44 protein-coding genes and 6 pseudogenes are annotated in these 46731 nt (G+C 66.1%); 29 read left to right on the forward strand and 21 right to left on the reverse strand.

What is annotated here, in order from left to right; translation table 11 throughout:
• Window positions 1-139 precede the first annotated feature (139 nt).
• Entirely contained in the window at window positions 140-976 is an 837-nt protein-coding gene (locus KO481_RS40460) for an IclR family transcriptional regulator (RefSeq protein WP_215923863.1), read from the reverse strand.
• Between the two features lie 387 nt (window positions 977-1363).
• On the opposite strand from KO481_RS40460, the gene KO481_RS40465 reads away from it, so the two are divergent.
• The 7 genes from KO481_RS40465 to KO481_RS40495 are packed head-to-tail and all read left to right on the forward strand — an operon-like array spanning window position 1364 to window position 5489.
• A complete protein-coding gene (locus KO481_RS40465; RefSeq protein ID WP_215923864.1) occupies window positions 1364-1630 on the forward strand; it encodes a nickel-binding protein in 267 nt (88 codons plus the stop codon).
• Between the two features lies 1 nt (window position 1631).
• A complete protein-coding gene (locus tag KO481_RS40470) occupies window positions 1632-2636 on the forward strand; it encodes a TAXI family TRAP transporter solute-binding subunit (RefSeq protein ID WP_215923865.1) in 1005 nt (334 codons plus the stop codon).
• A 6-nt stretch (window positions 2637-2642) separates the two neighbouring features.
• A complete protein-coding gene (locus KO481_RS40475) occupies window positions 2643-3632 on the forward strand; it encodes an NAD(P)/FAD-dependent oxidoreductase (protein WP_215923866.1) in 990 nt (329 codons plus the stop codon).
• Window positions 3633-3645: 13 nt separating this feature from the next.
• Window positions 3646-3978: a ferredoxin family protein gene (locus KO481_RS40480; protein WP_215923867.1), complete on the forward strand. Its 333-nt coding sequence runs from the start codon at window positions 3646-3648 to the stop codon at window positions 3976-3978.
• 44 nt (window positions 3979-4022) lie between these two features.
• Window positions 4023-4712, forward strand: coding sequence for a class II aldolase/adducin family protein (locus KO481_RS40485; RefSeq protein ID WP_215923868.1), 690 nt, complete (start codon window positions 4023-4025; stop codon window positions 4710-4712).
• Window position 4713: 1 nt separating this feature from the next.
• Window positions 4714-5271, forward strand: coding sequence for a maleylpyruvate isomerase N-terminal domain-containing protein (locus tag KO481_RS40490; RefSeq protein WP_215923869.1), 558 nt, complete (start codon window positions 4714-4716; stop codon window positions 5269-5271).
• Complete coding sequence (locus KO481_RS40495; RefSeq protein WP_215923870.1) at window positions 5268-5489, forward strand: hypothetical protein; 222 nt, start codon at window positions 5268-5270, stop codon at window positions 5487-5489. The genes KO481_RS40490 and KO481_RS40495 overlap by 4 nt, the downstream gene beginning before the upstream one ends.
• A 35-nt stretch (window positions 5490-5524) precedes the next feature.
• Here the strand turns inward: KO481_RS40495 and KO481_RS40500 are convergent, their stop codons facing one another.
• From KO481_RS40500 to KO481_RS40520, 5 genes are all read right to left on the reverse strand, one after another.
• Complete coding sequence (locus tag KO481_RS40500) at window positions 5525-8935, reverse strand: serine/threonine-protein kinase (RefSeq protein WP_245402214.1); 3411 nt, start codon at window positions 8933-8935, stop codon at window positions 5525-5527.
• Window positions 8936-9018: 83 nt separating this feature from the next.
• Window positions 9019-9735 (reverse strand): maleylpyruvate isomerase family mycothiol-dependent enzyme, encoded by a 717-nt coding sequence (locus KO481_RS40505; protein ID WP_215923872.1) that lies wholly within the window; start codon window positions 9733-9735, stop codon window positions 9019-9021.
• A gap of 11 nt (window positions 9736-9746) precedes the next feature.
• Complete coding sequence (locus KO481_RS40510; protein ID WP_215923873.1) at window positions 9747-10583, reverse strand: fumarylacetoacetate hydrolase family protein; 837 nt, start codon at window positions 10581-10583, stop codon at window positions 9747-9749.
• Between the two features lie 6 nt (window positions 10584-10589).
• Window positions 10590-11672 carry a cupin domain-containing protein gene (locus KO481_RS40515; RefSeq protein ID WP_215923874.1) on the reverse strand — a complete coding sequence of 361 codons (1083 nt, stop codon included), beginning with the start codon at window positions 11670-11672 and terminating at the stop codon, window positions 10590-10592.
• Between the two features lie 114 nt (window positions 11673-11786).
• The gene (locus KO481_RS40520; RefSeq protein ID WP_215923909.1) at window positions 11787-12602 is read right to left on the reverse strand and encodes an IclR family transcriptional regulator; all 816 of its coding nucleotides are present in this window, start codon (window positions 12600-12602) and stop codon (window positions 11787-11789) included.
• Between the two features lie 49 nt (window positions 12603-12651).
• On the opposite strand from KO481_RS40520, the gene KO481_RS40525 reads away from it, so the two are divergent.
• The 3 genes from KO481_RS40525 (at window position 12652) to KO481_RS40535 (ending at window position 16079) form a co-directional block, all read left to right on the forward strand.
• Complete coding sequence (locus KO481_RS40525; RefSeq protein WP_215923875.1) at window positions 12652-13854, forward strand: FAD-dependent oxidoreductase; 1203 nt, start codon at window positions 12652-12654, stop codon at window positions 13852-13854.
• Window positions 13855-15036: 1182 nt separating this feature from the next.
• Window positions 15037-15504, forward strand: a complete 468-nt coding sequence (locus KO481_RS40530; protein ID WP_215923876.1) for a nuclear transport factor 2 family protein — start codon at window positions 15037-15039, stop codon at window positions 15502-15504.
• A 26-nt stretch (window positions 15505-15530) separates the two neighbouring features.
• Window positions 15531-16079: a TetR/AcrR family transcriptional regulator gene (locus KO481_RS40535; RefSeq protein WP_215923877.1), complete on the forward strand. Its 549-nt coding sequence runs from the start codon at window positions 15531-15533 to the stop codon at window positions 16077-16079.
• A 349-nt stretch (window positions 16080-16428) separates the two neighbouring features.
• Here the strand turns inward: KO481_RS40535 and KO481_RS43765 are convergent, their stop codons facing one another.
• Both KO481_RS43765 and KO481_RS40545 read right to left on the reverse strand, forming a co-directional pair.
• Window positions 16429-16686, reverse strand: coding sequence for a helix-turn-helix domain-containing protein (locus KO481_RS43765; RefSeq protein WP_215923878.1), 258 nt, complete (start codon window positions 16684-16686; stop codon window positions 16429-16431).
• Window positions 16683-16982 (reverse strand): transposase, encoded by a 300-nt coding sequence (locus KO481_RS40545; protein ID WP_215923879.1) that lies wholly within the window; start codon window positions 16980-16982, stop codon window positions 16683-16685. The genes KO481_RS43765 and KO481_RS40545 overlap by 4 nt, the downstream gene beginning before the upstream one ends.
• Before the next feature lie 26 nt (window positions 16983-17008).
• Between KO481_RS40545 and KO481_RS44980 the strand changes: the two are divergent.
• Window positions 17009-17209 (forward strand): annotated as a pseudogene (locus KO481_RS44980) (transposase); the annotation flags it as partial.
• Here KO481_RS44980 and KO481_RS40555 read toward each other — a convergent pair.
• Both KO481_RS40555 and KO481_RS40560 read right to left on the reverse strand, forming a co-directional pair.
• Window positions 17209-17442: pseudogene (locus KO481_RS40555) on the reverse strand (transposase); the annotation flags it as partial. The pseudogenes KO481_RS44980 and KO481_RS40555 overlap by 1 nt on opposite strands.
• A 318-nt stretch (window positions 17443-17760) precedes the next feature.
• Complete coding sequence (locus KO481_RS40560) at window positions 17761-18357, reverse strand: CGNR zinc finger domain-containing protein (protein ID WP_215923880.1); 597 nt, start codon at window positions 18355-18357, stop codon at window positions 17761-17763.
• Between the two features lie 51 nt (window positions 18358-18408).
• On the opposite strand from KO481_RS40560, the gene KO481_RS40565 reads away from it, so the two are divergent.
• The 5 genes and pseudogenes from KO481_RS40565 to KO481_RS40585 all read left to right on the forward strand — a co-directional run bounded on the left by KO481_RS40565 (window position 18409) and on the right by KO481_RS40585 (window position 24575).
• Complete coding sequence (locus KO481_RS40565) at window positions 18409-19857, forward strand: MFS transporter (RefSeq protein ID WP_215923881.1); 1449 nt, start codon at window positions 18409-18411, stop codon at window positions 19855-19857.
• A gap of 81 nt (window positions 19858-19938) precedes the next feature.
• Window positions 19939-21060 carry an epoxide hydrolase family protein gene (locus tag KO481_RS40570; RefSeq protein WP_215923882.1) on the forward strand — a complete coding sequence of 374 codons (1122 nt, stop codon included), beginning with the start codon at window positions 19939-19941 and terminating at the stop codon, window positions 21058-21060.
• A gap of 187 nt (window positions 21061-21247) precedes the next feature.
• Window positions 21248-22477 carry an alpha/beta fold hydrolase gene (locus tag KO481_RS40575; RefSeq protein WP_245402216.1) on the forward strand — a complete coding sequence of 410 codons (1230 nt, stop codon included), beginning with the start codon at window positions 21248-21250 and terminating at the stop codon, window positions 22475-22477.
• Window positions 22478-22544: 67 nt separating this feature from the next.
• A complete protein-coding gene (locus KO481_RS40580; RefSeq protein WP_215923883.1) occupies window positions 22545-22697 on the forward strand; it encodes a hypothetical protein in 153 nt (50 codons plus the stop codon).
• Window positions 22698-22806: 109 nt separating this feature from the next.
• Window positions 22807-24575: pseudogene (locus KO481_RS40585) on the forward strand (IS481 family transposase).
• A gap of 513 nt (window positions 24576-25088) precedes the next feature.
• Here the strand turns inward: KO481_RS40585 and KO481_RS40590 are convergent.
• From KO481_RS40590 to KO481_RS40605, 4 genes are all read right to left on the reverse strand, one after another.
• Window positions 25089-25427 (reverse strand): putative quinol monooxygenase, encoded by a 339-nt coding sequence (locus tag KO481_RS40590; protein ID WP_215923884.1) that lies wholly within the window; start codon window positions 25425-25427, stop codon window positions 25089-25091.
• Between the two features lie 28 nt (window positions 25428-25455).
• The gene (locus tag KO481_RS40595; RefSeq protein ID WP_215923885.1) at window positions 25456-27216 is read right to left on the reverse strand and encodes a CocE/NonD family hydrolase; all 1761 of its coding nucleotides are present in this window, start codon (window positions 27214-27216) and stop codon (window positions 25456-25458) included.
• Window positions 27217-27285: 69 nt separating this feature from the next.
• On the reverse strand, window positions 27286-28899 hold the full coding sequence (locus KO481_RS40600; protein ID WP_215923886.1) for a long-chain fatty acid--CoA ligase: 1614 nt from the start codon (window positions 28897-28899) through the stop codon (window positions 27286-27288).
• A gap of 129 nt (window positions 28900-29028) precedes the next feature.
• Complete coding sequence (locus KO481_RS40605; RefSeq protein ID WP_215923887.1) at window positions 29029-29922, reverse strand: NADP-dependent oxidoreductase; 894 nt, start codon at window positions 29920-29922, stop codon at window positions 29029-29031.
• 86 nt (window positions 29923-30008) lie between these two features.
• Here KO481_RS40605 and KO481_RS40610 point away from each other — a divergent pair, with 86 nt between their 5' ends.
• Window positions 30009-30650 carry a TetR/AcrR family transcriptional regulator gene (locus KO481_RS40610; RefSeq protein WP_215923888.1) on the forward strand — a complete coding sequence of 214 codons (642 nt, stop codon included), beginning with the start codon at window positions 30009-30011 and terminating at the stop codon, window positions 30648-30650.
• Between the two features lie 356 nt (window positions 30651-31006).
• Here KO481_RS40610 and KO481_RS40615 read toward each other — a convergent pair.
• Window positions 31007-32195 (reverse strand): annotated as a pseudogene (locus tag KO481_RS40615) (IS701 family transposase).
• A gap of 156 nt (window positions 32196-32351) precedes the next feature.
• On the opposite strand from KO481_RS40615, the gene KO481_RS40620 reads away from it, so the two are divergent.
• Window positions 32352-32768: a hypothetical protein gene (locus KO481_RS40620; RefSeq protein ID WP_215923889.1), complete on the forward strand. Its 417-nt coding sequence runs from the start codon at window positions 32352-32354 to the stop codon at window positions 32766-32768.
• On the opposite strand, the gene KO481_RS40625 is transcribed toward KO481_RS40620, so the two are convergent.
• The 3 genes from KO481_RS40625 to KO481_RS40635 all read right to left on the reverse strand — a co-directional run bounded on the left by KO481_RS40625 (window position 32754) and on the right by KO481_RS40635 (window position 34991).
• The gene (locus tag KO481_RS40625; protein ID WP_215923890.1) at window positions 32754-33215 is read right to left on the reverse strand and encodes a peroxiredoxin; all 462 of its coding nucleotides are present in this window, start codon (window positions 33213-33215) and stop codon (window positions 32754-32756) included. The two genes, KO481_RS40620 and KO481_RS40625, sit on opposite strands and share 15 nt — an antisense overlap.
• Before the next feature lie 380 nt (window positions 33216-33595).
• Window positions 33596-34162, reverse strand: coding sequence for a PadR family transcriptional regulator (locus tag KO481_RS40630; RefSeq protein WP_215923891.1), 567 nt, complete (start codon window positions 34160-34162; stop codon window positions 33596-33598).
• 58 nt (window positions 34163-34220) lie between these two features.
• Window positions 34221-34991: a formylglycine-generating enzyme family protein gene (locus KO481_RS40635; RefSeq protein WP_215923892.1), complete on the reverse strand. Its 771-nt coding sequence runs from the start codon at window positions 34989-34991 to the stop codon at window positions 34221-34223.
• A gap of 360 nt (window positions 34992-35351) precedes the next feature.
• Here KO481_RS40635 and KO481_RS40640 point away from each other — a divergent pair, with 360 nt between their 5' ends.
• Window positions 35352-36917, forward strand: coding sequence for a cellulase family glycosylhydrolase (locus tag KO481_RS40640; RefSeq protein ID WP_215923893.1), 1566 nt, complete (start codon window positions 35352-35354; stop codon window positions 36915-36917).
• Window positions 36918-37535: 618 nt separating this feature from the next.
• Window positions 37536-37976: pseudogene (locus KO481_RS40645) on the forward strand (protein kinase domain-containing protein); the annotation flags it as partial.
• Here KO481_RS40645 and KO481_RS40650 read toward each other — a convergent pair.
• From KO481_RS40650 to KO481_RS45045, 3 genes and pseudogenes are all read right to left on the reverse strand, one after another.
• Window positions 37913-38626 (reverse strand): sulfatase-like hydrolase/transferase, encoded by a 714-nt coding sequence (locus KO481_RS40650; RefSeq protein WP_308166972.1) that lies wholly within the window; start codon window positions 38624-38626, stop codon window positions 37913-37915. The pseudogene KO481_RS40645 and the gene KO481_RS40650 overlap by 64 nt on opposite strands.
• Complete coding sequence (locus KO481_RS44185) at window positions 38520-39005, reverse strand: sulfatase-like hydrolase/transferase (protein WP_308166973.1); 486 nt, start codon at window positions 39003-39005, stop codon at window positions 38520-38522. Before KO481_RS44185 ends, KO481_RS40650 begins: the two co-directional genes overlap by 107 nt.
• A pseudogene (locus KO481_RS45045) lies at window positions 38920-39785 on the reverse strand (formylglycine-generating enzyme family protein). The gene KO481_RS44185 and the pseudogene KO481_RS45045 overlap by 86 nt, the downstream one beginning before the upstream one ends.
• 311 nt (window positions 39786-40096) lie before the next feature.
• Here KO481_RS45045 and KO481_RS40665 point away from each other — a divergent pair.
• From KO481_RS40665 to KO481_RS40705, 9 genes are all read left to right on the forward strand, one after another.
• Window positions 40097-40465 (forward strand): hypothetical protein, encoded by a 369-nt coding sequence (locus tag KO481_RS40665; RefSeq protein ID WP_215923896.1) that lies wholly within the window; start codon window positions 40097-40099, stop codon window positions 40463-40465.
• Between the two features lie 104 nt (window positions 40466-40569).
• On the forward strand, window positions 40570-41643 hold the full coding sequence (locus KO481_RS40670) for an alpha/beta hydrolase (RefSeq protein WP_215923897.1): 1074 nt from the start codon (window positions 40570-40572) through the stop codon (window positions 41641-41643).
• A complete protein-coding gene (locus KO481_RS40675; protein ID WP_215923898.1) occupies window positions 41634-42653 on the forward strand; it encodes a 2-dehydropantoate 2-reductase in 1020 nt (339 codons plus the stop codon). Before KO481_RS40670 ends, KO481_RS40675 begins: the two co-directional genes overlap by 10 nt.
• Window positions 42654-42835: 182 nt before the next feature.
• A complete protein-coding gene (locus tag KO481_RS40680) occupies window positions 42836-43150 on the forward strand; it encodes a hypothetical protein (RefSeq protein ID WP_215923899.1) in 315 nt (104 codons plus the stop codon).
• 380 nt (window positions 43151-43530) lie between these two features.
• Window positions 43531-44838, forward strand: a complete 1308-nt coding sequence (locus KO481_RS40690; RefSeq protein WP_215923900.1) for an amidohydrolase — start codon at window positions 43531-43533, stop codon at window positions 44836-44838.
• Entirely contained in the window at window positions 44816-44941 is a 126-nt protein-coding gene (locus KO481_RS44190) for a hypothetical protein (RefSeq protein WP_281066294.1), read from the forward strand. Before KO481_RS40690 ends, KO481_RS44190 begins: the two co-directional genes overlap by 23 nt.
• Window positions 44942-45012: 71 nt before the next feature.
• The gene (locus KO481_RS40695) at window positions 45013-45291 is read left to right on the forward strand and encodes a hypothetical protein (RefSeq protein ID WP_215923901.1); all 279 of its coding nucleotides are present in this window, start codon (window positions 45013-45015) and stop codon (window positions 45289-45291) included.
• A gap of 313 nt (window positions 45292-45604) precedes the next feature.
• A complete protein-coding gene (locus KO481_RS40700; RefSeq protein ID WP_215923902.1) occupies window positions 45605-45991 on the forward strand; it encodes a hypothetical protein in 387 nt (128 codons plus the stop codon).
• Between the two features lie 13 nt (window positions 45992-46004).
• A complete protein-coding gene (locus tag KO481_RS40705; RefSeq protein WP_215923903.1) occupies window positions 46005-46637 on the forward strand; it encodes an NB-ARC domain-containing protein in 633 nt (210 codons plus the stop codon).
• Window positions 46638-46731: the final 94 nt, after the last annotated feature.

A 46731-nucleotide genomic window follows, 5' to 3' on the forward strand; every position in this document is an offset into this window, starting at 1 on the left:
GCGTTGGCGAACGTGATGCAAGCAGCGCAAAATCCACAAAGGCCAGGACAAGCAGCTACCAGACGGCCGGATAGCCAGAAAAACAACGCCCCGGGACGCTGGTCGCGTCCCGGGGCGTTTGACGATGTGCAAGAAGCGATCAGCCGAAGCTGGCTCCGAGTTGCTTGGCCGTACGCATCGCGGCCGCGCCTACCTCGCGCTCCCATTCGGCATTGGTCCGCGCGCGCGGTGCCGTGACCGAGATCGCCCCGCGCACCCGACCGTCACGGTCGCATACCGCAGCGGCCACCGCGCCGACATCGGGTTCACTTTCACCGTCGTTGACGGCATAGCCACGTCGACGAATCTCTTCGAGCTGCTCGCGCAGCACGGATTTACTCTGCACCGTCGCCGCGGTCGCCGGCTCCAGCGCCTCGTCCGGGTAGATCTTGTCGAACTCGCCTTCGTCGAGTTGCGCCAGCATGGCCTTGCCGCCGGCGGTCGCGTGCGACGGCAGTGTCCACCCGATACGACTTCCGGTGCGAACCGTCTGCTCACTTTCGACGCTGTCGATGTACACGACCTCCGCGCCGCGTTGCAGACCCAGATGGACCGTTTCACCGGTTTCATCACGCAGACGCAAGAGGGCATTGCGGGCGACAACCCGGATCTCGATGTTCTGCAACACAGCCAGACCGATGTCGATGAGCGCGGGCCCCGGTTGATATGCGCGCGAGAATTCGTCCTGCTCCACGAACTGGTGGAAGCTCAACGTCGTCAGCATCCGGTGGACCGTCGAACGCGACAACCCCATGGCGCGACTGGCCTCGTTGACCCGGATCTTCGGATTCTCATTGAACAGAGCCAGCAACCGCAGCACGTTGTCGACCGCACCGATCATGCCCGACGGACGATCCACGGAGGTGTCATCGGCAGACCTGCCCATCGCTTTCGGCATCGTCTCACCCGCAAAGCCATCGATCCCCTCGGCACCCATTGCTACACGGTATCCCACCCGGTCACACCACCCTTCACCATCGACAGCCCGGAAATCGATCGATGACCCGGATGTCATACCAGCCCGTCGAGCAAGGCCGAGCCGGCAACGATCGGAGGACAACCAACCTACCCTACTGTTCCTTGATACGGATCAGCCATCCCCTACGCGGAACAGTGTGCTCATGGGCCCGAAACCTCCCCACACCGCCGAGACGGGCCGCACATCCGCTTGACAAACCCCAAATTTCGGCGTCTCACCTGCAAGGTCACGTCTCGGGCAGGATGCGGCCGGGACTTGATCTGTGACACGCATCATGGCATCATTCGGAACACTGTTCCTCAGAATGAAACATTGTTGAACACTCTCCCCTCTCGAAGGAAAACCATGTCCTTGTTCTTGAGCACCCACCAGTCACCCGGCCTCTCCGAGGAAGAGGTCGCGGCTTACGGCCCCGAAGTGGCCAAGGGGGTACATGCCACGTTCCGGCACCTGTTCGCCAACAGCGACTCCGGCTACATCGTCACCGTCTATGAAGCCGACTCCGAGGACGCCGTACGCCAGGAGTTCGAACGCGTCGGCTTCCCGGTCGACGAGATCACCGAGATCGACATCGAATTCGATGCGGCCCAGCTGAACCAGGCGACCGCCTGACATGGCCACGCAACTCGAGCCCACGCTCGACCGGCCGATCCAGCTGCAGTTCCGCGGCGACTGGGGTCAGGCCAACATGCACCGTATCTGCGGGTGGATCGCCCAGGAGCTCGGCGACCGTTGCCCCGAGGGATCCCGCTTCGGGATCTGGTCGGGCCGCGGTGGAACCGATCAGCTGGACGCCCTACAGGCCGGTGAGGTCGACATCACGATCGTCACACCGACGCCCGCCGTGCGCGCGCTCTATGACGGCAAGGTATCCATCGGCGGCCGGTCGGCCCAGCCCAATCTCCGAGCACTGGGAGTGATCGGACAGGCCGACCGGCTCGTGGTCGCTGTCGACGCCGAACTTCCGGTCCGGTCGGTGTCGGAGCTCGCGGCGATCGCCGACCAGCTCGTCATCGCCACCTCACAAGATGACGGTGTCAATCTCATCGGATGGGCGGCCCACCACGGTTTGCGGCTCGCCGACGCGGATCCGGACTCGCTACGAGCCGGCGGAGCCCGGTTCTTCTACTCCGAGCGCCCGTTTCCCGCAATCCACCAATTCGCCACGGGTAAGGCGAACGTCCTCATCCATGAGGCGATCAATACGCCGGCTTGGCAGCGCATCGCCAACGCGCGCCCAGTGCGCTATCTCGATTGGGGCACAAAGGTATTCGACGGCTTTGCGGCGGTCGGCTGGCCTGCGGCAGAGGTGGCCGCAGGATATCTGCCCGGTTTGGAACAACCGCTGCAGACGCTCAACTTCGCGGATTTCGCGATCATATGCCGCGACGACCTTCCCGACGACATCGCCTATCTCGCGACGTGGTGCATGGTCAAAACGCGGCGGGCGCTCGAGTCGCAGTACGCCCACTTCCCGCCCGACCACTCGCCCGTCACGTATCCGCTCGACCCCGCGGCAATGGCCGATACTCCGATTCCGCTGCACCCAGCCGCGGCTCGGGCCTATGCCGACCTGGCCGACGATACCGGCGACGACCACATTCTCATCTGGAGTTGATCGGGAATGCTCGACACAGACCTGTTGATCATCGGTGGCGGTCCCGTCGGCCTGTATGCCTGCTATTACGCGGGCATGCGCGGCCTGTCCGTCACCGTGGTCGACAGCCTTCCCCACCTGGGGGGACAAACCGCAGCCCTGTATCCCGAGAAGGACATCTATGACATCGCAGGGTTCCCGGCGGTCACCGGTCGCGAACTCGTGGCCCGGCTCACCGAGCAGGCCATGACCGCCGACCCCACCGTCGTTCTCCGTGCGGAAGCACTGCGGTTGGCGGACATGCCCGACAACGGATTCCTCGTCACCACGACCAACGAGAACAGCATCCGCGCCCGCGCGATCCTGCTCACCGCGGGCATCGGCCGCTTCACACCGCGGCCGCTCCCGGCCCTCGACGGCTACACCGGCGCCGGCATCGAGCACGTCCTCGACGCACCCCACACCTACGCCGATCGGGATGTGGTCATCGTGGGCGGCGGGGACAGCGCGGTGGATTGGGCCAACGCACTCGCGCCGCATTCGCGGTCGGTCACCGTCGTGCACCGCCGGGCGCGGTTCCGCGCACACGAAAGCTCCGTCGCCGCACTGCGATCCGGTGCGGCCCGCGTGCTGATCAACAGCGAGATCAGCCAGGTCCACGGAGCCACGGCGCTCGAAGCGGTCACCGTCCGCGATTGCACCTCCGGCGCCTCCGAACGTATCCCCGCGACCCTGCTGGTACCGGCCCTCGGCCATATCGCATCTCTCGGCGGTCTCACCTCGTGGGGAGTCGAGTTCCTCGGAAAGCAGATCCCGGTCGACACGGATATGGCCACCAGCCGCCCCGGCGTCTACGCCGCGGGCGACATCACCACTTACCCCGGCAAGGTGGCGCTCATTGCCGTGGGATTCGGCGAAGCCGCAACGGCCGTGAACAACATCGCGGTGGCGTTGCATCCGGACGAGCAACTGTTCCCTGGTCACTCCAGCGAGAAGCTGCCCGAGCCGGCGCAGTGAAAGGACAGCCCCCATGGCCTATGTAATCAATGAAAAGTGCATCAATGAGCTCGACGGCTCCTGCGTCGATGTGTGTCCCGTCGACTGCATCTACGAGGGCTTGACGAAGCGCTACATCAACCCGAACGAATGCATCGAGTGCGCGGCGTGCCTGACCGAGTGCCCGGTCTCGGCGATCATGGCGCCCAAAGACATCACAGACCCGACGTGGCGAGATGACAACGCGGCGTTCTTTGCGGTGCCCCTACCGGGCCGCGACGAAGCGCTCGGCGATCCAGGTGGGTCCATTGGCATCGGCCCCATCGGCGTGGATACCCCCCTGGCCGCTTCGCTCGCTGACGGGTAGCGCAGCACAATCCGAAACCGCTACAGCAGAAAGGACTCTCATCGATGAGCGTTGTCGAGGATGTTGTTCATGCCAGCCGTGCCCTCGCGACCGCAGGCCTGTCCGATATGGTCTGGGGCCATGCCTCGGTCCGTGACCCGGACGGCAAAGGAGCCTGGATGAAGGCATCCGGGTTCGGATTCGAAGAAATCGATGCGGGCCGCGTCGTACTGGTTTCACACAACGGTGACGTGCTCGCCGGCACCGGTAAGCGGCATCTGGAATTTCCGATCCACACCGAGATCCTGGCTCGGCGCACGGATGTCGGTGCGGTTGTGCATACCCATGCGCCCGCGCTCAGCGCCTTCTCGTCGCTGCAGCGCGATCTGTTGCCGATTTCCCATGACGCCGTGCCGTTCGCCCACCCACAGCTGCCCCGGTTCACGGTCACCGGCGCGTTGATCGCGACCCGAGATCTGGGCCGGGCCCTGGCCGAGGAACTCGGTGATGCCAACGGCATTCTCATGCCGCACCATGGGGCGGTGACCGTCGGCCCGGATATCGCAACCGCCGTCATGTACGCCGTGCTCCTCGAACGCGCCTGCCGCACACAGCTTCTCGCTGACGCAGCCGGGGGCCCGCAAACCGCTTCCGATGCCGCGGAGACCCGCTTCAAACGCGAACAGATCTGGAATCCGGGCCAGCTGAACATCGGCTGGGAGTATCTTGTGCGCCGCAGCGGCACCGAGGCCTGAGATGACCGCGGACCATCACAGACTGCGCGAGGCGATCACGGAAGAACTGGATCGAATCGACCGGATAGCCGCGCAACTCTGGGACGGCGACTGCGATTTCACCGCCGACAGCGGCCATCCGGGCTGGTCGTTCGGCCACGTCGCCGCCCACATTGCCAGGGGTAGCGACTTCTTGGCCGGGGTGCTGCTCACCCTGTCCAGCGGTTCCGACGAGCTGCGGAACAACGCACTCGAGCGGTCGGACGAAATCGACCGGGAGGCCACCCGTCCCGGCGCGGTCATCATCACCGACTTCGAACAGGCGGCTCACCGATTCGCGCACAGTATCGACACCGTGCCGGAAGACCGCTGGTCCAGCACCCGGGTCGCGACCGGCCGCATTTCGGCATCGGTCGAAGACATCATCGAAATATGGCTCCAGGAAATGCGCATCCACGTTCCCGCATTGACACTCGGCCACGAACAAGACAGCCGGGCACCCCGGAGCCAGTGCCTGATCACCGACTTCCTACCCGAGACCGCGCACCCACCGCGGCCAGCGGGCGGCGATCGCCCATGACCGCCGCGGGATGGTTCCCATCCGAAGGTGATGTCCACGTACGGATCTGGCTGGCCGGCGTGGTCTTCGACTACACGGCCGCCGCGGCGGCAGTTCGGAACCTGATCGATGATTGGATGCGAAAGCGTTGGTGCACACTCGAATTCCTGCAATCGACCATGGATGACTGTCGGCTGCTGCCGCGCCTGCCGTGCGAACAATTGTTCCTCGGACCGTGACCGGTAGCGCCGAACAACCTCATGCCCCGCAACAACTAGCCCGCCGATACCGTGGTCAGAAAGGCCTGGGGAATTCTCGGCCACGCATCGTGCCAGTGCCCCGTGCGGAGATCGGTTTCGAGAGCGCGGATCAGTGCTGTGATCGCAGGGCCTTCATCGCGTAGCGGGCGGATCAGACCGATTTCGGCGCAGGTGGCCAGCGCCGGGATGAGCGTGTCCTTGGCCTCGTCGGTTCGGCCCGCGGCAGCGCGGCATGCTGCGAGCAGTAGTTGTGCGTGCAGCGCGGCCCGCGGTCGCTGTACGGCGTCGATGGATGCCCGCAAGGCCGCGGCGCGGGTGCAGGCGGTGGCCAGCTGGGCGCGTGTCCCGTCGTTGAGCAGCAGGCGGATTTCGGAATCCTCGTTCAATTCGGCGGTCAGCGTTGCGATGCCGTCGTCGCCCTCGGCGGGTGTTTCGGCGATCGTGATCGGGAGTCCGAGCCGGATCTGTTCGTTGGCGATGCGTGCGGCCAGCCGCGGGAGGGCGAGAGTCCGCGCGATGCGGGCACTCTCGTCCAGGAGTTTCATCGCCGCATCGAGATCGCCGTGCACGGCTTTGATCCGGGCGCCGGTGGCGTACACGGCCATGATGAATTCGACCAAACCTCCCTCGATGACGTGTTCGCGCACTTCATCCAGTAGTTGCTCGGCCGCACCGAGTTCGTCGCGTTCGTAAAGCAGGTCACCGAGCAGTGCCCCAGCCAGCCGTGCCACGTAGGACCGCTCGCTGGACGCCTGCAGAGCGGTGCGGAAGCTGCGTTCAGCAGCGTCGATATCGAGTTGTTCGCGCGCGGCGAGGCCGGCCAGGCAGTGGCTGTACATCAGTCCGTATGTTCCGCCGATCTGCTGGTTGTAGGGCGCGGCCCAGTCGAGCCAGGTCCGCGCTCGGTCGAACTCGAACCGGTAGATCGCCAGAATCGCCGCAACGCCCGACGCCGCGGACAGTGCCCACGGGGAAAGGGTGTCGGTGCGGGCAAGGCAATCGGCGACCGTCTGGTCCGCGCCTGCTACCCGGTCGGCCAGTGCGCGGGCGAAGGCTGCGATGAGGGCTGCCTCGGCCGCGATGTCGGAATCAGCGCCGTGGACCGCACCTCCCAGCGCGGTGCGCACCAGCCGCAGCGTCGTATTCATCTCGGCGGGTTGGCGCAGCATCATCTGTGCCCAAGCAAGGGCGACCAGGAGCCGCGGGCGGGTCGCGAGCCCAGCTGGTGGAAGTTTGCCGACCAGTCCGAGCAACGTGGCGAACCGGGCGTGCTGGACATAATCCATCGCATGCGTCTCGACGAGCTCGACGGCCTGCTCCTCGTCACCGGCGGCGAGGGCATGATCGATTGCCTCGCTGAGCATCCCGTGCTCACCGAACCACGCGGCGGCGGCACGATGCAGTGCCTGCACCCGCTCCGGGTGGTCGCGTGCCAGACGTTGCCGCAGGAACTGTGCGAAGAGATGAGAGTAGCGGAACCATTCGCCGGACTCGTCGATTCGACGCAGGAAAAGATCACGCCGTTCGATGTCCTCCACCAGGGCTTGCCCGTGCCGTCGCCCGGTCAGCGCGCTGGTCAGATCCCCACAGATACGTTCGGGCAGTGAGGTTTCCAGTAGCACATCGAGAAGCGTGGGATCCACTGCATTCAGGACGTTTTCGGCCAGGTATGCGGCGATGGTGTGGTGCCGTCCCGACATGTGACTGATCAATTCGGCCGGATCATGATGTCCGCGCAGTGACAGCGATGCCAATTGCAACGCGGCGGCCCACCCTTCGGTGCGGTCGCGCAACCCGGTGACCTCGTCGCCGGACAACGGCAGCCCGCCCACCTCGACCAGGAACGAGTTCGCTTCCGTGTCATCGAAACGCAATGCGGCGGAATCAATTTCGACAAGTTCGTCGCGAACACGCAAGGTAGCCATCGGCAATCCCGCCGATGACCTACTGGTGACGACGATCTGCAAATGGTGGCAGCCGTTCTCCAGCAGGAACCGCAGGGCCCCGCCGGCGGCGGTGTCGGTGACCCGATGCCAATCGTCGATGACGACCGCCACCCGTTCACCGTGCTCATGGATCGTGTTGATCAGTGTGGTGAGGACATACCGCGTGGCCGGCTCGCCCTGCTCCTCTAGGACTTGATGCAACGACGGTGCCAGGGCTGGGCGGACGCGGTGAATGGCCTCGATGAGGTGCGTCAGGAACCACACGAGATTGTTGTCGTCGTGGTCGGCATTGAGCCACGCGACGGCGACGTCCTGTTCCTCGGACAGGTATGTTGCCCATTGGGCCGCCAGGGTGCTCTTGCCGAACCCGGCCGGGGCGTGGATCACGGTCAGCCGAGGCCGGGCTCCTGCCCGTAAAGCGTCGATCAACCTGCCACGATGCACCAGCGCCCGGCCCGATATCACCGGCCGGTACTTGGTCTCGGGACTCGGAGGCGCACTCGAATGCCGCACCGACGGTGACCAGTCGCTCCGAATCGCTGATGAGCCGGTGGTCTGGTGCGAGTTGGCCACGTGGTCATCGGCGGCGATCATGGGCAACGTCATGTCCTGCACCGCCACGCCGCTATGGCGCTGGATATCACGCAACAATTCACCAAACGCCGCGGCCGAACGCGGGCGGTCGGCCGGGTCGCGCGCCATGCTGGCCTCGATGGCGGCGCACATATCGGAGGAAAAGCCGTCGGGCCGCAGGTCCGGCACCGGGGCGTCGGCGATCCGCACGAACTGCGCTACCAATTGCTCGCCCGATCGGCGCTCGAAGGCGGCATGACCGGTGATCATGCAGAACAGCGTTGCGCCGAGCCCATACACGTCCGAAGCCACCGACGGGCTACCCGATCGCAAGACCTCGGGAGCGGTGAACGCCGGCGAACCGGTCACCACGCCGGCGGTGGTCTCGAAACCGCCCTCGATCCGTGCGATCCCGAAGTCGGTGAGCTGTGGCTCACCGTAGTCGGTCAGCAGCACGTTGCCCGGTTTGATGTCGCGATGAAGGATCCCGGCCCGGTGCGCGGTCTCCAGGGCGCCGGCGAGTTTGATCGCGGTCCCGATCGCCTCCTCGACGGGCAGGCAACCCTCCTTGCGGATGCGGGCCTCGAGCGAGCCGTGGGAATGATAGGGCATCATCAGGTACGGCAGCCCGCTGCGAGTGGTCCCGACCTGCAGGATCTGCACGATGTTCGGGTGGCCCGACAGCGTGCCCATAGCCTGCTGCTCGCGCACGAACCGCTCGACGTTCTCCGGTTCCTGACCCGAGGTCGCAGTCAGCACCTTGACCGCGACACGGCGATTCAACGCCCGCTGCCGACACCGGTACACCACACCGAAACCGCCTCGGCCCACCACGTGCGGATCATCGAGGCCGGTGCCCGCCAAATCCTTTTCGATATCGGGGGGCCGGTCGCGTTGGGTTGCCATCGGGTCCGAGTCGGCCATGGTCTTGCCCTGTCTCAGGCGTCCGCGGTGCTGCCGCGCTGAGTTACCAGTTTAGGTCGGCTGCATCACAGCCAAGCCGGCGCGGCTTCGTCTCCCTTGATTTCGACGCCTATCGCCCCGCGGCCGGTGGCCCAGCGCACCACCGCGGCCTGGGACCCCGACACCCGGGTGCTGTTCGGCTCGGACTCCTGGATCTCGATCGGCGGGCGGCCGTCGACGCACAGGGACACACCCGCGCCACGATCCCGGGCGCGCCACATGGCTACGACATCGGCCAATACACCGTCGAGCACGATGTCGGGGAAGTCGGCGAAACGACCACCGTTGCCGAGGTCCACGGCATGGATCCACACCTCACGGGCGCGCATCCAGGATGTCTCGGAGGCAGGAACGGTACGTCCCTGGGCGGTCCGCACCAGCGAGCGCCACGCACTCTCGGGCAGGTTCCTCCAGCGCTCGGCGAGCCGAGCGGTGGTGTGCGTGAAGAGGTTTCGAATCGCCGCTGCAGGCAACGTTGCGCCCTCGTGGATTTCCCGCCCGCGCTGCTCGGGCGATTCGTACATCGGCGTTTCGACACCACTTGCCGCCCAGTCCAGCAGGCGGCACAGCGCGGCCGCGTTGTAACCGACGTGGGCGACCAGGTGCCGCCGGGTCCACCCCGGCAGCAACGTGTCACCGTCGAGTTCGTCGTCGGTGAGTTCGGCGAGACGCCGTGCGAAGTATGCCGTTCCGCGGTGCGCGATCAGCAGTCGCTCGGGCAACGGTCGTGCGGCGAAATCCATTCCCGGCATCCCTACTTGACGATGGTCTTGTTCCGGACCGACCCGATTCCCTCGACAGTGACTTCGATCGTCTCGCCGTCCTGGATATAGCGAGCCGGCTTCCGGGCATGTCCGACTCCGCCGGTCGTACCGGTGCAGATCACGTCACCGGGCTGCAAGGTCACGATCTGGGAGATGTAGTGGACCAGCCGCGCCGGCCCGAAGACCAGGTCGTCGGTTGTCGCTGATTGCATCAACTCCCCGTCCAGTCGCGCCTCGATCCTGGTGCCAGGGACATAGTCGGTGTCCAGCACCGGTCCGAATCCCGTGGCCTTCTCGAACCATTTGCCTTGATCCCACTGGATCGACCGGAACTGGTAGTCGCGCATCGTGTAGTCGTTGACGACGGAGTAGCCGGCGATGCAGTCCGGCGCCTCGTCCTCGGATACCTGCCTCGCGCACTTGCCGATGATCACTGCCAGCTCGGCTTCCCAGTCGAGAGCCCCAGCGGCGTAGGCCGGAATCACCACATCGTCGTACGGCCCGGTGAGCGATTCCGCGAATTTCGCGAACAACGTCGGATATTCGGGCTTCTCCCGGCCCATTTCAGCGATGTGCGAGGCGTAGTTCAACCCGACGCAGATGACCTTGCCCGGCCGTGGCACCACCGGCCCGTAATCCGCAGTGGCGAGATCGATCGTCTTTCCGCTGCCCTGCCCACCATCTGCGGCTGCAGCGATGGACTTCCACTCGGGATGGACGAGCAGAGCCGACAGATCTCGGTAGCCGTCGATCACCGTCGCCGTCCATTCGTTATCGACGCGGACGGCGACGGTGGTTCCTTGCAGCCGGAGAGTTGCCAATTTCATCGGGAATCATGCTCCTTCGACGGTCAGCGAGCGGGACAGATGCAGGCGCTCCATGATGGGAGCGTCCGAGAACACGAAAAGGTCCAGCCGGGACTCGGATTCGATCGACAGCGAAGTCCACGACGGGACCGTGATCAGATCGCCCTTGTGTACCGTGTGCACTTCGCCTCCGAGATGGAAACGCGCGGTGCCTTCGAAAACCTGGTACACGGCCGAACCGACATCCCGGCGGGTGCGCGTCCGTGTCCCCTCCCGCAACCGGTGGAACTCTGCGCGCATGGTCGGCATCACGTCACCGCCATGTGTCGGATTGATGTAGCGGACGGCCGCATGGCCGGGCTCGACGGTGGCCGGATATCCCTCGTCTTCGAGCGCGAGCTGCTCGGTGAGAGCGCGGTCCGTATGCTCCCACCGGTACGCGGCGACAGGCGAACTCGCTGTGGCGTCGAGTCCCACCAGCGGCCGCAGCCCCGGATGCGACCAGAGTCGCTCCGAACGCGAAATGTCGGGAGTGGCGTCATCGGTGACGGCGTCCGAGCCGAATTCGAAGAAGCCGGTGTCGACGGCGCGGGCAAACGGGATGTCGAGTCCGTCGAGCCAGGCCATGGGCTGATCGGTTTCATTGTGATGACCATGGAAGTGCCAGCCCGGAGTGAGCAGGAAATCGCCCCGACGCATGGCGACCGGATCGCCGTTGACCACGGTCCACACACCTTCGCCCTCGAGGACGAACCGAAATGCGTTCTGGCTGTGGCGATGTTCGGGTGCGACTTCCTTCGGCCCCAAGTACTGAATCGCCGCCCACAGCGTCGGGGTCGCGTACGGAAGGCCCCCCAGTCCGGGGTTGGCCAACGCAATCGCCCGGCGCTCCCCGCCACGGCCTACCGGTACCAGGTCGCCGGCCCGGGCCGCTAGTGGGTACAGCTTCGACCAGCGCCATACGAACGGCATCGCCTTCGAAGTGGGCACCATCGGCATCAGGTCACCAAGTTGCGTCCACAGCGGGTTGAGGTGCTCCTGCGCGAAATCGATATAAAGCCGTTCGAGCTCGAGGTCCTTCCAGTCCGAAGACTGCTCAGCCGCGGTCATGTCTGCAGAACTCCTTGCCATCGAGCGGCAACAGCCGCACAAAACACCCCGTGCGGCTACGTTATCCGCGGCGATGACCCGCCCGGCAGAGCATTCTTCTCTCCAGAAAAGTATTCAGACCTCGATATCGCCGACGTCCGCCTCGATACCCCGAACGGTGCTCTGCATCTGTGCGATGAGGGGCCCACGCAGATGTTGTTGGTAGCGCACAACCGGGATCGATACCGAGATGGCACCGAGCGCGTCCCCGGCGCGATTGCGAATGGACATACCGAAGGCGGCGATGCCCATTTCCGTCTGCTGCAGGTTGATCGCGAAGCCGGCCTGCCGGCAACCGGCGAGCTCACGAACGAAGGTTTCGAACTGCTCCGGCGGCATCGTCCGGTCTCCCGGAGCCGAGTCCTGCTCGGGCCAGTCGGGGGAACGAAGATACAGCTGAGCCAGCCTGTCTTCGCGCAGCTCGGCGAGCAGTATCCTGCCGCCGGCCGTGCGTTCGGCATCGAGCACTTGCCCCTGCCGGTCGCCGACCCGCAGCATCTCGCTCGATTCGGCCGACAACAGGAATCGCACCTGCGTCCCGACCCGGATCACCAGGTTGACCGTCTCGCCACACCGGCTTGCGAGCGCTTCCATGTGGGGGCGCGACAGCTCGGTGAACTCCCGGGTCCAACCTCGTCGCGTGGGACCGGCGCCCATCGCCGGTCCGGGGTGATATCGCCGAGCCTCATCCTGGATAGCGAATCCGCGGTACAGCAGCATCGCGAAGAGGCGGTGCGCCGTCGACGGTGCAACACCCAGTTCGGTCGCGGCCTGACTCAATCGCACCGCCCCCACGTCGCGCAGCAACTGCACGAGTCGCAATGCGTTATCGACCGATTCCAGCATGTAAGCGGGCTTTTCGATCATCGGTCGATGACTCGATTTCTGCATAGTGGAATTATATTGTCCCGGAACATTCGCCCCAACGAGGGTTGACGATGTGGACAGGACGGATCTGAACAACGCACACATTGTCGTCGTCGGCGGCGGTATCGGGGGCGTCGCGGCCGCGCTCGCACTCGCCACGAAGGGCGCCGAGGTCACACTCCTCGAGCAGGCGCCGGAGTTCGGCGAGGTCGGTGCCGGTCTACAGATCGGACCACACGGATCGCGAATCCTGTCGAAATGGGGTTTGCTGGAACCGGCCCTCGCCATGGGCGTACAGCCGAAGAACCTCGTGTTCCGTGACGCATTGACCGCCGAGATGCTCACCACGATCGATCTGGGCGATGCCTTCCAAGCGCACTACCACGGGCCGTACTTCGTCATCCACCGCAGCGATCTGCACCGCCTGCTCGTCGACTCCGCGCGGAGCGCCGGGGCACATCTCGTCACCGGCGTCACCGTGCTGTCGGCGGTGACCGACGGTGACCGTGCCATCGTCACCAGCGTCGACGGACGGACCTGGCAGGCGGACGTCGTCCTCGGCATGGACGGGCTGAAATCCACACTGCGTCAACATATTTCCGACGACGATCCCGTACCGTCCGGCTACGTCGCCTACCGCGGCACCTTCCCCGTCGATCAGGTGGACGTCGCCTACGATCCCGACGATGTCGTCGGCTATATCGGGCCCGGCTGCCATTTCATCCAGTACCCGTTGCGCGGCGGCACCATGCTGAACCAGGTGGCCGTCTTCGAATCCCCCGGCTTCACCCGCGGAGCTGCGGAGTGGGGCGGTCCCGATGAACTGGCGGACGCCTACGCGCACTGCCATCAGAACGTGCGGGACGGCATCGAGCAGCTGTGGACAGACCGCTGGTGGCCGATGTACGACCGCGAACCGATCGACAATTGGGTGGACGGGCGGCTCATCCTGCTCGGTGACGCCGCACACCCGCCTCTGCAATACTTGGCCTCCGGCGCGGTGATGGCCATCGAGGACGCGGACTATATAGCGGAGTACGCCGCACGGCGCTACCCGGACCTCGGCACCGAGGGGTGGCCCGTCATCCTCGCCGAGGTCAACAAGCATCGAGCACCCCGCTGCAATCGGATCCTCACCACCGGACGAATGTGGGGCGAGCTGTGGCACTTCGGCGGAACCGCACGACTCGTCCGCAACGAGCTGTTCCAAACAAGGGACACAACCAGTTACAAGTACACCGACTGGCTCTGGGCGTACTCCCCCACCTATGCCTGATCCCGGATGGCACGACGATCAGTACCGGTCAGGCTTGCGCGGCGAGGTTCTCCGCGCAGGCAGCCAGTAGCGCGGACAGCGCACGCTCGGCATCGGATCCCATATCGCCGAGCATCTTTCGTTCGACCGCGGTCACCGCATCCTCCGCGGCACGCAGACTCGCCTCGCCGTCGGGGGCAGCGAGACCGGCCTGGTGCGCCCGATATCAGCACGGTCGGCAACCGCGACGAGTCCGGCTCGGCGCAGTCCCCCGAGCGCAAATAGGCTGGAACAGTTCCTCGTTCGGACCGTTTCTGCGCTTTGCGACGAACAGCGAACCTGCAGGTGGACGGTGGTTCGATACGACGAAACCATTGAAACCACGCTTCCAACCTTCCTGGCCGCCTGTCTATTTGGATCTACAGAACGTCGACAGGACGTCACGGAATCACTGGCGTTGTGGGCACGCTCCGAAAGGCCAGGCAACCGTGTACCGTACGCCGTCTTTGGCGACGATCCGATGGCCAGCGACGGATTTCCATCGTCGCGTCGTCCACGTGTCAACGGCATGCCAGATCCCTTCATCCTGGCAGTCGACAGCAGGAGGTCGGTGTTCGCGCGCCCGAAACCCTCGGACAGAGCGTGATCGTATTGATCGAGAAACTCCTGATCGATTTGCCGACCGTGGATTTCGCTGCGCTGGCCTGGCGCGATCACGGTGAGCGAGATGCGCAACTACGGTGCGCTCTTCTTAGTGAGCGTCCGGGAACTGTGGTCTTGCTCGGGTGAGTCGGCGTGACATGGTCATGATGGTGGCGATGTAGACCATGGCCTCGTGGTGGTCGGGTCGGGTTTCGTAATCGCGGACGCAGCGGCGGTGTTTGCTGATCCAGGCCAGGTTCGTTCCACGACCCAGCGGCGCGGCAGAACTACGGAGCCGGGATCGGTGCAAGCTCCGCCACGCCGAGTCGAATATCCCTCACCCCCAACCATATTCGCCGATCCGGCGCCATCGAACCCGGTGCCACCGAGCTCACCGGCAACCCGCCACCGACCACGGCTGAGCAGAGTTCCCGGACGCTCACTCAGGCGAGGGAACCTGCGTTTCCTGCGGTTAGCAGGACATGCCGAATATCCCTCTACCACCCGCACATGTGCCGTGCTACGATAAGTTATCGATCGACCACTAACTTAGGACTGAACATGACAGTCAAGGAAGACGCCCGCCGCGCTGCTGCCCAGCACACCCTGGCCGAGCACCTGCGCCTGACCGCCGCCGGACGCGTCGATGAATGGGTGACGCTGTTCGCCCCGGACGCGGTGCTCGAGTTCCCGTACGCGCCGGCCGGAGTGCCTCGGCGGGTAACCGGGCGAGACGCACTGCGCGCCCACATGAGCAACTTTCCCGAGACCTTTGACGTGGAGTTCGCCGACCTGGTGTTCCACGAAACGGTCGATCCGAGTCTGGTGATCGCCGAATTCCGCTCGAAGGGCACGGCGTTGCCGACCGGCAAGCCGTACGAGCAGACGTGCATCTCCGTCGTCCGAACCGACGATGACGCGCGCATCACCCACTACCTGGACTACTGGAACCCGCTGGTAGCCATCGAGGCGCTCACACCCCAGGATGTGCCGTCCAACCCTGACCTCAGCGTAACTTTTGGGGGCTGAGGTGGAGCCGTGTTTAACTGACGCCTATGCCCGCCGCCGGCACTAGCACGAAGAGCGACGAACGACGTCGGACCATCATGGCCGCCGCGGTCGAATGCTTCGCGCAAAAGGGCTTCTACGGCACGACGACGCACGAGATCGCAGAGTGGGTCGGTATCTCTCAGCCGTATCTCTATCGCCTGTACCCGAACAAGGAAGCGCTGTTCGCGGCGGTGGTCGACCACGTGTCCGTCGCAATGACCGAAACGCTGGTCGCTCACTCGCCGGCCTCGGGTGGAGCCGGGCTGGCGCCCGAGGCGGCGTTGGATGCGGCGCGCGGCGCATACACTGCGCTCGTCGCGGACCGGAACATCCTGCGTTTCCTCATGCACGCGAACTGTGCCGTCGGCGAGCCGCTCGTGGCGCAGGCCGTGCGCCGGTGCTACGCCAAACAGGTTGACACCGTTCAGCATCTGCTGGGCGACGATGACGCCGTGCGGCGCTGGTTCGGCGCCGGAATGCTCGACAATGTGGTCGCCGTGCTGGGTCTGGCCGACGTCGATGAGCCGTGGGCGCACGTCCTCACCACTCGATGACCCGACGCCGGCAGTTCGGCGACGAGGGCCCCGAGCCTTCCTCGTCGGCCAGCTCGGCCGGTGAGACTCGGCTTCTTCGCCCAGCTGCGGGGCAGGCTTCTTCCGAGGCAGCCTCCTGGTCATGAGAATGACGAGCGACCAGTTCACTTACTCGGACAAGGAAGCGTGGGCGAGGCAAATCCAGCTGACAACGCGGCGGACCGACGGCGGCTTTGGGTACTGCGCGGGGACTGTGGGTGGTCGTGCGGAATGGGTGCAGGTAGTTGAGCAGGATCTTCGGGCCGCCGCGGTAGCCGAGGTCTTGGATTTCGCGGAACAGCTGAGTTGCGTTGGTGCAGCCCTCGTTCCATCACTGGTGCAAGTAGGGCTTGAACTCCTCGAACACGCTGCGACGTCGCCCGGTGCCGGTGTTGACCAGTAGTTCCTCGACACTGGCTGCGCGGGCGAAACGCCGCACGGTTCCCCGGGCAAGACCGAGCCGGGCACCGATGGCGCGCAGGCTCATACCGCCGTCGAGCAGCGCGTGGACTGCGGCATAGCGTTCGCGAGTCCGGACCGCCCACTTGTCGGTCCGTTGTACTGGTGGCTCGCTCACCTCGGCAATCACCGGCGCTGGCTGCTGGTGCACAATTCGTCGCCATCTTCGTCAGCTGTGGCGTCCAGGCAGTCGCGATGCCGGGCAACGACGCGTTCGACCGCCTCGCCAAGGTTGTGCCAGACATGCCAACGGTCCGCGACCTGCACAGCATTCGGCGCTCCTGCCGCGACGCCGTCGGCATAAGCGCCAGCTCGATCTCGGCACACGATCTCGACTCCGGGATGGGCACGCAGCCACGCCGCGAGCGTGTCGGCGGTGCGGTCGTCGAGCACGTCAACCGGTCTCCGGGTTTCAATATCGATCAAAATCGTGCCGTAGTGGTGCCCGCGACGCAGCGCGAAGCCGAAACCGTTACGGCACAGCGGTCATCGACGCCGTCACTCACCAACGGATCGACGTCCTGGCCGACCGCAAGTCCGAAACCCTCGAAACAGGGCTGCGGAACAATCCTGGCGTCGAGGTCGTCGTCCGTGACGGATCGGCCACCTACGCTGAAGCGATCCGCCGCGCGCGGCCCGCCGCACTGCAGGTCGCGACGTCAATTGTGCCGACACGGGTGTCGAAGTCTCGGTGCCGGTACCCGTTGCGGGAGTTGGTCCGGTCGGTGCTGCGTTCGCCGTAGCCGGCGCCGCACATCGTGTCGGCCTCGGCGCTCATCAGCGACTGCACGAACGAGGACACCATCTCCCGCAGCAGGTCAGGGCTGTGAACGGCGAGTTGGTCTGTGAACGGAGCATTCGGGTCGATACGCTGGACAGCGGTCATCGCGTGAACTTTCTCCTCGAAGACTTTGGTCGGTCTGCTGAGGATCACGCGGTGACCATCCTCTACTCCGCTACGACACGCTCAGACTTTGCTGATGCTGGGGTCGTACACCACCTTGCCGGACGCAACCAGGCGCGGCGGTTGTGCCCGCCACCGAAGTGTGAGCCACCCCGGTGAGTCCGGAGTCTCCGGACCCGCCGGGAGGATTCACCGGAACCGGTTGCCCAGCGCAGTTCCAGCACTACCAGCACGCCCCGAAACAGCGCGAGACGTGGGCAAATCGCGTCGGTATCAGGACACTGGGTCATGTGCCGGCACTCAACGCGGGTTGTGCCGACTCCGATAGGCCGCGACGCTGGCCCGGTGCGCGCAGGTCCGGGTGCAGTACTGCTTCGAGCCGTTGCGCGAGAGGTCCACGAAAGTGGCCCGGCAGTTCGGCCCGGCACAGACGCCGAGACGAGCCGGACCGAGGGTGGCGATCACGGAGGCCAGTGCGCTGAGCGTGGTCACGGCCAGGTGCGCCGAGCAGCGGTCGGTGTCGGAGGTGACCTCGGTCCACCAGCGGTCGTGATCGTGGCGCAGCGCGGGGGTGGCGCGGCTGCGACGCAGGCCGTCATTGACCAGGACCGCGGCTCCCACCGCGTCGGTGCTTGCTCGTTCGAGCACGGCACGAACCGTTTCCCGCAACGCGCGGACCTCCGCCAGGTCGGCGCGAGTGAGGTGCTGCCGCATACCGGCCCCTTGCTCCGCGGCCGAGCTCGGAGACTCGGCTGTTCCAGCCAGGGAATGGTTGTCGAGGAAGTCCCGGAGTTGCTCCACGGTTTCGAGCGCGTCCTCTCCCTTGATCGGCTTCAGGGTGTTGGCAAGATCGACGGCCGTCTGGACCGCCGAGTCGGTGTAACACGCATCAAGCATTTGACGTGTCTCCTCCCCGGTCCGTAGCGTGACATTCATAGTAGCTTTCACATGTCACAACATGCTTGGGAGAAGACGATGATGCCGCAGACGATCCCGTCTCAAGGGGTCCTCCGCGGCGGATCGAACCACGCCCCGGACGGGCGCCGGCTGGGGCTGGTCCTGGGGATGCTGGTGCTGCCGCAGTACGTGGCACTGGGAGCACCGGCGGTGGCGCTGCCAGCTGTCGGCCGCGCGCTCGCGGTGCCGTTCGGGGCTACAGCATGGATTCTCGCCGCATGGTCGCTGGCCTCCGCGCTCGCGATGCCGATCGCGGGTCGGCTGATAGCCCGGTGGAGCCCGTTCCGGGTGCTCGTCGCCGGGGTCGTAGCACTCTCCGCGGGCTCGGCGCTCGCGGGTGCCGGCCCGACCCTGCTGGTCGTGATCGTCGGGCGACTGATCGGTGGCGCTGGGGCGGGCGCCACCGTGATCGCCGTCTTCGCCGCGGCAACCACACTTCCCGGGCGGGAACGGATCCGCGCGCTGGGAATCATTGCGGCCGCCAGCGCGACGGCGTCGGCTTGCGGGACCTTGCTGGGCGGGGCGGTGACCGCATGGCTGGGGTGGCGTGCCGTGCTCGCGATCCCGGTCCTCGCGCTGCCCCTTCTACTGGCCGCATTGCCGAGTAGGCGCGCGCTGACGCGGAACGGTAGCGGCGAGCGAAACGGCTCAACCGGGCGACTCGACACCGTCGGCGCGGCCGTGCTGTTTGTACTCGCCGGCTCGTTGATCACGTTGCTGCAGGCGCACTCGGTCGGGCTGCCCGCTCCGGTCACGCCCGTCGTGGCTGCCGCCGGGGTGCTCGCCGCCGTGGGGCTGTGGTGGTGCGTGCAACGCACGCCCGACGGGTTCGTGCCTCGCCGGGTGATATCGGCCCGCGGCTTCCTGTCGGCCGGGCTCGTCGGCGGGACGATCTTCGCCGGCTACTACGGGGTGCTGTTCCTCGCCCCGTCCCTGATCGAACAGGCCACGGGCGGTGGCGCCCTCGAAGCCGGCGCGCTCTTGGTCCCGGCCGCCGCCTGCTCGGTGCTGGCAGGGCGGCTGGTCGGTGCCTTGACCGACCGGTTCACCGGTTGGCAGGTGTCGGCCGGGCTTGCGGCACTCACCGTTGTCGGCGTGCTCGTGGTCGCTGTCTTGCACGGGCCGATCTCGGTTGTCGCCGGCACGGCGCTGACCGTGTGTGGGTTCGCCGGCGCCCAGGCCGTTCTGGTGGGCCTCGCGCCGGAGCTGGTCGCTACGCGCGACCGCGACACCGCACAGGGCTTGCTCAACTTCATGATCTTCCTGGGTGGCGGGATCGGTCCGGCCGCTGTCGCGGGCCTGTCAGGCGTCGTGTCGGTGCCGGTGGCGCTCGCCGTGCTCGCGGCACTTCCCCTGGCCGGACTCGTCCTCAGCCTGACCCGGCGCACTGGCGCCGGCCGCCGACCCGAAGGCGATGACACGCGTGGGAGTCAGCGATGACGGTCCACACCCCGGAGCCGGTCGACGGCTTCACCCTGTGACCTACATCTGATCGTCTTGCCGAGGAAAAGGAGCCCCGCTGTGGCCGCCGAGCCGTTCGAGGTCAGCATCACCGAAGCCGAGATCGCGGATCTACGTGACCGATTGCGACGGACACGGTGGCCCGAGCCCGAGCCGGTGGACGATTGGTCGCAGGGGTTGCCGCTGGCTTATGCGCAGGAGCTTTGCCGCAGCTGGGCGGAGGACTACGACTTCGGGTTCGCCGAGCGTCTGAACGTTTACCCGCAGTACCGCGACACGATCGACGGGCTGGGCATCCACTTCCTGCACGTCCGCTCGCCGGAGCCGGATGCGTTCCCGCTGGTCCTCACGCACGGGTGGCCAGGTTCGGTGCTCGAGTTCCTGGAGGTCCTCGGCCCGCTGACCGACCCGCGCGCGCACGGCGGTGACCCGGCGGACGCGTTCCACGTGGTCGCGCCGTCGCTGCCCGGGTACGGCTGGAGTGACAAGCCGTCAACGACCGGGTGGGGCATCACTCGCATCGCGCGCGCCTGGGACACATTGATGGTTTCGCTGGGTTACCAGCGGTACGGCGCGCAGGGCGGTGACTGGGGTTCGGCGGTATCCGGCGCGCTGGGCGAGGTGGCACCCGAGCGGGTCGCCGGCGTGCACCTGAACCTGGGATCCGTGAAAGCGGGCACGTTCGACGACCCGACGCCCGCGGAGCTGGCGAACCTCGCGGCCGAGAAGGAGTTCCAGCGCACCGGCCGGGGGTACTCGGCGATCCAGGCGAGCCGGCCGCAGACGCTCGGCTACGGCCTCACCGACTCCCCGGCGGGCCAGGCCGCCTGGATCGCCGAGAAGTTCTGGGCCTGGACGGACAACAACGGCTACCCCGAGGACGCGGTGTCGCGGCAGACGATCCTCGACGAGATCTCGGTCTATTGGTTCACCGCGTCGGCTACGTCGTCGGCGCGCCTGTATTGGGAGAGTTTCGCCAACTTCCGGGACAAGGTCACCGCGCCGTCGGGGCTGTCGGTCTATCCGCGCGACATAACCCGCCCGTCGCGGCGGGAGGCCGAGCTGCGGTTCACCGACCTGCGCTGGTTCGAGGAACTGCCGCGAGGTGGCCACTTCGCCGCGCTGGAACAGCCGGAGTCACTGGTCGAGCAGGTCCGCGGGTTCTTCCGCCTCTTCCGCTGACTGCCCGTCCCGTTCCCCGGGAAGCTCGCGTCCGGGTTCCGCCTTGTTGGTAATCCCGCGTCGCGATTGCAGCACCATTATCCCGACCTTGTGTGCTGCTTCGGTTCAGGCACCCTGAGTCCGCAATGGACTCCCGGGGTCAATTTTCGTGGCCGCCCCCGGCGCCCGTTCTGGTTGAATCGCCCGTATGGCAGCCACCGTACGCATCCCCGGCCTGGTGCTCACCGAGCACGAGTTCTCCGTCCCCCTCGACTATTCCCGCCCTGACGGCCCGAAGATCACCGTCTTCGCTCGGGAGATCGCCGATCCGGACGGGCTCGACCGGCCGCTTCTCGTCTACCTCCAAGGCGGGCCCGGGCACGAGGCGCCGCGGCCGTCGCGCGGGGCGCCGAGCTGGCTGCCGCGGGCGTTGCAGGAGTACCGGGTGCTGATGCTCGACCAGCGCGGCACCGGACGGTCCACGCCGGTCGGCACGTTGTCCGGCACTGCGGCCGAGCAGGCCGAATACCTCACCCACTTCCGCGCCGACGCGATCGTCCGCGACGCGGAGTTCGTGCGGCGGCAGCTGGGCATCGAGAAGTGGAGCGTGCTCGGGCAGTCGTTCGGCGGGTTTTGCACGCTCGCGTACCTTTCCCACGCTCCCGAAGGACTGGCCGAGGCCTTCTTCACCGGCGGGCTGCCGCCGATCGCGCGGCATCCCGACGAGGTCTACACCACGACGTTCGCCAACCTGATCGAGCGCAACCGCCAGTACTACCTCCGCTATCCGGGCGATCGCAGCCGGGTCGAGGCGCTGCTGCCGATGCTCGACGACGGGGCCGTCGTCCTGCCCGACGGCAGTCCGCTCACCGCGCGACTGTTCCAGCAGCTCGGGTACGTCCTCGGTGCCGGCGGCGGCGAGGAGGCACTGCACTACCTGCTCGAACGCGACCCGAAGTCCCCCGCCTTCGCGCACGACGTCGCCAACTCGCTGCCGTTCACCGCGCGCAATCCGCTGTACTCGGTGATCCACGAGTCGTCCTACTCCGACGGATTCGCCACCCGCTGGTCCGCCGAGCGCGTGCTGCCGGACGAGTTCCGCACCGACCGGACGTTGTTCACCGGAGAGCACGTGTTCCCCTGGCTCTTCGACGACTTCCACGGTCTCCGGCCGATGAAGGAGACCGCCGAACTGCTCGCCGCACACGAGTGGCCGCGGCTGTATGACGCCGACGTGCTGCGCGAGTGCACGGTCCCGGCGGCGGCCGCGATCTACGCCAACGACATGTACGTCGAGCGGATGTTTTCCGAGGAGACCGCGCGGTTGATCCCGACGCTGCGGCCGTGGATCACCAACGAGTACGAGCACAACGGCCTGCGCGCGTCGGGCGATCACGTGCTCGGACGGTTGATCGACCTCGTCCGCGGCCGTGTCTGACAGGTCGTGAGGGGATTCCCGCAAGGTTCCCCCCACGGACGGGCGAGGATCACGGCGCGGTGACCAGGTGCAGGGGCGGGTGCTCGTCGGGGCGGGACAGGCCGACGTACAGCAGTTGGGCGACGTCAAACCCGCCAAGTACCCGCCCGGCCGCGGAATGCTGGTCTCGCGCAGCCGGGATCGGGAGCTCATCCAGATCTGCCAGCTGCCGCCGGTGTGATTCGGGCGTCGTGACTGTCGCAGGGAAACGACATCAACGCCGCGTCACGCTTGATGTTGCATTGGTGGCAGACAACGGAATTGGTGATCGGGACGGCAGTAGCTCGTGGATGGTGGAGCATCGGTATCGTGTCGTGCGGGCGGTCCTGGACGGCGGTGAGATAGCCGCTGTCGCTAGGCAATTCGGGACGTCACGGCAGTCGGTTTACACCTGGATTGCCCGTTACCGCGACGGCGGACTCGAGAGTCTGGCAGACCGGTCCCGTCGGCCGCGTCACAGCCCGTCCCGGACAGCGGCGGAGGCGGAGGCAGCGATCTGCGAACTTCGCCGCCGACATCCGCGGTGGGGTGCGCAACGGATCGCGTTCGAGCTGTCCGAGCAGTCCGGCGGCCCGAAGCTGAGCCGCTCGACGGTGTATCGAGTGCTGGTGCGAAACGGGCTGGTGGACAAGCAGTATCAGCAGCATCGCCGTCGGTATCGGCGGTGGCAGCGGGATGCTCCGATGCAGTTGTGGCAGCTCGACATCATGGGCGGGGTGTTCTTGGCCGACGGAGGTGAGTGCAAGCTGGTCACCGGCATCGACGACCACTCCCGGTTCGTCGTGATCGCCCGAGTCGTCACCGAGCCGAGCGGGCGGGCTGTCTGCCAGGTGTTCACTGACGCCATGGCCTGCTACGGGGTTCCATCGGAAGTGCTGACCGACAACGGCAAGCAGTTCACCGGCCGCTACACCAAGCCGTTCCCGGCTGAGGTGTTGTTCGAACGGGTTTGCCGGGAGAACGGCATCAACGCCCGCCTGACCAAGCCTCGCACCCCAACCACCACAGGCAAGATCGAACGGTGGCACCAGAACCTGCGCCGCGAATTCCTCGACGAGGCAGGACCATTCGCCGATTTGGCGACAGCGCAGACCGCGATCGATGCGTGGGTGCACGGCTACAACCACCGGCGCCCGCACCAATCGTTGAACATGGCCACGCCCTACTCCCTTTTCCGGCCACGCCACAGCGACCCGGCGCAGCCCGCTGACGGCGGAGCATCGATCCCGGTGCGACTGCCCGACACCGTGAGTGCCCCGGCCGGAATCACCATCGGGCATCGGAACGCGGCTGCACCGATCGTGGACGAACGTGACGTGACCGCCGTGGAGTTCGAAGCTGTCGTCTCCCCGGCCGGCCGCATCCTGCTGCCGGGAAACCAGCAGCTGAAGTTCACCTCGGCCATGGCAGGCCGCACGTTCACGATCTGGGCCGACGACCGAACGATCCACGTGCTGCTCGGCACGGAACTGCTCCGCACTCGCCCATCGCGGCTGTCGGCCGCCGATTTGACCGCCATGCTGCTCAACGGCGCACGACCGGCCGGTCCTCAACCTGGCCCCACAGCCGTTTCTACAGGCATTCTGCCCCCGGGCGCGGTCGTCGAACTTGGCCGAACGGCCAACCGCGACGGCGATGTTCACCTCGCCGGGCAACGTGTTCCGCTGACAGCCCAGCTCGCCGGACAACGCGTCGCCCTGCGCATCGACGGGCATCTTATGCACGTGACCGCCGCAGGGCTGCTCGTCAAGACGCTGCCTGCGCCGATCCCACCCGAACGAGCCGCCCGACTGCGCGGCGCGCCCGCCTGGTCGACAAGCCGATGCCACTGCGGTCCCGGTCACCCCGAGCGCAGCGCCGCATCAACCCGGATGGCAAGGTCATGATCGCCGGGGAACGAGTGCACGTCGGCCGCAGCCACGTCGGCAAAACCGTCACCGTTGTCATCGAAGACACACTGTTCCGGATCCTCCACAACGACATCGAATTGTCCACTCACATCCGCAAACACCCCGGCCCGATTCGCCAGATCAGGGCCAAACCCCGACGAACCGCCTGACCGGCCGACACAAACGTCCAACATCACCTGCGACTGTCAAGGATGTCCCGAACGGGGACCGTCAAGGATCTCCTGAACCCCCACATTGACACCACCGGGACACCTTGTCGGGGTACGAGTTCGTCAACCTCGGGGGAGAACTTGGTCGACCTTCTGGCGAAGTCGCTGGACGACCATCTGGGATGCTCGCTCCGTCACCTCGAACGTGCGATGCGGGAATCCGGCCTACCCAGTCCCGCCAAACCGTTGCAGCAGGCCCGGCTCGAGGTGTCGTGGAAGCGGTTGCGGGACCCGTCCGAGACAAGCAGCGTACTGACGATTGGGGCCGAGTCGGGAATTCGCTCTGCATCGGCCGGCCTTCAACGCGGGCCTTTCGGGAACGATACGACATGTCACCAGCACAACTTCGAAAGAACCGCGCTCGCCAGCCGCCGACCACATGAGCCGGAGGCCCCGGCCGTCGACGAGCTCTACGTTCACGCGGTATTCAGCGCGGGTCGGTGGCAGGTCGCACTAAATGGTCAGCCGGGCGTCGGCCGCTCCGGCGGTGATCGTCAGTGGTGCCGGGTGTAGTTCGACGGTGTGGGGTGCGGGGTCGACCAGGTCGAGTAGCCGAGGCAGGTAGCCGGTCAGTACGCCGCTGTTGTGTGCGTCCATATCGGCTTTCGAGGCGTACTTTTCGATCACGGTGACGTGGAGCGGGTCGGAGCCGGGTTCGACGTAGAAGGCGTAGCGCTGGAGGTTGGGTTCGCTGCGCAGTACCGGGGGGATCAGTTCGGAGAGCAGCGCGAGTAGATCGGCGCCGCGCCCCGGCTTGGCGTGGAGGCTGGCGATGACGATGATTTCGGACATGGTGAATCTCCTTCTGGTGGTGGGGTTCTCAGCCGCCGAGCACCGGCAGGCGCAGTGCGGACGGTGTGGATGGGCCGTGGTGCACGGTGTGTTGTGCGGGAACGGCCTCATCGAGGGTGCCGAACTCGGGAATGGTGCGGGTGTGCAGATTGCGGCTGTAGCGCGGGAAACTGAATCCAGCGATCTGCACCCGGATGCGGTGGCCTGCGCGGAATTGGTGCGCGACGTCGTTGAGGGTGACGGTCACCCGACTGGGCTGCTCGGGGTCGAGCCAGTCGGTGTCGCCGCCGTTGCGGTATCGGGCGCGCTGGGCGCCGTCGGCCACGTTGCCCGCGAAGCCGTCGGGTTCGACGTCGACCAGCGTGACGCACACGTCCGCATCCGGGGCGCTGCTGGTGAGGTAGGTGACCAGCTCGGGTTGTCCGGCGATGGTCACGTCCTCGGTCAGCGGTTCGCTGGTGTAGACGAGTAGGTCGTAGGACCCGTCGACGGCGCGCTGGTCCTGGACTCCCTGCGGTGCCGCCGCGGCGTCCCCTTCGATCGTGATCGCTCCGCCATGGGTGGGGAACGGGTCGTGCGGGTCGGCGGTGAAGGTATCGGAGGTGGCGAAGGTCCTTCCGTGTTTCGCGCCTGGATGGGCGAGCAGTCCGTCGCCGGTTGCGGTGCGGGCGTCGCCGCCGGAGGTGAGAGCCCATTCCTCGACGGCCGTCTCGGGTGGCCAGGCGGGTGCGTGTGCCCAGGTATTCGAGCCGCCGACGAAGTAGGTGACCCGTCCGGGTCCGGACAGGTACCGGGCGGCGGTGGGGTAGGCGGAACCGTCGCCACCGCGCAGGTGCCGGTCGAAGAACGCGGCGAGTACCGGATTCCAGGTGGGCACACCGCCTCCGGCGTTGGGCAGGACGCGGGCACCGACCTGGCCGGAGGGGGTGTAGGTGCCGAAGTGTGTCCACGGTCCGGCGATGAGGCCGGCATTCTCGTTGCCGGCGAGCTGGGTGGCGAGCCGGAACTGGGTGGGGCTGGTGAAGTCCTGGTAGCCGGTGATCTGCAGGAACGGGATGGTGACGCGTTCGGGTTCGGTGAGCAGGGTGGGCCGGTTCCAGAACGGGTCGTGGGGCGAGCGCAGCCAGTCGGACCAGAACGGCGCGATCCGACTGTCGTCGAGCGGGCTGATGTCGGTCAGTGGCAGTCGGCTCACGGTGGCGCGGGGGTCGGCGAAGGCGTCAGCGAGTAGCTCGCGAACCTGCTCTTGCTCGCCTGCGTCCAAGGAAGTGTGGTCGAGGCCTTCGTGGCACAGGACGAGGCCGTAGGTGGTGAGGAAGCCCAGTTCGAACACTCCGCCCGGTCGTGCGGTGTGGTGCATGTCGGCGGTGGCGACCATGGCGACCGCGGCTTTGAGGTGTGGGTTGCGGGCGGCGACGGCTTGCAGGACGGCCATGCCGAGGTAGGAGGAGCCGTAGATCCCGACGTTGCCGTCGCTCCAGGATTGTGCTGCGGCCCAGTCGATCGCGTCGGAGGAGTCGTTGTATTCCTGTGTGATGAAGTCGAACCCGCCGCCGGACTCGAACCGGCCGCGGGTGTCTTGCACGAGCACCGCGAAACCCTGGCGGGCGAGCCACAGGGGGTCGGCCACGATGCCGGAAACCCGGTAGGAGTCGCGGCGGTTATAGGGGGTGCGGTGCAGTAGTACCGGCCATCGGCCGTCGTCGGCCGGGCGGTAGAGATCGCCGGTGAGAGTGATGCCGTCTCGGGTCGTCATGTGGACGCCGGCGTCGATGCTGGGTCGGTGCACGGTTGTCTCCTCAGAGGTCGACGATTGGGTCGGGTTGGATGCTCTGGGCTCGTTGGCGATGACGGCGGGTCAGGACGCTGCGTCGAACTGCGCACGCAGGAGGCGTTTGGCGAATTTCCCGGTGCCGGTTTTAGGGAGGGAGTCGACGAAGCGCACCTCGTCCGGCAGCCACCACTTCGGGACGAGCGGTCGCAAATGCGCCACGATGTCCTCGGGCGTCAACACGGCGCCGGCGCGAGCCACGACGAAGGCGACGGGTCGTTCGGACCAGCGGGGGTCGGGCTTGGCGACCACGGCCGCTTCGGCCACGGCCGGGTGGCCCATGATGTGGTTCTCCATATCGACCGAGGAGATCCACTCGCCGCCGGACTTCACGAGGTCCTTCGCGCGGTCGACCAGGTACAGGTAACCGCTGGGATCGATGCTGGCGACATCCCCGGTGCGCAGCCACCCGTCCTCGGTGAAGGCTTGATCGTCCGGCCGGTTGAGGTAGCCGGCAGCGATCCAGGGACCGGCAACATGGAGTTCGCCGACCGCAACGCCGTCCCACGGCTGCTCGATGCCGGTTTCGATGTCGACCAGACGCAGGTCGACCAGCGGCACGGGCTGTCCCTGGGTCGCGCGCACCTGCGCCCGCTGATCCTCGGTGAGCGTGTCATGCTCGCGCCGCACTGTGACGACCGTGCCGATCGGGCTGGTCTCGGTCATGCCCCAGGCCTGAGTGATCGGCAGCCCGGTTGCCGCGCGCCAGCCCTCGGACAGGCTCGACGAGACCGAGGCCCCGCCACAGAGCACCATTCGCAGACTGCTCAGGTCGTGCTCGCGCAGCAGCGGCAGCGCGCCCATCCAGATCGTTGGGACGCCGGCGGTAAGGGTCACGCGTTGGCGTGCGATCTGCGCCAGCAGCTGGTCCGGAGCAGTGTGGGCGCCGGGCAGGACCAGGTCCGCTCCGGCCAGCACCGCGGTATAGGGCAGCCCCCACGCGTTGACGTGGAACATCGGCACCACCGGCTGCACGCGGTCGCGTTCGCTGACGGCCAAAACGTCGGCGCCGAGACTGGCCAGCGCATGCAGCACAATCGAGCGGTGGGAGTACAGCACTCCCTTGGGATCGCCCGTGGTTCCCGACGTGTAGCACAGAGCGGCCGCGGAATTCTCGTCGTCGATCACGAATTGACCCGCGATGGGTGGCCTGGCGGCGAGCAGCGCCTCGTAGTTCGTGATGCGAGGGTCGGTGGGGATCGGCTCGGTCGAGTCGTCATCGATGACGACGATGTGGCGCACCGACGTGATACGGTCCGCCACCTGCCATAGCGTGGGCAACAGAGAACGGTCCACGAAAAGCACGTCATCGTGTGCATCGGCAATGACATAGGCCAGCTGGTCAGGGAACAGCCGGGTGTTGATGGTGTGCAGAACCCGCCCCGAACACGGCACCGCGAAGTACAGCTCCAGATGCGTCTGCGTGTTCCAGCACAGCGTGCCCACTCGGGCGTCGGCGGACACGCCCAGGCGGTCGAGAGCGGCGGCGAGTCGGCGGACCCGCTCGAAACAGTCGGCATAGGTGGAGCGGCGCTCACCGGAAGCGGTCGCAGTCACTATCGACTTGTCGCCGAACAACACTTCGGCCCGGTGGAAGACGTGAGGCAGACCGAGTGCACGGTCTTGCATCAGTCCAAGCATGGGATAACTCCTTTGTGGATTGTCGTGGGCGCCATGGGGCCTGACCACTTCTCCGGCGCCGCCGGGTGGGCGGTTTCCGTGAGGTCGGCGACGGAAGGTGCCTGCTGAATCAGGCCGGGCAGGTTCGGTTCAGACGAGCAGGACTCGGCGGCCGCGGGTGTGTCCGGCCTGGCTGTCCGTGTGTGCCGCCGCGGCCTCGGCGAGTGGGTAGGACCGGTGGACCGGGATGTGGAGTTTCCCGCGCGAGATGAGGTCGACGGCCTCGGCGAGTGCTTCGGGCATGCTTCCGCCGACGCCCGCGAATCGGATGCCGAGCATCGGCGCCTCGAGGTCGGCGATGGTGACCACCTTCTCCGGATCTCCGGTCAGGTCGAGGAGCCCGCGGATGACGCCCGCGCCGTTGAGGTCGAGCGCGGCGTCGACCCGGCCCAGCCGACGCACGCGCTCGACCCAGCCCGTGCCGTAGGTGGTGGCGACGGCGCCGAGGCTGTGCAGGTAGTCCTGGTTCGCGGGCCCGGCGGTGCCGATCACCTTGATTCCCCGGTCGCGGGATATCTGCAACACCGCGGACCCGACTCCGCCGGCCGCGCCGCTGACCAGCAGCGTCTGCCCCGGCTGAACGCCGACCAGGCGGATGATCCGCAACGCGGTCTCGACCACGGACGGATATCCGGCCGCCTCGGCGAAGGTCAACCCATCGGGCAGGCGCGCCCAGGAGGAGAGCACGGCGAACTCGGCGTAGGTGTTCGAGCCTCGGCCGAACACCGGGTCGCCGACCTCGATACCGGTCACGGTGTCCCCGACCTCGTCCACCACGCCCGCGGCGTCCTGTCCGACACCGGCGGGCAGCTCGATCGGGCGGATCCGCCGGAACTGGCCCTCGCGGGTCCGCCAGTCGTGCGGGTTCACCCCCGCCGCCCGCACGGCGATACGTATCTGCCCCGGACCGGCGTGGGGTTCGGCCGCCTCGGTCAGTTCCAGGACATCCGGGCCGCCGTACTCGGCGAAGCGCACTGTTCTCATACATCGACCGTAACACTAACTGTTATGGTTTAGCATCTGTTATTTTTTAGTCATCGTTACTAGTTTGAATCTGATAGCATCAAGAAATGACCGCACCGACAGGACGCCGGGAGCGCAAGAAGGCAGCGACCCGCCAGAAGATCGCCGAGACCGCCCTGCGGCTGTTCCTGGAACGCGGGTATGACGCGGTGGGCATCCGTGACGTGGCCGCCGAGGCCGACGTCGCCGTGACCACGCTGTTCTCCCACTTCGCCTCGAAAGAGGCCCTGGTGTTCGAGCAGGACCAAAACTTCGAACGACGCCTCACCGAGGCTGTCACGGACCGGGCATCGCACGAACCGCTCATACCTGCACTGCGGCGCGAGATCCACGCCATGGTGCGACACTGCACGGCGGAGGGCGCCGCCCCGATCTGGCACATGATCGACCGGACCCCCGCCCTGCGGCAGTACGAGGAATCGATGCGACTGCGCCACGCGGAGACGCTGGCAGCGGCCATCGCCGCCGATCTCGACCAGCTGCCCCCCAGCACGGCCTGCCGGGCGATCGCGAGATTCGTGATCGACGCCTACTCACTGGGTCGCGACGCACCTGATCCGGAGACCGCGGTGGACGAGGTCTTCCAGATGATCGAGGCCGCCTGGGCAGTCGCCTGCACTTCCAGCCGGGCGCCGGGAACTGTCCCAGCGGGCCGGGCAACGATCGCCCGGACCGTCGCAAATCGCTGACCAGTCTGATCTCGATGCCCCGCGACATTTGCTCTTCCCCCAGCAAGGCTGGGGGTGTTCATGCGGTAGACGTTCGCCGTAGCCGCAGTGGGTGGTCAAGCGCGCGCTGCCGGCTTGTTCTTCAGCAACGGGACAGGTTCGGGTCGCGGGTGCGGTACCGCCGGACCGGCAGCTGACCGCTACCTGCACCGCGTCGAGTCCGGACACGCCCAGTTCAAGGGCCTAACACGACAGTTGTATTTCGTTGTTTCATAATCGTTTTGGTTGGTGGCGGCGTTGCCGGGCGTGTGCTTGGTGGTGTCGGCGCCAGAGGCAGGCGGCGAGTGCGTGGGTGAGGGTGCGGGCGGGGTGGAGCACTATCGCCAGGAGACGGCGGATGTCGGCGACTGTGATTCGGCCCAGCCCGCATGGGCTTTTGGGTCGGTAGCGGCGGTGACGGCGAGGAAGGCGTGGGCGAGCATGGCCAGGGTGATGTGCCGATACCAGGGATACCATTTCCGAACTTGGTAGTGGTCGAGGCCGCATTGGTCTTTGGCGGCCTGGAAGCATTCCTCGACCGCCCACCTGGCGCCGGCGACGGCCACGACCTGTTCGCGCTCGATCGCGGCGGGGTGAAAGCACAGGTAGTAGGCGATATCAGCGGGGTTGTCGAGGGATCGGCGGGCGAGCAGGGTCCTGGTGTATCCGGCGGGGAGATCGCCGAAAGTGGGGAGGGTGGCCCAAGCCCAGTCGTATTGACGTTCACCACGTTCACCGAGCCCGGCTGAGACCCGGTGCCACGCCTTATCAGGCGCTCGGGCGACGAGCGTGTCGACACGGCGGCGGCCGTCGAGATCAGCCACGGTTTGCCGGACCGGCACCTCGAGAACGTAGGACAGGCGACGGGCCTCGCAGAATGCCCGGAACCGACCGTCGCGGCCGTAGGCGGCATCCGCGGCTACCCACCCAGCGGCCACTCCGGCATCCAGGGTCCGTGCGATCATCATCTCCGCAAGCCTGGGCTTCGTCAGAATACCTGAGCTGCAACGACTTTCGGGAATACCTGCTTCGGTGCAGCGGTCACGATCACCGATCCACGACTCGGGCAGGTAAAGCTCCCTGTCGATCAGCGCCCGACCCGAGCGCCCGGCGTAGGCCAGGAACACCCCGAGCTGGGTTCTCCACACGCCCAGCCGTTCCGGAGTACTGGCGTTGTACTCCCGCCGGCTTCACTCCCTTCTTCAGGAAGCCGGTCTCGTCCGGGACCAGGACACCATCTGGGCAGGCCAGCGCCTCGGCGACGTACGAGCGCAGACAATCGCGCAGCTCATCAGCGTCCCACCGCGACCGATTCAGGAAATGCTGCAACCGGCCCGGATCCACCTCCCCGGCAGCCTCGGACAATTGCCACGTGTTCTTTCGCTCCACCGGCGCCAGCAACCCCGTCAGATACGCCCGCGCCCACCGCCGCGGCTACGCACGATAGAGCACCCCCGCCACCCGCGCGAACACCTCATCGAAACTCGCACGCCACGCCGAAACATCCTCTGCGGCAACATCACCCAGCACAAGCCGACAAACTACCCCACGACCAAACCGACCGCAAAACAACGAAATACAACTGTCGTGCTAACACTCCAGTCGTAGTTTGTTGTGCCGCCGCACAGCGCCGGCACAACGAACTGGTTGACGGGGGCAGTGCGGCGTGTCGTCGCTGCCTTGATGCTGACCACCGTGCGGGATTGGGTCAACCCGGATGCGGTGGTCGTCGGCGACGAACACTACAACGGCAGCGGAGCCGATTACGATTACGCCGGATCGGAAGTGCTCAACGAGATCGGCATCGCGGACATCTGCGAACCGATCCGTGCCGTGCTGATCGACCGGATCAACCATACAGCCGGAGGTTGGTATGACTACCGGATAGGGCACCAGATCGACGCGATCGGGGTGCTGTGTATCAGCGTCGCCAGCGCAGTCAGTACGCGCTGTCCCGGCCGCGCGTTGGTGTCAACGCCGTGTGTCGAGGCGATCGTTGCGGTTCCGGGCGTGGGGCAGTCGGTTCGGCAACGGCGTAGGCCGATGTCTCCTGTGGCGGTGGTATCGAACGACAAGCATTTCTGCTCATCTACTGCGTGAGCGCAGGAACTCCAGTGCTTGGTCGGCGTGAACGTTCGCCCGCAGCTCGCCGGTGATCACGATGAGAACGGTGCGATCGGGACTGATCACGTAGGTGTGTCGTTTGACCGGGGCCAACTTGCCGAGCAGGCCGCGCTTGACGCCGAACTGCCGGGCGACAGCGCCGTCCGGGTCGGTCAGCAGCGGATATTCCAGGTGTTGCGTCTTGGCGAACTCGGCCTGCGTCTCCACGGTGTCGGTGCTGATCCCGGCGCACGACGCTCCGACGGCAGCGAATTCGGCCGCCAGATCCCGGAAATGGCAGGCTTCGGCGGTACAGACCGGGGTGTTGGCGGCGGGGAAGAAGAACAGCACCAACGGTCCCTGGGCGAGGAGTGAGTCGAGGGTATGGACTGCGCCGGACTGATCGGAGAGTTCGAATTCGGGAACGCGGTCGCCTGCCTTCATGCCCGGTGACCCTACCGGAGGCAAGCCACCACCTCGACGCACAACTCACGAGCCCGGTTCGCCTTCTCAACCATGTGACCGGAGTAGTCACCCTGATCCCACGCCCCGGCACGATCGGGCCGTTCGTCGACTTGGGCCACCCACCAACCGGATTCGTCGATGTCCTGAATCAGCCGTATTCCTCCGACCAATGGCCGACTGTCGGCACAGTCACCGAGTTCGAGGTCCTCCAGCACAATCGCGGTCAAGTTCGTCTCCAGCCTCTCGATCCCACCTTCCGATCAAGCACGACGAGCCTTCCCGCAATCAGCGAGTCCGAATGGTGCGCCGCCAAGAGCCGCCACCCCAGGTCGCAATGAACAGCTCCCCCGTGGGCGCGGTCAGTGCGCACGGCCAGATTCCAACCGCGCGAGGGTCAGCTCGAGCCAAGCGATATAGCTGGCGGTACTGGCATAACCCTGCTCGTGCGCCAAGGTCTGGATCTCACGCGCCCACAGCGGATCGAGTTCCGGGATCTGGGGGTCGTACTCGATGGGAAATGATGTCGCCGCGGAGATGTTGTCGTGTTTGCGGCGGTATTCCAGCTCGGTGCGCACGATGTCGATGGCGATCTCGCGGTCCAGCTGGCCCGCGAAGATCAGGCGCAGTTTGAAATCCGGATCCATCGGCCGCGTTGACGGCTCGAACGGTGAACGTGCCCAGTCCAGCAGCGCCTGGCGCCCGGCCGTGGTCAGCGAGTAGATCTTCGCGTCGGGCCGGCCCTCGCGCGGGTCGACCTCGAATTCCACCCAGCCGCGTTCGACCAGTTTGCCCAGGCGACGATAGATCTGCGGCAACTGCACGCCGTAGCCGATGTAGCGGCCGGGGCCCTCCATCCAGCGGCGCAGGTCGTATCCGGAGTAGCGGCCCAGTGCCAGCGCACCCAAGATCACGTAGTCGAGCTGCAATGGTCTCCTATGTTCCTAGGGATCTATGCTCCCACAATCCTGAACCAAGGGCGCGATGTCAAGATCCGGGGGGTGAGCGCACATCGGAAACCCGTGTGCCCGGCGCCGAGGAATCGGGGGAATTGGCCGACCTCGCGGCAACCCGGTAGCGGAAGCAATAGGAGTCGTCACACATATGCGACCCGCCGCGGATTACCCTGTTCGCGCCGATCTCAGGCTCCATCGTGGTGACCCCCGAGCCCGGGTCGTGGTCGATTTCCCACCGGTCGTCGCACCATTCCCAGACGTTCCGACAGGTGTTGCAGAGGCCGAATCCATTGGGCGCGAAGGCATTCACCGGAGCGGTGCTGGGGAAGCCGTCGGCGGCGGTGTTCTTGGCCGGAAGGGAGCCGCGCCAGATGTTGCAGCTGTATTCGCCCACGGGGTCGAGTTCATCGCCCCACGGATACCGCGCCTGCACCAGCCCGCCCCGCGCCGCGTACTCCCATTCGGCCTCGGTCGGCAGCCGCGTGCCCGCCTTGCCGCAGTACGCCTGTGCGTCGTTCCAGGAGACATGCATGACCGGATGATCGCCGCGCTCGGTCAGATCGCTGCCCGGCCCTTCCGGATGATTCCAACTCGCCCCGTCCACCCCGCACCACCAGGGCGTGCGTTCCGGACGGGGGGCGACCCGCCGCAGGGCGGCGGGGAGGAATCCGGCGAGGACGTACGACCGGCCCAGGCGCTCGGCGTCGGTGTGGTAGCCGGTGGCGTCGATGAACTCCGCGAACCGGTCGTTGGAGACCGCGCATGCGTCGATGAGGAAGGGACTCAGGCGAACCCGGCGCACCGACCCCTCGCCATCGGCCGGATATCCGCCACCGTCGTCTCACTGCCGGGCAGCGAGAGCATTCCGGTGAGGTCGGCCACGCCCGGTGGCCGCTGCACGTGTCCGACCCTCAGCGGGATCTCCACGGCATTCCCGCTCCGGCTCGGAGCGCAATCGCCCGGCCGGGATCCGCCTGTCTCATCCGATACCTTCCACGGGGTTGACTTGATCGGCTCATATGTTCCAGAGTACATATCATGGTCTGAGTCACGGTGGCCCGCCGAAGAAATGGCCGTTGCGGCGACGGCATGCGCCGTGTCTGCCGTGGCGACGACCTGATGAGGGGTCGTTCGAAGTACACAGTTTGACCAAGGAGGCGTTTTGCCCAAGAAACTGTCCGTCGCACGGCTCGGAACCGGCGGCCGGATCGGGATTCTCGGAGGTGCGGCCCTTGTCGCGCTCACCACTGCGGCGGCACCGACCGCAGCCGAGCCGGTGACCGGTGGCGCAGCCTGGCTGCATGCCGATGGTTCGGCGATCCGCGACTCCTCAGGGCGGCAGGTGCTGCTGCACGGGGTCAACGTCGTAGCGAAGACCGCGCCGTACTACGTCTCGGCCGATGGTCCGCTGACCTTCGGGCCGGGGGATGCCGACGCGATCGATGCCGCCGGGTTCAATGTGGTGCGACTGGGGTTGCAGTGGAAGGGACTCGAACCAGGAAAGCTGCCGCCCAACAGTCCACAGGTATGCGGTGTCGGCCAAGTCGAAGATCCCGGCCAGTACGACCCCGAGGTGGTGTCGGCGTATCTGGATCGCATTGCGGACACGGTGGACATGTTGGCTCAGCGTCACATCTACACGCTGCTGGATATGCATCAGGACTTCTTCTCCGAGCGGTTCGGTGGTGATGGGGCACCGGATTGGGCGCTGTGCACCGACGGCGATCCGATCGTGACGACGCCGAGCAAGTTCGGCGAAGTGTTGCCCGCAACGCTGGCGACCACTGGGCACTTCTGGCGCAATGATGTGCGTGGCGGGCTGCAGCAGGAGTTCCAGCGGGTATGGCGTGCTGTGGCATCGCGTTTCGCCGATGATCCCTGGGTGCTCGGTTACGATCCGTTCAACGAGCCGACGATCTTGGCGGCCGGCGACACCTCGATGGACACCCTGACGCAGTGCTTCTACGCGGGCACTCGCGATCCCGGTCGCGCGGCCGACGGCAGGGATTTGTCGTGCCCGGCAACCGTCCCTGAGGACGGTGTGTTGCAGGCGATCCGGTCGGTGGATGCCCACCACATGCTGCTGCCTGAACCCGCCATTCTGGGCGGCGGCCCACTGGGCCCGATGCCGGTCTCCAACACCGTTGTCAACTTCCACAACTACTGCCTGCTCAGCGTGGCCACCCGTAATCTTATGGGCGGCAACGGATTCAGTAACGGCTGCCGCGCCCCCGAACAAGAGGCCATGGATCGGGCCGCGGTCGCATCGAACGGACAGCCACTGCTGGTGACCGAATTCGGTGCCGAGGACGACCGATCCGACCTCACCACCGTTGCCGACCTCGCCGATCAATATCTGACCGGTTGGGTCTACTGGGACTGGACCACCTACGGCGCGGGTGGCGACCAGGCCGCCACGCAACCCCTGCAAGACGATCTTGCTCTGCGCCCCAAGGCCAGAGCGCTGGTCCGCGCGTACCCAACCAATGTCGCGGGAACCCTCACCGCATTGCACTTCGACCCGGACACCCGCGTCATGACCATGACCTACCTGGCATCATCGCCCGCGCCCACCGTCATCGCCGCCCCGGCTCTCGCGTACCCCGAAGGCTTCTGCGCCACCAGCAGCGAGGGGCACACGCAAACCACAACTGATCAAGTCACCGTGATCGCCCTGGACGGGCAGGACCCGACCGTAACCATCAAGCCTGGCCGTTGTACCGCTTGAACGCTGTTGCGGACCAGCTGTTCACATGTGTAGGCAAGGACCGAAAGGAGCTTTCCGGGTCATGACAACACCGGATCGGCGGACGGACGCCGAGATCGAACGTCGAACCTTTCTGTGTAATGGGCCTGGACCTGGTTTCGCGCCGACGATCGCCTCACCGCATTGGAAGCCGGAGCACAGCTTGTGCAGCTCGGGCTCGGAACGCTATTGATCGATCGCCTTCCGCTCGAGCAACTCGCGGACCCACGCGGGGAGATTGCGCGCTCCGTCGTGACGATTCTCGACGATCACGCGCAAGCACGAACCAAGCCCGACCAAAGTGTCGCTTAAGCAGCTTCATAACGCCTGTAGCGGATTCCCACAATTGAGGGGATGCGGGGGTAAAGCTGGGTAGAAGGGACCAGCTGTAACAGGTGCGAAGGAAGCCGAAGCACTGCAATACATTGATGCTACGAATCTAGCGGTGAAACCGAACGTTTGCAGCCGTCGCTGACTCAGCCCGCACGCATGTCCTCCACGCGCGGTCCTACCCGAGGACCGAAGGTGTTCGCAGTGGTCCGAGCACGCGTGCAGAGATACTCTGTCTGGTGTCCGCCGCGGGCGAATTGCGAGTAACCGATGGTTGAGAGCGATCCATTCAAAACGCAGCGTGATGCCGGTCTCGACGTCGTCACGGAGTTACGCGCAGCCGGGTTCGAGGACGCCGACGAGATCGGGCGGGGTGGTTTCGGGGCTGTCTATCGGTGTACCCAAATTGCCGCGGACCGCACCGTGGCGGTGAAGGTCCTCACCGGTGGACTGGCGGAGAACCGGGAGCGATTCTTTCGCGAGCAACGAGCGATGGGGCGGCTCACCGGGCACCCGAACATCGCCGGCATGCTCGAGTTCGGGGAAACCGGAACCGGCCGCCCCTACTTCGTGATGCCGTACCACTCTTGAGGCTCGCTTGACGCCCGCATCCGGCACGACGGTCCACTGTCCCTCGCGGACATGCTTCACGTCGGGGTCAAGATAGCGGGTGCACTGGAATCCGCACATCGAGCAGGAGTCTTACACCGCATTCCGAACAGCGCGCCGGCGCGGATCTCGGTATCGGCGGCGACCGGCAATGGCGCCCCCTGCGTGTCGGCGGGGATCTGGATGCCGAAGAAGGCGAGAAGGGTGGGAGCCAGATCGATGGTCTGCACCAGCGCCTGCCGCCGTTCCCCCGCGGCCTGGGTGCGCGGATCCCATGCGAACAGCGGCAGGTGCACCAGCTCGTTGTACCAGGGCTGCACCGACTTTCCCCACCAGCCGCGTTCGCCGAGCAGGAAGCCGTGGTCGGTGTTGACGATCAGCATGGTGTCGTCCCACAGGTTCAGCTCGTCCATCATGGCGAGCACCCAGCCCAGCGAGTGATCGCACATCGACAGCAGCGCCGCGTATTCGTGCCGAACGTGCTGCGCCTCGTCTTCGGTCTCGGTGACGCGCTTGTAGTCGGGCCAGTCGAAGTGTGGGCCGTCGTAGTCGTGCGGGTAGAGATCCTTGTAGTTCTTGTGGCTGAAGAACGGCTCGTGCGGATCGAAGGTCTCGATCTGCACGAACCAGCGGTCGGCGGCGGCATTAGTGCGGATGAACTCGAGACCGGCGTCGAAGGTCAGCGTCTGCGAATGCTCCGCCTCGGTCGGCATGTGACTGCGGTTCACCCAGTCCTGCACATAGGCCGGCATGATCACTGGCCAGATGGGTGTGAATCCCGTTCTGCTTCAACAATTCCGGCATGGAATCATCGAACGGCTCCAGCGGACCCCAGCTCCGGTGCAGGAAGTTGTGGCGGCCGGTGTGGATCTCGTGGCGGGCGGGCATGCACGGCATGGACCCGGCCCAGGCGTTGTCGAAGGTGACGGCACGTTCGGCGAGCCGGGCGAAGTTGGGCGCGTCCGTCCAATCACACCCGTACGGCGGTAGCATGCGCCGGTTCAGGCTGTCGAACATCGCCATAATGGCTTTCACGGGCAGTCTCCTAGTTTGCAGGGTGTAACGGGAGAAGACGGTTCGGCAGTGCTTCGACCGTCGCGTCCGGGCTTGCCACGCAACGAAATCCGGCATGGCCGGTGGAGCTGTCAGGGGTATTGGCCGAGCGGGCCGCGACCCGGTAGCGGAAGCAATAGGAGTCGTGGCATATGTGCGAGCCACCGCGAATCACCTTGCTGTCGCCGGTCTTCGGGCCGGACGGGTCGATGGTGAGGCCGGGCCGGTGGCCGGTGGTCCACCAGTCGGCGCACCACTCCCACACGTTGCCGCAGATGTTGTAGAGCCCGAATCCATTGGGCTCGAAGGCATCCACCGGCGCAGTGCCGCGGTAGCCGTCGGCGGCGGTGTTCTTGGCCGGGAAGCTGCCGCGCCAGATATTGCACCGGTATTCGCCGCCGGGGTCGAGGTCGTCGCCCCAGGGGTAGCGGGCTCGCGACAGGCCGCCGCGGGCGGTGTGCTTCCATTCCGCTTCGGTGGGCAGCCGCTTGCCGGCCCAGGTGGCGTAGGCGTGCGCGTCGTTCCAGGACACGTGGGCGACCGGATATGGCGGCCGCGGCCGTCCAGATCACTGCCGGGGCCTTCGGGTCGATCCCATTGCGCGCCGCTCACCCCACACCACCACGGGGTGCGCTCCGGGCGCGGGGCGTCGCGGCGCAGCACGGCGGGCAGGAACCCGGCGAAGACATAGGACCAGCCGAGCCGGTCGGCGTCGGTGTGGTAGCCGGTGTCCGCGATGAACTCGGCCAATTCGTCATTGGTCACCGCGCAGGCGTCGATCAGGAACGGGGACAGCCGGACTGGCCGCACCGGGCCTTCACCGTCACCCTGGTAACCGACCGCGTCGGCGGTGCCCATCAGGAATTCCCCGCCCGGCAGCGCGATCATGCCGGTGGTGTCCAATCGCCCAGGCGTGACCGCCGGGACGAACGCCTCCGGCCGACTGTCCGAGCTCGAACGCGACGGCGGACAGCAGGTCGGCCGGGAGTCGCCGTGGGCGTGATCGGGTGGATTCATCGAGCTCCTTCACATTCCGGACTCTGGCCACGGACGTCGAGGGCTTCCCTGCGGTTTCATTGACACACTATGACACAAGTGTCATAGTGAATCGTACTCAACTATTGGAGTGCATGCCACAGAGCCGGCGCACCTGCCGGAAGGAATCGCCGATGAAAATCGTCTACGTCGACGTCGATACGCTGCGGGCCGATCACACGGGCGCATACGGATATCAGCGAGACATCACCCCGAATCTGGATGCGATGGCCAAGGATTCGGTGTGTGTCGACCGGTATTACTGCTCCGATTCCGAGCAGGCCGACGACCTGTACCGCCACCTGCATCCGGACAACGGCGCGCTCGGCGCCTCCTGGACAGCCCAGGGCCCACTCATGTCCCCCGAGGAGCGAGTGATCTTCATGAATTTCCTTGCCGCCCAGAAGAAACCGGAGGAAGCCGCCAAGGACGCTGGCGACGCCGTCCCTTTCCGCCGGTTGCTGGGCGTGCGTGAGGCATCGAACGCCGAGTCCGGCGCGTGAACCGCGCACCCGAATCCCCGTTCCCCCACACAGGAGAAGAGATGACTCAACCTTTGCCCGCCGACGCACCCGATCTCGAAGCCCGTGGTCGCGATAGGAGTCCGATGTCTCAGCTCAGCCGCCCGCCATTCGATCCGGAGCTGGACGCTGTGTGGGACGTTGTTCTGGCCGTCGTCGGTGACCAGATCCCGACTCTGACCCGGGAGGCCATCCAGCAGTTGCGGGAGCGGCCCAGCTTCAAGCTGACTGACGAGATGGTGGCGAAGGCCGGTCTGGTGAGTCGCGAGCTCTCCATCCCCGGCTACGAAGGCGAGACCCTCGCCGCGACCGTGATCTCCCGTGCCGACCACACGGGCCTCGGTCCAGGCATTTACCACATCCACGGTGGAGGCATGGTGACCGGGCACCGCATGCTAGGCCCGGCCCAGATGCTGCCCTGGATCGTCGAGCACGACGCGGTCCTGGTCACCGTCGAGTATCGCCTCGCGCCGGAGTTCCCCGACCCCTATCCGGTCGAGGACTGCTACGCGGGGCTCGTTTGGACCGCCGACCACGCCGCCGAACTCGGCATCGACGCGGACCGGCTCATCGTCGCCGGCGGGAGCGCAGGCGGCGGGCTTTCCGCTGGCACTGCGCTGCTGGCCCGCGACCGGCAGGGGCCGAAGTTGGCCGGCCAAGTCCTGATCGGCCCGATGATCGACGATCGCGACCAGACCGTCTCCACACTCCAGTACGACGACGCCGGGATCGGGACACGCGCGTACGACCAACTCGGGTGGTGGGCCCTCCTCGGCGAACGACGCGGGACCGAGAATGTCTCGATCTACGCCGCGCCTGCCCGCGCGAAAGACCTGTCGGGGCTGCCGCCGACCTACATCGACTGCGGGTCGGCCGAGGTGTTCCGTGACGAGGACGTCGCCTACGCGACCGCACTGTGGGAGGCCGGAGTTGCGGCCGAGCTACACGTATGGGCGGGCGGGTTCCACAGCTTCCATGCGATCGCGCCGCACACCGCGATAGCACAGGCCGCGAATACAGCACGGAACGCCTGGGTCGCCCGCCTGTTCGGGCCCGGTGCCCCCAGGCGACACGCGAAGGTCGTCGTCGACCTCACCGCGCCGCACGCTTCCCACCACGCCCTGTCGAACGAGAAAGGCAGGAGCGGCCAGTGCGGCTGACACCCGGTGACGAATCGAGGTTCGTCGTCTACGGCGCGGGATGTATCGGCGCCTACCTCGGAGGATGGCTGCTCGCCGCAGGCTATCGCGTGGCATTCGTTCGCCGGACATCGTTCGAAGACGCATCGAGGTTCGGCTTCGGCGTCCAGGACAGACACGCACGGCAGGCCCACATCGTCCCCGATTCGTGCACCCTCATCACACCTACGGAGATCGGCCCAGGCGACACCGTCCTGGTGACGGTCAAATCCGGCGCCACCGATCACGTCGCAGCCGAGTTGAGCACCCTGTCACCCGGGTCGATCGTCAGCGTGCAAAACGGCATCAGCAACGTATCCCGCCTTCAAGCAACCAACCCAGGGGTCGCGGTCGCGGGCGCCATGATCCCCTTCAACATCATCCGCACCGAGGACAACATCTTCCGGCAGACCACGACGGGAAGAGTGCTGATCGGTCCGCAAGGGCAACATCTCGCGAACGCCCTCCTCAACGCGGGAGTCGACGCTGCCGTCACCGCCGACATCGAAGCAATCCAGGCCGGCAAGCTACTGATGAACCTGAACAACGCGATTCACGCTCTGTCCGGGGTGTCGCTCTCGCAAGAATTGAGCTCCCGGGACTACCGAGTCGTGCTCGCGGCAGCGCAGCGCGAGGCACTCGAGGCATTCCGACTGCACCGCACACCGGTAGCCAGTCCGCTGTCCAACATCGCCCCGCGGCTGATACCCACTCTCCTGCGCACCCCGGACATGGTGTTCAACCGCATCGCCCGGCCGCTCCTCGATTCGGATGCAGACGCCTCATCCTCGCTCCGGGACGACCTTCTGGCGGGAAAGAAAACGGAGGTGCGATTCCTCAACGGCGAAATCGTCGACATGCTCGAACGAATGGGCCACCACGCCCACGTGAACCAGACGCTCGTACAACTGGTCGAGCACGCAGAAAAAGACGGTCAGCCGTCGGCCATATCCGGGCCTCGGCTGCGAGAGGAGATACTCCGATCGCGCTGACCATTCCACGAGCGTGACCGGGCGACCGGATCACCCGTGTGGAGATTCCGGTACCCGCACGCGCCAGCCGACAGGGATACCCAGACGATGTCTATCATCCGGGGTAACATCAAAATCGGCCTGCGACAGTCCTGCCGCAGCACCACGCGACCCGGCCCTGTTATCCAGGGCAAGTCGGAGACGTGGCATCGATAGCCGCGAGCGTGACCCGCATCCGCAGCCATCCGACGCGCACCCTGCGCGCCTCCGCCGAGGCGTTCCTGGATACCCTCGGGCCCGGCAACCCACGCCGCGCCTACGGCATCGCGGTCGTCAAGACCGTCGACCAGCTGGACGGCCGCGGTCTCGACGGACTGTCCAGCCCCAGCCGGGCCCTGGAGTCGGTCTCCGACGACGAGACCGGGCGCAGCCCTCGAAACCCTGTGGGGCGCAGCGGCGGTCAATACGTGGAACGCGCGCCGCGCCGCGGTCGCGAAATGGCTTTCCTGGTGGCGTGAGCAAGGTTGGGATGCTCCGCGGGTGCCGTCTCGGCCGCGCGCTGCACCCCGCCGGACTCCGAAACGCGGTCGCGGACCCCGATCGACCGGCTCATCTCCCGCCGCGACATCCATCTGAGGGAGAAGACACTGCGGCGGATACTGTATGAAACCTGCGCTCGCGCAGATGAACTGCTTCAGCTCAATATCGAGGACCTCGACCTCGCTGGCCGGTGCGCCCGCGTGAAGTCCAAGGGCGCCAAACCCCGCAGGCCGGCGGTGCCCAGCCGACCGTTCCCTGAGCTCCTTGCTTCTACCGCACATTGCAGACCCACAAACCGATGGATTTGCCCACGCACGACAACCGATTGCCCGGCCGTGCTCGACCCTGGAAGGTTTCCATGCATCATCCGCCGAACATCCCGACTGACACACTGTGGGACGAACTGGCTCGTATCAGGGGCGAGTTGGCGGAGCTGTACACCGACCTCCATCAACATCCGGAGCTGTCGCTGCAAGAGTTCCGCACGGCCGCTGCACTCGCAGATCGATTGAGGCAGTTCGGCTTCGACACCGAAACCGGCGTCGGCGGGACAGGAGTGGTTGCCGCTCTGCGTAATGGTGAGGGCCCGGTGGTGATGCTGCGCGCCGACATCGATGCGCTACCGGTGCAGGAAAAGACCGGCCTTGACTACGCCAGCACAGCGCAAGCGCACGATCACACCGGTCAGCAGGTTCCGGTGATGCACGCTTGTGGCCACGATATGCACGCCACGTGCCTGATCGGCGCGGCAGCGGTGCTCGCCCACACCAGATCGACGTGGTCGGGGACGTTGGTGCTGGTATGCCAGCCCGCCGAGGAACTCGCCCGCGGCGCGCGCGCCATGATTGCCGACGGCCTGTTCGAACGGTTCCCGAAACCGGCGATCATCCTCGCTCAGCATGTCGGGCCGCTGCCGGCCGGAATGATCGGATACGGCACCGGCGCGATCATGGCGAGCTGGGATTCGATGGATGTGGTGCTGCACGGGCGCGGCGGACACGGATCACGCCCGGAGGCTGCCGTGGATCCAGTGTTGATGGCGGCGTCGGTGGTCACGCGGCTGCAGCGCATCGTCGCCCGCGAGGTTGCGCCCATCGACACCGCGGTGGTCACGGTTGGGCGGTTGCAGGCCGGCACAAAGGGCAACATCATTCCCGATACCGCCGAACTCAGCATCGACGTGCGTACCTACACCGAACCGACCCGGGCACTGGTGTGCGCGGCGATCGAGCGCATCGTGCGCGCGGAAGCCGCCGCGTCCGGCGCGCCGCGCGAACCGGAATTCGACTGGACTACAGCCGCGCCGGCATTGGTGAGCGATCCGACCGCCACCACGACGACGGTAGCGACGTTCGAGCAGCATTTCGGCAAGGACCGCGTTGTCGCCCTTCCGCCGCTGACCGGCAGCGAAGACGCTGGAATCTTGGCGGAAGCCGCAGCCGTCCCGATGGTGTACTGGTTTTGGGGCGGCATCGATTTCGCCTCCCGCGCAACCGGTTTCGAGCACGTTCCAGCCAACCACGCGCCCGACTTCGCCCCCGACATCGAACCAACACTCACCACTGGTGTCCAAACGCTGGTGCTGGCCGCGCTAACGTGGCTGGGCACCGATCCCCGGTCGACATCGACCACTTCCGAAGGACATGAACGATCCGTCTCCGCGTGAGAAGTTGCTCGCCGCAGCTCTGGACCTGCTGGCCGAGCGCGGTCGGCTCAGCGAGCTGACATTGCGCAAAACTGGCAGCTGGGCACCATCCATCGAATCCTGATCTACCACTTCGGATCTCGTGACGGGCTCCTGGCCGCGCTGCTGACTGAGTTGCGGATCGCCGAACAACAGATGATCCGGACGTCGTACGCGGGGGGCTCGTTCGACGGTGCCCTGGAGATGGTGCGGCAGATGTATCTCGATCCCGTCTACGAACCTCGGGTGCGAGCGTTCTTCTACGTACTGGGTCTGGCGGTGCAGGACCCGGACACCTACCAGGAGTTCCTCGGCTCGCTGAACGACTGGACCGAGCTGTTCACCGCGCTCGCGGTGGAGGAAGAGCTCCTCGGCGAGGCTGCGCGCAACCTCTACCGCGTCTGGTCCATGCGTGGCCTGTGGTCACCGCGGTGACCACAGATGACCGGGACTGGGCTCGGAACGAGTTTCTCGACGTGCTCACACAGTTGGGAGTTCGCGTTGACATAGGTGACTCGATCGATCCCGGTCACTGACACAAGACTGTGGACACCTGCGGTTGCGGCGACCGCTGCAGCACGGGAATCGTTATGCGCCGCAGTCGCCGCAGATGATCAGGGTACGGATTTCGTTCTTGCAGAAGCGATTCCGACTGGAGGCGGGTTGTGGTCATTTCTGATGCGATGGAGTGGCGTGCGGCATAGGCTGACACTGGCCTTGGGTTAGACGTATCGAGGGGGCGAGCATCATGGACCCGGTATCACTGGGTATCGCGGCAGCAGCGCTGCTGGCATCGAAATTCGGGGAAGGGCTGGCCAAGGACGCTGGCTCGAGCAGCTGGCGCGCCGTTACCGGACTGCGTGAGCTGATCGCGAAGAAGTTCCGGCACGGCACCGAAACCTCAACCGCCCTCAGCGAATCGACGCCCGGCGCGGATCCGCAGCAACAAGCGGCCGCCGCCGTAATGATCGACGCGGCCGCGCGCACGGATTCCGGCTTCGCTGCCGACCTGCGTCGTCTGATCGACACCGCCCGCACGGACGCCACGGTCGAGGTGTTCCTGGCGAACGCGTACGACCAGGCCCGGCAGGTGAACATCCGCGGCGACAACACCGGCACCATCAACCTCAGCTGACGGAGAATCCGAGGTGCCCGACTTCGAAGCCCACGCACGCGACGCCGCCCAGCAGGTCAACATCGCCGGCGACAACACCGGCACCATCAATCTGCACTCCCATCACCATGAGGCAGCTGCCCCTCCGCGAGAACCGGTCACCTCCACCCTTCCCCCGGCCCTGCGGGTGTTCGCCGGCCGCGACCGGGAGCTGAAACAGATCCTCGACGCCGCCGGACGAGAACGAGTGGTCGCGATCCACGCCATCGACGGCATGGCCGGGGTCGGGAAGACCACCCTCGCCGTCCGCGCGGCTCATCAACTCGCCGACCGCTTCCCTGACGGGCAGTACTTTCTCGAACTCCACGGCCACACTCCCGGCCGGGCACCAGCAGAACCGTTCGACGTGCTCGGCGAGCTACTGATCGAGCTCGGTGTCGACCCGCGCAGCATCTCCGGCACGTTGACCGGACGGCGGGACCTATGGCGCCACCTGCTTTTCGGCAAGCGGGCACTGGTACTGCTCGACGACGCCACCAACCGGCAGCAGGTCGAACCACTGCTGCCCAGCGGTACAGGCTGTCTGACCCTGGTCACCAGCAGACGGCGGCTGCTGCTAACCGACACTCAGCACCTAGTGCCGCGTCACGCAACGTTGGGTAGGTAATCCGGGCGGCGGATTTTCGAGCCGACGGCGAAGTCTCGGATCGGTCGGGCGTGCTGGTTGCGCCAGCGGACGTAGTCACCGATCGCCGCATCCT

This window comes from Nocardia albiluteola (assembly GCF_018860155.1).
In the GTDB taxonomy this organism is placed as follows: Bacteria; Actinomycetota; Actinomycetes; order Mycobacteriales; family Mycobacteriaceae; genus Nocardia; species Nocardia albiluteola.

What these genes read in the sequence shown, in the direction of transcription:
- KO481_RS40460 (WP_215923863.1), bottom strand. Translation starts at nt 976, where the DNA reads ATGGGTGCCGAGGGGATCGATGGCTTTGCGGGTGAGACGATGCCGAAA.
- KO481_RS40465 (WP_215923864.1), top strand. Translation starts at nt 1,364, where the DNA reads ATGTCCTTGTTCTTGAGCACCCACCAGTCACCCGGCCTCTCCGAGGAA.
- KO481_RS40470 (WP_215923865.1), top strand. Translation starts at nt 1,632, where the DNA reads ATGGCCACGCAACTCGAGCCCACGCTCGACCGGCCGATCCAGCTGCAG.
- KO481_RS40475 (WP_215923866.1), top strand. Translation starts at nt 2,643, where the DNA reads ATGCTCGACACAGACCTGTTGATCATCGGTGGCGGTCCCGTCGGCCTG.
- KO481_RS40480 (WP_215923867.1), top strand. Translation starts at nt 3,646, where the DNA reads ATGGCCTATGTAATCAATGAAAAGTGCATCAATGAGCTCGACGGCTCC.
- KO481_RS40485 (WP_215923868.1), top strand. Translation starts at nt 4,023, where the DNA reads ATGAGCGTTGTCGAGGATGTTGTTCATGCCAGCCGTGCCCTCGCGACC.
- KO481_RS40490 (WP_215923869.1), top strand. Translation starts at nt 4,714, where the DNA reads ATGACCGCGGACCATCACAGACTGCGCGAGGCGATCACGGAAGAACTG.
- KO481_RS40495 (WP_215923870.1), top strand. Translation starts at nt 5,268, where the DNA reads ATGACCGCCGCGGGATGGTTCCCATCCGAAGGTGATGTCCACGTACGG.
- KO481_RS40500 (WP_245402214.1), bottom strand. Translation starts at nt 8,935, where the DNA reads ATGGCAACCCAACGCGACCGGCCCCCCGATATCGAAAAGGATTTGGCG.
- KO481_RS40505 (WP_215923872.1), bottom strand. Translation starts at nt 9,735, where the DNA reads ATGGATTTCGCCGCACGACCGTTGCCCGAGCGACTGCTGATCGCGCAC.
- KO481_RS40510 (WP_215923873.1), bottom strand. Translation starts at nt 10,583, where the DNA reads ATGAAATTGGCAACTCTCCGGCTGCAAGGAACCACCGTCGCCGTCCGC.
- KO481_RS40515 (WP_215923874.1), bottom strand. Translation starts at nt 11,672, where the DNA reads ATGACCGCGGCTGAGCAGTCTTCGGACTGGAAGGACCTCGAGCTCGAA.
- KO481_RS40520 (WP_215923909.1), bottom strand. Translation starts at nt 12,602, where the DNA reads ATGCAGAAATCGAGTCATCGACCGATGATCGAAAAGCCCGCTTACATG.
- KO481_RS40530 (WP_215923876.1), top strand. Translation starts at nt 15,037, where the DNA reads ATGACAGTCAAGGAAGACGCCCGCCGCGCTGCTGCCCAGCACACCCTG.
- KO481_RS40535 (WP_215923877.1), top strand. Translation starts at nt 15,531, where the DNA reads ATGCCCGCCGCCGGCACTAGCACGAAGAGCGACGAACGACGTCGGACC.
- KO481_RS40560 (WP_215923880.1), bottom strand. Translation starts at nt 18,357, where the DNA reads ATGCTTGATGCGTGTTACACCGACTCGGCGGTCCAGACGGCCGTCGAT.
- KO481_RS40565 (WP_215923881.1), top strand. Translation starts at nt 18,409, where the DNA reads ATGTCACAACATGCTTGGGAGAAGACGATGATGCCGCAGACGATCCCG.
- KO481_RS40575 (WP_245402216.1), top strand. Translation starts at nt 21,248, where the DNA reads ATGGCAGCCACCGTACGCATCCCCGGCCTGGTGCTCACCGAGCACGAG.
- KO481_RS40590 (WP_215923884.1), bottom strand. Translation starts at nt 25,427, where the DNA reads ATGTCCGAAATCATCGTCATCGCCAGCCTCCACGCCAAGCCGGGGCGC.
- KO481_RS40600 (WP_215923886.1), bottom strand. Translation starts at nt 28,899, where the DNA reads ATGCTTGGACTGATGCAAGACCGTGCACTCGGTCTGCCTCACGTCTTC.
- KO481_RS40605 (WP_215923887.1), bottom strand. Translation starts at nt 29,922, where the DNA reads ATGAGAACAGTGCGCTTCGCCGAGTACGGCGGCCCGGATGTCCTGGAA.
- KO481_RS40610 (WP_215923888.1), top strand. Translation starts at nt 30,009, where the DNA reads ATGACCGCACCGACAGGACGCCGGGAGCGCAAGAAGGCAGCGACCCGC.
- KO481_RS40620 (WP_215923889.1), top strand. Translation starts at nt 32,352, where the DNA reads ATGCTGACCACCGTGCGGGATTGGGTCAACCCGGATGCGGTGGTCGTC.
- KO481_RS40625 (WP_215923890.1), bottom strand. Translation starts at nt 33,215, where the DNA reads ATGAAGGCAGGCGACCGCGTTCCCGAATTCGAACTCTCCGATCAGTCC.
- KO481_RS40650 (WP_308166972.1), bottom strand. Translation starts at nt 38,626, where the DNA reads ATGCCGGCCTATGTGCAGGACTGGGTGAACCGCAGTCACATGCCGACC.
- KO481_RS44185 (WP_308166973.1), bottom strand. Translation starts at nt 39,005, where the DNA reads ATGCCGGATTTCGTTGCGTGGCAAGCCCGGACGCGACGGTCGAAGCAC.
- KO481_RS40665 (WP_215923896.1), top strand. Translation starts at nt 40,097, where the DNA reads ATGAAAATCGTCTACGTCGACGTCGATACGCTGCGGGCCGATCACACG.
- KO481_RS40670 (WP_215923897.1), top strand. Translation starts at nt 40,570, where the DNA reads ATGTCTCAGCTCAGCCGCCCGCCATTCGATCCGGAGCTGGACGCTGTG.
- KO481_RS40690 (WP_215923900.1), top strand. Translation starts at nt 43,531, where the DNA reads ATGCATCATCCGCCGAACATCCCGACTGACACACTGTGGGACGAACTG.
- KO481_RS44190 (WP_281066294.1), top strand. Translation starts at nt 44,816, where the DNA reads ATGAACGATCCGTCTCCGCGTGAGAAGTTGCTCGCCGCAGCTCTGGAC.
- KO481_RS40695 (WP_215923901.1), top strand. Translation starts at nt 45,013, where the DNA reads ATGATCCGGACGTCGTACGCGGGGGGCTCGTTCGACGGTGCCCTGGAG.
- KO481_RS40700 (WP_215923902.1), top strand. Translation starts at nt 45,605, where the DNA reads ATGGACCCGGTATCACTGGGTATCGCGGCAGCAGCGCTGCTGGCATCG.